The sequence below is a fragment of the Candidatus Vallotiella hemipterorum genome (genome assembly GCF_910593725.1).
Classification (GTDB): Bacteria; Pseudomonadota; Gammaproteobacteria; order Burkholderiales; family Burkholderiaceae; genus Mycetohabitans; species Mycetohabitans hemipterorum.
Genome location: NZ_OU343032.1, coordinates 1 through 57,671, shown reverse-complemented (window position 1 = coordinate 57,671; position 57,671 = coordinate 1). Strand labels below are relative to the sequence as shown.

Genomic DNA, 57,671 nt, shown 5'->3' with positions numbered 1-57,671 from the left:
GCTAGATGACTTGCTTGCGGTCAAGCGTATTGCTATGCCTGGTGCAATCGTCCAGATTGTAGTAGCAACAGCACTTGGTATGAGTACAGCAATATGGTGGGGGTGGCCAATAGGTGTATCGCTTGTTTTTGGGTTAGCGCTTTCCGTAGCTAGTACGGTCGTATTACTGCGCGCACTAGAGGATAGAAGCCAGATTGATTCAGCTAATGGTCGTATTGCAGTTGGTTGGCTAGTTGTTGAAGACCTTGTTATGGTGCTTGTTTTGGTGTTACTTCCACCATTATCCGGGCTGCTTGGCGGCTCTCCAAATAGCAATATTTTAACTAAAGTATACGCTGCTACGCCACAGTCTAATCTATGGATAATGGTTGGCGTAACGTTTGCAAAGGTTTCTGCTTTTATTATACTAATGCTTGTAGTTGGCCGTCGTGTATTCCCGCGCTTATTGTTTTTAGTCGCCCGAACTGGTTCACGTGAGCTATTCACGCTATGTGTAGTGGCCGCTGCAGTCGGTATAGCGTACGGCTCAACGCGTCTTTTTGACGTGTCATTTGCGCTAGGCGCATTCTTCGCCGGTATGATGATGCATGAGTCCGAGTTTAGCCATCGCGCCGCAGCTGAAACTTTGCCTTTGCGCGATGCGTTTTCGGTACTGTTTTTTGTGTCAGTTGGTATGCTGTTTGATCCCCATGTATTGATTAGCGCACCGTTGCATGTGCTCGGTGTAGTAGCAATTATTATGGTTGGAAAAACATTAGCAGCTATAGCGCTAGTACTTGCCTTTCGATATCCATTAAATAGCGCTCTAACCGTTGGTGCAAGTCTTGCGCAAATCGGTGAGTTCTCGTTCATTCTAGCTGGACTCGGGGTATCTCTCGGCTTGCTGCCAAAAGAAGGGCTAGATTTAATCCTAGCTGGCTCGCTGATTTCTATCGCGTTCAATTCACTTGTATTTGCTGCAATAGAGCCAGCCCAAACATGGATCCGGAGTCGTTCTAGCTTAGCACGACAGATGGAGTGCCGAGAGGATCCTCTGGCGGCACTGCCAATGACGGTGCCGCAAGCTCATCTAACTGGCCAGGTTGTAATCGTCGGTTATAGCCGCGTCGGATTCCGTATCGGGGAAATACTATCCGCACATCAGATTGCGTATGTAGTAGCTGAGCAGCATCGCGATATCGTCGAGAAGTTACGCACTGAGCAAAAGCCTGCTGTATGTGGCGATGCATCCGATCCGATGGTACTGGTTCAAGCGCATATTGCTCGCGCTGGGATATTAGTAGTAACATTATCGGATACATTTAATATTCGTAAAATCGTTGATACTGCCCGCATAATAAACCCCTCTATTGAGGCTGTGTTATGCGCTGATAATAATGACGAAGCCGCGCTTCTCGAATCAGAGAAAGTTGGTACAGTATTTGTTGGGGATAGTGAGTTAGCGCGCGGCATAACCTCGTATATTTTATCTAGGATGACAGGCGCTGTAACCAGTAATACTCCCAAAACAAACGTATCTAAACATTTAGAATAACTTAGATTGTAATCATACACTTAAGCGGCCATAAGCCTTTTCGAGATATGCTATCTTTACTAAATATAAAGACAGTGATTCCCAGAAACTGCTGATAAACCTATGCTGAAATTAGCACTAAGTTTATCTAATTCTATAGAGAGCAGATAATATGTCCGATTAGCATTATCATAGTTTATCGAGTTAAGGTACACTGCTATAGTTTAATAATCCCTGCTAAGAGTCGCATTTTATAATGTATGCGTATTGCATCACAGGCGGCGAGTGTGTTGTACATCAGAAAATACGCCCCGTATATTAAAAGTGGAATTCTAATTCCTATGGTCTACAAGATCCTACTTTAGAGGTAACTAATTTAAAGACATATTGTTCACTAATCTGTTGATTAACACAGTATAAAAATAACAGCTATTAGTATAGCTGTTACTAATAAATTAAAAAATCATTTTAAATAAAGCAGTAAATATCTAAATTAATAAAATAAATTGCAATTCTTAATCAGGCTTCTTAGGTAAGATTAAATAAGTAAAAATAACTAATTAGTCAATAGCTTTCCTACCTAAAGCCATTAATAGAGGACTTTAATACTGACTTTCTAATTATATTATTAATAATTTTAATTACGCTAAAAGCGTAGTAAAGCTCTATAAAAATATCGCCGCTTAGAACGATACATAGCTTATATAGTTATATGCTCTCTCTTCAATAGAGAGTCCACAGTATCGCTATTGATATGATTGATCTGGCTTTTTAAGTAGTTTATGAGATAGAGTAGTATAACTATATCGATATATTTATTTGTATTTAATAAGCTTATTAGTAAACCATATAATTTTTCGTGTCTAGGTAAAATTTTGCACAATAATATTGTGGAAATAAGGTATGCTATTTTTTAGGGATTTTAGGATATTAATATTCTATGTTTATTCATGCCGACGAATCAGTAGATATCGGCGATATCTATCTATAAAGCATTGATTGACCAAGCATATAAACTGCTAATTACCGATGTGCGCGTGAGCGCTTTGAGCAAGCTGCCGTAATCATAGCGCGGCATCCGAAGCGTGTAGTCATTGCACCGAGAATTATGGTTACGCTGTATAGGAGATTAGATTGGTGGACTGTGCCGATAATGCTCGTAGAAATTGCGCTACTGATACGCTGGTTTCTATTTCACCTGTCGACAGTTGCATACTAGGCTCACCCTGTGATCGTACCGATGCTTGTACTACAGGCTAAGCGACCATGCGCTCGTAATCTTAGGGGAATTAGTATCGATAAGATTTTGATCAGCTTGCCATGTAATGTCAGCAGGCCAATATCAAGGGATGAGTATAAAATTCGGGGATGGTTTTTGTTTTTCTCGGCCATTAATGTAATAATACAGAAGCTTAATCCGTATTTCCTTAAAAAATTTAGACAGAACGCTATTAACACTGCGATATAATTTGTAGAAGATCAACTAAATGGAGAAGGGGGTCTAGGCGGGATCTTCTTGGTTATGATTAGCTCAGTCTTAATGTACAATGTACTTGGCTATTCGCTGAAGCAGCTGAATCGCGCTATTGCGCGTAAGTCAATTAATAAGTTTCTAGCGGTAATCCACGATGATAAAGCCTACTGTCAGCCTTATCTTTAACCCGTTCCGTGATATCCGCGTTAACGACGCTTACGCTTTCTAGCGACTGGTAAGCCGCACCACGGCGCTATCGCGCATGCCGAAAAAGGCTTGTGACTAGTTATTACCCCTATAGATTTTATATACACAAGGTGATTAGCTTTCTCGTCACGCAAACGTGCGACATAGTGGTTAGCAGTTCCAATTTAAGAGCCTCTATATCTAGACGTTGATGATACGGCGGTGGTCGCAATAGCAATAGACCGCATTGAGAAGTTGCAGGTTCAAAATTGCTACCATATTGAGGTTAATCCGAGCCTATGAGTGTGGATTATTAGCATGCAAAGCCATAATGGTAGCTGTGGAGAAATGGAGATAGCAATAAGCTTAGCTATCTTAATCATAAATAATCGACAGGTAGTCTGTTACAGACCACATAAGCGCTTCTAAGACTAATAGTAGCCAGCTGCGAACGCGAGGAAGAAGTCGCAAGAAGTATTTAATACTTACTTAATACCTAAAATAATAAAGGATTATAGGACGATGCACTATTTACCGAAATCGGATTTCCTTGCGCTTTTTACTTACGTTATAACAGATACTGTAAATTTTTTCCGCTGTTAGCGCTTGCACGTTATCGCAATCTTATTGCGTACGACGAATAGGCCATAGATTCTGGATTTAAGTGTTACACGGTAGTTTTTATCACTAGGTCTTCCTTAGGCTATGCCACCTCAAAATGTCGTACTACTAGTTCTAGGCTAAGTATGATTAGCAGTTCAGACCAGCATTATCCTATGCTATTATTTTTTTGCAGGGTCAGATTGCTTAATTCTATTTTTGTTCTGCGAGTAAAACTACGCTAAGACAATATTAATAAGTCGATTACTAGCTCGTGTTTTGTCGTACTCATACGTGCCACATACCCAAGTTCTACATAGAGACACAAGCATAAGAGCCTTTATTATATAAATATGGAGTTAATAATCCTCGTTAGACAAGTTGCTCACAAGAGATAACTACCTAATCTTTTTAGGGAAGCTAGTTAAAAGACTAATAGCGCTAAGTGCTACTTGCAGCTAAATAATACTGTATCAATAAATATTGATACAGTATATAAGTACGAATGTATTATTCGAGTTCGGTTAAAATCTAGATATACGCAAACCTTACAGGTGTATATCCAGAAATATACTGGCAGTAATAATTAGGTGGATATAAATAGTAAGCAGCTCTGCTTAATCAGTTTCTTGGCTCTCAGCATATTACATGGCAATACATTTAATTTACTAAATAAATACACAGAGTGTATTTCCTAACCATGGGTCGTATAATATATTGATAGATTTGTAGCGACTTTAAAGAGAATTAATTAATTCGGGTTCATGATTTTGTTATATATAACCATAAAGTTATAGGATTTTCTTAAAGAAGCTGGGATACTAAATAAACATGCTCTATTTTTTAAACTTAGCCCATCAAAAAATCTTGATTAAAATTAGTAAGATATAGTATATATACTAAATGCTAGTTTTAACAATGATTCGTTATTAGCAAATAATATTATCTATTGATAATAGGGCGCAGTAAGTTGTATTAATAGCTATTATGCCACTTAAAACTTAGATTTCACTAATGTAGGTAGATATTTTCTAGAAAAATTCAGGAATTTATGTATAAAAATCTACAGTGATCTTAGTTTCAGATGTATTGTGCGGATGCACTCTTTTTAAGTCTTAATACTGATGGTTAAATATTTATCAAGTATTGTATTGGACATGTAGCGCAGCACTTTACGTAATAAATATACTAAGATCTATACATAAATCATATAGAAATCTAGCTGGAGATAGAAAAAACCAGACGCGCACTGTAAAAAAATTAATTAACGCATTCTATATTAATAAATATTAGCTAAAAAATAGGACTGTAGCTACAGTACATTGTACTTATTTTAAATATAAATAGACTATTTATCTGAATTTTAGCTTCTGATATTAAATATATTTTAAAAATCTGGTAAACAGTTTTTATATTATTAAATTAATGAATTCCACGTATGTATGTGTGATAAACGTGATATTAAGGTAAATATTAATAGCCGAACTACCTTGCTTTGTTGTGCGCTGTATTTTTATACAGTTCAGCATTTACAAGATAAAAACTAACGGAGATAGTTATGGAGGCTCAATATATTCTGGCCCTAGATCAGGGTACCTCTAGCTCGCGTGCAATCGTTTTTAATCGCAGAGGCGGGATTGTATCTACTGCTCAAAAAGAATTTCTCCAGATCTATCCCCAACCTGGCTGGGTTGAGCAGGATCCACAGGAAATCTGGTCAACCCAGGCTGGGGTTGCTGTCGAGGCCATAGTCCGTGCTGGACTCAATGGTGGATCGATTTATGCATTAGGCATCGCAAATCAGCGTGAGACGACAATTGTATGGGATCGTAATACTGGATTGCCGATTTATAATGCTATTGTCTGGCAAGACCGACGAACAGCTAATTTTTGCGATGAGCTTAAAGCGCGCGGTATTGAAAGTAATGTACGCGCAAAGACTGGATTGCCGATCGATGCTTATTTCTCTGCTACGAAAATCCGATGGATTTTGGATAATGTCGACGGTGCTCGGATACGTGCAAAACAGGGTAGGTTCGCTTTCGGTACGGTTGATAGTTGGCTGATCTGGAATTTTACCCGTCACAGCATGCATGCAACTGATGTAACTAATGCATCCCGTACGATGCTGTTTAATATTCATACGTTAGATTGGGATGACGAACTTCTGGAAGAACTAGAAATTCCGCGCAGTATGATGCCTCAGGTTATGCCGTCCTCGGTGCTATTCGATGTTACTAAAACCACCGTATTTGCATCGCAGATCCCAATTTCTGGTGTGGCGGGCGACCAGCATGCCGCGCTGTTTGGGCAAATGTGTACTACGCCTGGTATGGTTAAAAATACGTATGGTACAGGTTGTTTCCTGGTAATGAACACCGGTGATAAGCCGATTGAGTCTCATAACAATCTCATAACAACCATTGCATGGCAAATCGATAGAAAAATAACTTATGCGCTAGAAGGCAGCATTTTTATCGGTGGTGCTGTAGTGCAATGGCTACGAGATGGGCTTAGAATTATCAACAAAGCAGCTGATATAGAAGGGCTGGCTAATTCTGTGCCACACAGCGATGGTGTGTTTCTAGTACCAGCTTTTGCTGGTCTAGGTGCGCCATATTGGAATCCACATGCGCGCGGCACATTGTTTGGTGCTACGCAAAGTACTAGTTCTGCGCATATTGCTCGCGCTGCATTAGATAGCATTGCTTATCAATCGTTTGATGTGATTAAGGCAATGGAGGCTGATGCAGGCCAGCTCATTACTGAGCTACGTGTTGATGGAGGCGCAGTCGCGAATAATTTATTAATGCAATTCCAGTCGGATCTCCTTGGAGTAGACGTAATCCGACCTTGTATATCTGAAACTACAGCACTTGGCGCCGCCTATCTTGCGGGGTTAGCAGCTGGATACTGGGATAGTATCGACGAAGTTCAAAATCAATGGAGATTAGACCGGCGCTTCACCCCAGAGCTAAAGTCGGAAGAGGTCGCCCGGTATAGAGCCGGATGGCATCGCGCAGTATCAGCTGCGATAATGTGGGCTCAGCCTAATTAGAAATAATGGAAAATTATGCACACAGATGCTTTAATTGCCGAATTAATTGGCACTACTTTGTTAGTATCGCTTTGCGACGGGGTCGTTGCTAATCTGCTTCTAGGCCGCACGAAAGGATATAACGGCGGTTTAATTGTTATTACAGCGGGGTAGTCAATGGCTGTATTCGTAGGTGTCCTTTGCTCATCTACTTATAGCGGCGCACACCTAAATCCAGTTATATCTGTAGCGCTTGCTATTGCTGGTAAGTTCGCCTGGACTAAAGTACATCGTATGTAGCCGCACAAATGCTCGGGCTTGGTGCGTTTTTAGTTTGGCTTATATATCGTAAGCATTTTAAGTTAACGGATTGCCCAAACACGAAACTTTCAGTATTTTGTACGCGCTCGACAATTCACAATACGCTAGACAATCTGACATCAGAAATTATTGCTACTTTTGTGCTTGTATATGCAGCTCTACATATAGTAATGCCATCTGTAGAACTAGGTGCCATTAATGCACGACCTATTGCATTAGTGGTTTTAGGTATTGGTTTATCGCTCGGCGGTACGACTGGTTATGCTATAAACCCAGCTCGGGATCTCAGCCTCCGGATTATGCATGCACTTTTGCCTATACCTGGTAAACGAGATAGCGAATGGAGCTACGCGTGGGTGCCGGTTTTAGGATCATTTATTGGTGGCATGCTGGCAGCAAAGCTTTTTATATATCATGGGTATATTAGGTAACTAAATATAAAATATATTAAATAATATATTTTACGTACTTTACGTAATATGATAGATGACTAATTCTAATATACCCACGTTTACTGATCCGAAGTACTTCTAGAAAGTATTGCGGATCAGTAACTCCACTAGTCCTACACTACACCATCTAGTGTAAGTCATCTACTCTTAAGAATAAAAACAAAGTTCACTTTCTTTATAAGCACAGAATATATAATAAACCTCCATTCAGAATATCACTTTTTAAGTGCTGAACTACATATCTTAAAATACTAAATTTAGTATTTAGTACAGTACTATTAATGTAATAAATACCATATTAATAGTAGAAATAATATAAATATTTTGTATTTTTAAGTGTGTCGCATTTATTTTTAACAAAATAAATAACAAAGTAACCATGGTTAATGCGTAGTATTACTACTTGACTGATAGTTTTAATTATATTAGTCACATTTTATTACTAGTAAATAGATATTAATCTATAATTGTTGTTTTACCTAGAAGGTATAAGCCTCCTCAAAAACGTGAAAAATTATATATCTATATAATTAGAAATACTATCAAGGTGTTTGGGTTAATAAAGAACCAACTGCTTTTATATAGATAAATTTTAATTTTTTTAAAATTGGGCTATAATAGCTAGCTTCATACTTAAATAAAGTTTTTATAAAAATTTTTTATGTTTTGTTGGGGCGTGGCATTATTTTATAGAGTAGGCTTATTCTTATTAAGTATTTTAATAAATATCAGTGGTATTTCACTGGTATTTTACTAACTACTTGAGTATATTACAAAGTAATTTGTAGCAGAATATGCTATCTAAATAATATTTATCGACGTAAATTTTGATATATAATATGCGTTGTTAGTCGTTGTTACAGCAGTCTCTGCTTAATCGTATTTATAAGAATTATTAAACTATAATTTACTATATCTGCTGAGTCTACTATAATTAGAGTACTTAATAATATTTAAAACAAATTTTTTATTAAAAAAGCTCTTAGCAGTTTATTTATTAAAATTAAATATTATTAATGCTTAGCACCTTCTTAATCATAAAGATGATAATCGTAATCATTACAAGTCTATAAAAATTATAGATTATTTTATAAATATTAGTAGCGGCATTTCTACAACTAAGGATCAGGACTTACATATACAAATAGTAATTAAGAATTTAATTAAATATTTTAAGACAAATATATAATTTATTATGCTAATCGAACATACTATGTTTTCCTAGTAAAAGTTATAGTATTTAATTAAATATGTCTATATAAGTAGAATACTAGCGTATTCACTTGAATTTATAGACTTGTATATAGTTATATACAGTATATTAAATATTAAGACTAAGCTAATAAACTATAGAATATTTTTCTAAAAAATACGAATTTTACTATATAAGTTATATGTTAGATAGTATTTATATTAAAAAGTTAGAAAGTGTTTTAATAATTAAGCATGCTTGTTTCCATTTTGATAAAAAATAAGCCTATTATAGGCTTAGCATAGTTCAGTATTAAACATAAATAAATTAATATTAGTTATTATTAATTCTATTTTTATAGAATTTTTTAAAAAATTTTTACTAAAAAATTAATGGTACTTAGTATCGTTACTTAATATTCTATTATTTAATAGAATATTAAGTAATATATTAGGGTAATAATATATATATTTTTCTTTTTTTGTAAAAAAAGTAACGCTAGTATTTATTTATAATATATTAATCTTTTTAGGGTATATTAAGTAGGGTTTTATTATTAAATTTAAAGAATAACACTAGTGATTATACAAATTAGTTTGTGGTTTTTTATATTTTACCTAAACTTATATTTAGCCATTAAGTCTTAAGAAGAAAAGCAAGTATTTTAGTGTGTTTTATTAAATTTTATAAATCTAGACTAGATTATCATACTATTTGATGGTGTCTTAATCTGCTTTATATATTTTTTTAAAACTAAAAAATTTTTTATATAAATAAATATATGTTTGTAGTAATATATAAATATGAATTTATAAAAATTAGTAAGTAATGAAATGTATATATTACTAGATATAGAGATAGTATCAGATTTATCTACCAATAAAGTAAGTGGTTATAGCAAAAACTGAGGCGGGGGGTATTCGTTTAATTTAAATTAACTATACTACTAATATAGTATACATATTTATTAATAATCAATATTAAGCTAATTTAAAACAAAAATTTTCTAGATCTTGTATGATTTTTCTATTTTTTATAGAAAATAAAATAAATATTTTTAAAAATGTTTTAATAATTTTATTAAATACGTATTGTATTTTTTCAGAGATTTTTTAGTAAACTAATAACTTTAGTGACTCAAATAGAATTTCTCTATTTTATATTTGGCTTTTATGATTAATATAACTAAAATTATAGATTTATATTAAAATACTAAATCTAACTAGTTGCAGTGCCTCTAATTTAGAGTAAAATAACTACTTGTAGTAAGTTGCATAAAGTCTTAATAATAAAATTAATATCATAATTTTTATTTTTTAGTATTTATATAAAATATATAAATAGTGCTTTGCTTATCAGCAAATATTGAGCAGCTATCATAAATCTATTTGAATTATACAATTTTATGTATACGGACTTAAGTACTAGCTTAAATTTGCTTATGTACTTTAGAGATTATATAATAATCTAGCATACTTATGCTGTAAGTGCATACCATAGATATTTTCTCAATGTAAAATGATGGTATGCATAATTTCTTTTTATAGAGGTCGCTATTGGTAGATAAGTTTTCCATTGATACCGAGAAGTATCGCCGCGCGCTTAGCACATTTTTTACTGGTGTTACGGTCCTTTCAACATTACAGCCAAATGGTACGCCACGCGGACTTACTGTAAATTCGTTTGCATCGGTATCTCTTGATCCGCCGCTAGTTCTAGTTTGCGTCTCGAAACGAGCATCAAGTTATACGGTTTTCGCTAATACAACACATTTTGCAGTTAGTGTTTTAGCCGAGAAGCAAAAAAATATTGCAAAACTATTTGCATCAAAAGCTATAGATAAATTTTCGCAGATAAAGTGGTATGCATGTTGCAGCGGTAGCCCAGTCATCCAGGGCGCGGTAGCAAACTTTGATTGTCAGATGTATAAATTTATAGATGTAGGAGACCATGGGGTTTTGATTGGTCAAGTATTAGACTTTTCCCATACCGGAAAAGCGCCTCTTGGATATTGCCAAGGCATGTATGTAGGCTTCGGTCTTACAAATAGAGTAAACAGTATATCTAAACCGCCTGCTAATACTCATACGATTTCAGAACACCCCTATGGATTAGTGCTAATTAATACCTAAAATAAATTATATAGTTTTTAGCTAAATAATTAAGCTGATACAGCTATCAAGCTGTAAATCGCTTATGTAAACTATATTTACAATATAAATTAATATATCTTTGCTTACGAGCGGCTAATAGAGTAAGTTTTATTGTCTATATTAATCAGCATATTTATATAATTTAAAAATATATAAATTTATATGCAGTAGCAAGAATTTTGCCGATTCTAAAATACTTTAAAAATACTTGATGTAAGGCTAATTTAGCTACGCTATAGTAATTTTTACGCTTTTTTAAAACTTACAAAGCTTCCTCCTTTAAAAAAATTTTATTAATTAAAAACTTTTATTAAAAAATAAGCTATGTACCACACTACTTTAGTAACATCCTGAATAAAATAAGCAAAGTACAAAATAAGTTTTTATTATTAATAAATAAAAGTTAATTTATAATTAACAGATTATTTTTATAATAAAATTTAGTATGAACTAGGTATAGCAATTAGGCAAAAAGTATCATATAGAAATAAACTAGATAATTTAATTATAAAATTACGCCATTATTTTTGGGGGAGTTTTAAAAATTTTTTAAAAATGAACTATAGTCCATTCTTAAATATAAGACTATCTTTTTAATTAATTAATATATTAATTAATTAAAAATTAAGTATTATAATATATATATAAGTTTTTATTTCTTAAGTTATATTTTAAATATATTTTTATATAAATAATGCGCGTAATTTTTTAAAAAATATATTAATAATATAGGTAATTAATTAGAAGCTAGATAGTAGCTATGCCCGCATAAAGTTATTTCAAATAAAATCTACTAAGATAAGATATGTATCAAAAAAATTTTAATAGTAAGCATACTATGCTAGATGTGTTTAACATTTTTTTATAAAAACTTAAGTTAGAATAAATATTAGTATATTTTATATACGCAATAAATTCGCCGACTTCATTAGTATGAAAAATTTATTTATATAAATATGTTATTTAGTAAGTAAAAAATTTTTTTATTTATTTTATCTTATTACCGGGAACTTTTTAATATTTGTAAATAAACTAATTTAAGTAAAAGATATTTTTAATATTATTTAAATATTTTATTATTTACTCTTTTAGAGTATATAAACATTAGTATGTTATATATAAAATATATTTCCCGTGGAATATGCCCACCTAAAATTTAGGTATATACACTATATATATTATTCTAGAATTTTTACATAAGGTGTAAACTATATCTAACAAGTAAAAGGTGGCCAGAACGCTTTCCACATTACGAATTTATAATTCGGTTTTCTTAGATGCTTTATGATCTATATAACGTTCTTATTCAAAATTTCTGAAAATTAGCTATGGCAAATATTCTACAACAACTTCCGCGCGACCAAAAAGTTGGTATTGCATTCTCGGGCGGTTTAGACACTAGCGCCGCGCTGTACTGGATGCGTATTAATGGCGCGATTCCGTATGCCTATACAGCTATTCTAGGTCAGCCGGACGAGACTAACTACGATGATATTCCACGTCGTGCAAAGCAGTATGGAGCAGAAAACGCAAAGTTGATTGATTGTCGCGAGCAGCTTGTTACAGAAGGTTTAGCCGCACTGCAATGCGGCGCTTTCCATATTAGTACTGCTGGCGTCACCTATTTTAATACAACCCCGTTGGGCCGGGCAGTGACGGGCACGATGCTAGTGTCGGCGATGAAAGATGATGGTGTTAACATCTGGGGCGATGGTAGTACATTCAAGGGTAATGATATCGAGCGTTTTTATCGTTATGGGTTACTTGTTAATCCAATCTTACATATTTATAAGCCATGGCTAGACCAAGTATTTATAGATGAACTTGGTGGCCGGGCTGAGATGTCTGAGTTTATGCGTCAAGCGGGTTTTGATTATCGGATGTCTTCTGATAAAGCATATTCTACAGATTCGAATATTCTTGGTGCCACGCATGAAGCTAAAGATCTTGAACAGCTTAACAGCAGCATACAGATTATTACTCCGATTATGGGGGTTGCATCGTGGCATGATGATGTAAAAATTACCCGAGAGAATGTAACCGTGCGGTTTGAGCAGGGTTTTCCAGTAGCAATAAACGGTGTTGAATTTAATAATAGTGTTGAACTACTTCTTGAAGCAAATCGCATTGGTGGACGGCATGGATTAGGTGTTAGTGACCAGATTGAAAACAGAATTATCGAGGCGAAAAGTCGTGGTATCTATGAAGCACCTGGATTGGCATTATTATATAGCTCTTATGAGCGCTTAGTTACGGGTATTCATAATGAAGATACAATTGACCAATACCGTGAAAATGGCCGCCGTCTTGGCCGTCTGCTATATCAAGGTCGATGGTTTGATCCGCAAGCAATTATGCTCCGAGAAGCATCGCAGCGTTGGGTTGCGCGCGCTATTACTGGTGAGGTCACAATCGAATTACGTCGCGGTAACGATTATTCAATCATTAATACAGAATCGCCTAATTTAACTTATAAGCCTGAGCGGCTAACAATGGAAAAAAGTAATTTAACATTCTCTCCTCTAGATCGTATTGGCCAGTTAACAATGCGAAATCTTGATATTGCTGATACTCGAGATAAGCTACAGATTTACCTAAAGAGCGGTATACTTAGACCGGAAGACGGGATCTCGCTATCACAGTTCGATTAAGATGAATGATAATGCGGATAATTTCAAAGAAAAACCGCATATTACCCCCTTTTTTAGGGGGGTAATATCAATCTATATAAGAAACCCATATTTTAAAAAATCTAGTAGTCGTAACTTACCTCACCTCTTTCGGCTTAAAGTAAATATAGCATTCCTAAGATATATTTTAATATACGTATAGCTATCTATTTATAATCCTTATTATGACTAATATAGTATATATCGAAGCCGTATATTGCAGATTATAAAATATATATATGTATATAAAAGTTGCTAATACAAAACTACTATATATAAAATTTTTTGGATGAGGGGGGGTAAAGTTACCTATATCTACTAGCCTACAAATATAGCTACAAGCTAAATTGCATAGTAAGTTATTTTAATATAAGACTATTAACATAGTAAATATACTAAAATAGCAGTAAATCGTTGCATAAGAGCAGCTGACCCGTAGACTCCTGATCTACGTTGTTTTACAGACCTTACATTAGATTACTCAATCATTAAAAAGACATTCTAATTTGTTTAAGGACTATTAACATCTAATGTTAGATACTGGGCCTATACGTTTTATGGGAAATATGCAGATTGCTTCTAATTTAATCCAAAATAAGTGGGTAAAATACACCAAAATTTTTTATTTTTTGTACAAAAACTTTATTAAAGTATAATGTTAAAATTACACTAAGTGTAACGTTTAGTACTATGCTTAGTAAGCATATATTTTTATATAAAATTTTGTTAGTAAATTAACCTTTTTAAGGTTTTTTAAAAAATTCCATTTTTAGATTATTTTTACATTTTTGTTATAAACTTAAAGTTTTTAACTTCAGCAAGCATTTAAAATAGAATATTTCTATCCAAAATTAGAGTGGTACACTAAATTTAATATTTTTTCTAGAATACAAATTCTGTGCTTATTGCTGGTTATAGCAATGCTATATTGCGGTAGCATGTAACCATTTTAATGCGCGGGGCATGGCTGGGGCCCCGCGCATTAAAATGGTTAGTCGTCGTAGCGTGATGTACGACGATCGTCAGAACGATAACGTGTTGCTGACCCGCGAGAATCTAAAAAGCCCCCCCCCCGGCTACGGTCATTAACTGTGCGAGTATCATTAGATATACCTCGATAACCGACTTCGCGGCTTGTTCCGCTAGAACTGTACCGAGGGTTTCCATGGCCCTTATTTACTCCTCTTCCTTGGTATACAGGAGCACCGCGTCCGTGGTTACGTGGTGGGTTACCGCGACGTGCTGGTACATGCGTGGACGGTGTCCGCTTTGGCTCGAATCCAGAAATGACGCTAACAGGAAGAGGTGCTCGTACAAATCTTTCGATCCGTTTAAGGATGCCAATTTCAGCGTGATGTACGAGGCTGATAGCGATACCGCTACGCCCTGCGCGCCCGGTCCGACCGATACGGTGCACATAATCTTCTACAAATTTCGGTAAATCATAATTAAATACATGTGTAACACCGGGTATGTCGATTCCACGAGCAGCAACATCTGTTGCTACTAATACACGGACACGTCGTTCACGCAATGCTCGGATTGTGCGGTTGCGCGCGCCTTGTGGTAAATCGCCATGTAAAGCGGCAGAGGCGAAGCCGTCTTCAGATAGTTTAGCAGAGATTAGGTCTGCATTATTCTTTGTTGCAGTAAATACAATAGCTTGGTCAAGTGCCCTATCAGCTAACAGATGTGTTAGCAGTCGATCTTTATGAGCACGGTCGTCAACATAGTGAATGGACTGCGCAATATTTGCGCGTGACTCTGGCTCACAGCCGATCTCAATCCGCTTAGCATTACTAAGAAAGCGCTGCGCTAGCGAACCTACTTTGCCGTCTAGGGTTGCTGAAAATAGTAAGGTTTGCCGTGTGACTGGAGTGTGGTTAATTATAGCCTCAATATCTTCGATAAACCCCATATCTAGCATACGGTCGGCCTCATCAAGAACTAGCATTTTTAATTGAGAGAGATCAATTCGGCTATGTTCAAGATGATCAATAAGTCGGCCAGGAGTAGCAACTAGGATTTCTGGGTTTTTCGCTAGCAGCATTAATTGCTGTCCATAGGGGACTCCACCTAAAATACTAACCGTATGTAATCGCCGCAGGTGTTTCCCATAGGTAGTTGCTGCTGTGGTAACTTGCATTGCAAGTTCACGTGTCGGTGTAAGTACTAGTAATGCTGGTTTGGCGATAGATTGCTCTCGGCTATGACGACGCACTCCTCGATCACGATCACTGCGTTGCACTTGATTCGAAGAATGGCTCGTACGCTGACCTAACACGCCAGCTTTCTGCATCTGCGCAAAACGTTCAATTGCTGGCAGCATAAATGCTGCGGTTTTACCAGAGCCAGTTGGGCTCGATACTATCAGATCATGTCCAGCGAGTGCGGCTGGTATCGCATGCTGTTGGACAGGCATCGGCGCCTGATAGCCAGTCGCAATCAGCGTAGAGACAATTTCTGGAGATAGACCAAGTTTGGCAAAACCATTGCTGCATAGCATATTATTATTCGCTATATCGGGGATCTGTGAGATTTTGATAACGGTAGTCACGGAAGAGTGCGGCTGTGAGACCACTGTATTAAGTTTCGACATGGTAGCAGCTGAGCTGTTCGTCGTCGTTGGAATAGTTTCAGAAGCCGTATTCTGTACTGCTGATGGGTTACTAAGTGCGCTTTGGATATCATTGTCGCAAAGTATACGCGTTTGCAGACTAAGTGAGAAAGGAGAATTTGAGGTCATGACGATCCTATGAGTTTCGGGCTTGTGGCACGAACCGGTCCGGAAAAATGCGAGAGGCGCCAATCGGCAGCCACAATCGTCGAATGCAATAAACAATATTGTTTATCAGATCGAAAAACGGGCATAGCTCGCGAAATGCGAACTGATGTTAGAACCTGTAGACGCGCGAACCGCCTGGCGCGGAACCGCGAACCTTGCTTGGTCTACAAGCGCGACCCCAAATTTGGCAAAGGTGGGATGGGACAGTTTCTAAACGGGGATTGGAGCAGAGCGCCGCAAAACCGCGCGATTTAGCTTAACAATAGGTTAGCTTACGAACGCGCGAAGCTTTAATTGTATTCGAATTTTCTGTACGGTGCTAGCTGATGTAAAAAGATTGCACTGCGTCCGGTAATACAGAGGTATAACGGCAGAATGCTATTTCTGCATAGAATTTACTATTCTGGCAAAAGCGTCTAGAGACGTATTCTTAAGGGCGGCACGAGTATCGATGTTATATACATCTTATATTTCATAGCTTGATTAAGCTTCGAGTGAAAACCCAAAAACCAATTGACCGTATTGCGAGAATAATGTACGGAGTGGCACAAGCCGAACTTTTATTTATTTTGATCTTAACAACTGTTCAATCACGCCTATAACCCTAATTAAGGGGTATAGTCTAAGCATTTCAAGAATTAGTTTCTTATATAATTTAATATAGGGTTCTATAACAATAAAGATCTTAATGCCGCAGGCCTTACTAGCTATCGAGACTTCTACTGACTTTTGTTCGGTAGCGGTTTATATCCCTAATTCTGTTAGTTCGCCGTACGTAATTAGCAGGCATGAACATATTGGCCCAGTTTCTGGTGCACGTGCATTACCTGCTATATGTGAAGTATTACAGGAAGCGAAACTCACGCTAACTGACTGTGCTGCAGTCGCTTTCGGTACTGGTCCGGGCTCATTCACCGGCCTACGCACAGCGGCAGGTGTGGCTCAAGGTTTAGCATTTGGTCTTGGTGTTCCAGTAGTACCAGTTAGTACGTTACTTGCCTGCGCAGAACGCGCACGCTTTGCGAATACAGATACTCGGCGGGTTCTTGTAGCACTAGATGCCCGGATGGGGGAGGTTTATTGGGCTGACTTTATGTGGGATAGCAAACTCGCAGACTGGCAGATACGTCATCCGGCAGCACTCTCCCTACCCGCCTATGTACCAGCCCCAGATGAGCCGTTTACACTTGCCGGTAATGCATCATCTATATTTGGAGATATGCTACCCGCAGCGATGCTAGCTAGCTTCATTGATGTCTCCGCGATGCCACACTCTCATGCTCTAGCGCGAGCAGGCTGGTGTGCTTTTATAGCTGGCCGCACGCTGCCTGCGCATCTGGCCATTCCTGAGTATGTGCGTGATAAAGTGGCGCTCACTTCTAGAGAAAGAGCTTGCTTCCATCATCTGAGCCTTGAAAGATCTCGGGGAGAAACTCTGGTAAGTCATAAAATTATAGGTTAATAACGCATGATATTCTCTCTAAAGCTCATGACTGAAAGCGATCTTGATAAGGTTTGGGCTATTGAGCGAGATGTATATGATTTTCCTTGGCAAAAAGAAGATTTCGAGGACTTACTACGAAATAACTGTTTCGCGCTTTGTTTAAAGCAAATCACTGGGATGTTGCTAGGCTATTGCGTACTAATGCTTATCGTAGACGAAATGCATTTATTAAACTTATGCGTGACGCCCCGTGCCCAAGGCAAAGGATTTGGACTAACTTTGCTGAGAGAATCGGCACGAATTACCCGTTCGAAGCAGCTTAGCAGTATATTGCTAGAGGTACGTAGCTCTAATTGGCGTGCCATACGTCTATATAATCGATTTGGCTTTATCGTGATCGGGCGGCGAAAGAATTACTACGCTGGAGGCTATTGTGGGCGCGAAGATGCAATCGTAATGCGTTATAAGGTATATACTTAAGCTATTATGTTCTAGTTACCGCCACAAAATAAATGGTTTAGACAAGTAAATAGACAATATGCGTGATTATATCACGCAGGTGTGTCGCTGGAAGCGGAATATGAAAAAATTATAATGGTACAGTTTAATGTGATTTTAGGGGAGCTAGGCATTGCACCTTTATGGATATGCCGTAATGATTCGAGGTATAAAGCACCTATTCAGGTAAGCCGTAGATTAATCGACGTCCCACGATTAGAAGGTAAGGCGCTATTTCTCAACGGTAGATTAACCGGGCAATCAAGTAATCTCTGCAAGATAACTAAAGTTAAAAAAGTAATTAAAAATATTAATACAACAAATAAAGTTGAAGTTATATTAACAGTACCAGATGCGCCTAAAAGATTGTCTTCGCCGATTAATAAATCTAAACTATCTTTAGTTGATCTAAGATCTACCCACTTATTAGATCAAACCACAATAAGCAAGCAGGATCGCATATCTGCCCAATTAGTGCCGGGAGCTGCAGCAGAGATTGAACCCGTATCCCAGTTAGATTGGAAAGCATTAAAGATACGGGTAGAAAATTGTACGCTATGCCATCTATACAAACAGCGCACTAATACAGTGTTCGGTGCTGGCGATAAAATCGCCGACTGGATGCTAGTCGGCGAAGCGCCTGGCGAATTTGAAGACAAACAAGGAAAACCATTTGTTGGGCAGTCTGGTAAGTTATTAGACAACATGTTGCGGGCATTACAACTATCGCGAAGCGATAATCTTTATATAGCAAATGTACTAAAATGCCGCCCTCCGGGCAATCGTAATCCGGAGTCTCATGAGGTAATGAAATGTGAGTCCTATCTAAAAAGACAGGTGTCGCTACTTAATCCAAAAGTGATTGTGGCGCTTGGCCGCTTTGCTGCCCATAGTCTTTTAAAGACTAATGCTAGTATGGTTTCGTTGAGAGGCCGTCTACATGAGTATGAGGGTGTTCCAGTAATTGTTACATATCATCCAGCGTATCTACTTCGTAGTCTAGAAGACAAGCACAAAGCTTGGAGCGACTTATGTTTAGCTCGCTCAGCTTATCTCAAGCAGACTAACAGATAAAGTAGCCATAATCACGCCGTTAGCGGTTAGTTACTTAGTTTAATAGCCTACTAAGTAAAAAACAGAAAAGTAGACATTAGTATCCCTTAAGTTTCTTTGCTGCTATACTTATAGTGCATTTTAGTGCATCAGTATAACTAAACTGATGTTGTCACTTTTTCAATTAAACAAACTAGATTATTGGGCTGGCCAACTAGCAAAGCCTGCTTGGCTTTGTATGCAGTAGTTCGACATTATAGTCGTCTCTGAGTATCATCTCGTCTGGTGTTTTGATAATCTTTTGTATGAAGGGTATAGCCCGAATGGTTTTCTATATTTTTCAAAATATTTACCACCATGCATGGAAGTGGTGCAGCGGACCGGTACCCAGTCCGACTGAAAGTCGAGTGCTTTGAAGTAATGCTTGGTTTATATAAATCTTAGCGTTGTTAACGGCGTTAGTCCAGTCTCGATTCTGTGGGCGTAACGCCGCAATCGCAGCAGATAATGTGCAGCCGGTGCCATGTGTGCCTATAACCTTAAGACGGACACTAGATATCCGAGTATGACCACTCTTCTCAATCAGCCAGTCTGGACTGCAGTTGCCTAGTAAATGCCCTCCCTTAATGAGCACCGCTTGCGCTCCTAGTGCGCGCAGAGCATCGCCTTGGTATATCATCTGCACTTCATCAGCAGCAACGGGTTCGCCAAGTAGCACTGACGCTTCATGCAAGTTAGGCGTAATAATGCTTGCTAATGGTAATAATCGGTCCCTTAGCGCAGCTAGTGCACAAGGCTCAAGCAACAAGTATCCGTTAGACGAGCATATTACAGTATCGAGTACTACATGTGCAGGCTTATACCGCTCTATTACAGAAGAAACTGCCAGTACATTTTCTACATTCGCCAGCATGCCTATTTTAACTGCATCGATACGCAGATCTCTAAATACCGCGTCTAGTTGAGCGGCAACAATATAATCAGCTACTGGATATAATGCTGTGACACCCTGCGTGTTTTGAGCGGTCAAGGCCGTAATCGCTGTAGCGCCATATACGCCTAACGCGGAAAAGGTTTTAAGATCAGCCTGTATGCCAGCTCCGCCACTTGGATCGGATCCGGCAATTGTTAGTACATTAAGAATGATATACACTCCATACCAGAGATATGCCTTGGCAATCAACTCCGCCTATGTATCATAGGTTTAGTGTATCGAAAGGACTGATATCAGTTATTAAACGCTAGCTTACTAGTAGTATATGCTTGTACTAGTGCAGAACGATAAAAATCGAAGTAGCAAAAAGACGACGTACTTCTTACTCTAAAAACAGAATGGGTGTTAATGCGTTTTATCTAGTAGGATAGACATGGATTTACTATATATAATAATATTATTGTAGTTAGCATAGTTGCTAACGCTATCTATAAAACATTATCATTTATATCCCCATGAGCACTATGGTTATAATGTATCTTCTGCAGCATAGAAGAATATAGTAATCGCCGGAGAGTTTATATAGTATTACAGAGAACCGAAGCACCCGGCAGAGTTATAAAGAAGCCTGATTTAATCAGTTAGGCTATTTACGTAGAAAGCGCTTATGCAGATTAGAAGCGTAACTAGTAAATGCATTCGCATAATCTAAAAATTGCCGATTATAGTCAGATAACAAGTAGACAAATCAGTCGTAGGTATATTTAATAATCAACGTTACTTATTATTCTTATCTCAAATAATTAGTATGACAATCCTCCCATATAATGGGTTAAAATTATAGGTCTGCACCAGTACATGCAACTAGGTAGAATTATATTATACCTAGTTGCATGTGAAAAAAAGCATAAACTTGCGCGCTAAAAACCTGTAAATTTATCAATAAAAACGGCAGGTGTTACGTAAGATACCGCGGTGCTGAACCATTTTAGGGGTGGCGTTATAAAATATAACGCGTGAAGCTCTCTTCAATAGATCTATAAAAACATCATCGGCGCGCACTTTCAGGGAAAAAATTATATACTTCATAATAGCGTAAAAATTTTTTCATTTGGAGTTGAATTAAATCCCAGGATTAGCAGCGGTTGTCAAATTAATCTGTAGAGCGATCTTGCTGAATATTACTTGTGCGTACGCACTTTACAACTTATAACCACAAGAGCCTAGACTAGCGATCATGCTCTTATATAGTTGATTTGCAGAGATATTAGAGCACATAAATTTATGCCCCGCCCACTCCTTGCTACGATTCATACTGCAGCTCTTTTCAACAACCTCTCTATTGCCCGCCGCTATGCCCCAAAATCTAAGGTTTGGGCCGTTGTTAAAGCTAATGCCTATGGGCATGGTTTAAATCGAGCGTTTTCTGGCCTGAATTCTACAGACGGCTTCGGTCTGCTTAATCTAGAAGAGGCAGTTAAATTGCGTGAATTAGGCTGGGCTGGCCCAATTTTATTATTGGAAGGGAGCGAGTGTATAATTGATATTAATATAATTGACCACTACAGTTTAACAACAACCGTGCATTGCGATGAACAGTTGCGGATGCTAGAAATGGCACAGCTCTCTAAGCCGGTTAATATCCAATTAAAGATGAATAGTGGCATGAACCGGCTTGGCTATGTAGCTGAAAAGTATTATGCAGCATGGAGACGTGCGAGGGCGTGTAGTAGCATCGGGCAGATCACACTGATGACTCATTTTTCAAGTGCTGAGAGTGCGAGCGGAGTTCAGCACCAATTAGAGATATTTGAGCATGGTGCTAATGGTATTCTAGGTGCACGCAGCCTCTCAAACTCAGCTGCGACCCTATGGCATCCACATACTCATTTTGACTGGATACGGCCTGGAATCATGTTATATGGCGCCTCGCCGTCAGGTATGTTAGCTGCGATACAGGGCTTAGGGCTACAGCCAGCAATGACGTTAAGCTCCGAATTGATTGCTGTGCAGACGGTCGAGCCTGGGGATGGAGTGGGCTATGGTTCAATCTTTAAAGCGCAGGAGCGTATGCGTATTGGTATTGTGGCGTGCGGATACGCGGATGGCTACCCACGTTGCGCACCCGAAGGTACACCAATCCTAGTCGATGGGGTTCGAACACGGGTTGTCGGTCGAGTATCAATGGATATGTTAACCGTAGATCTATCTTTGTGTCCAAGTGCGATCATCGGCAGCTCAGTAGAGCTATGGGGGAGAGACGTACTGATTGATGATGTCGCGGTAGCATGTGGAACAGTTGGTTATGAGTTGATGTGCGCGATCGCCCAACGTGTGCCGGTATGTTCGGAATAATGCAGAGCAGGGACATGGCAAAAGTAAAAACTGTCTTTATCTGTAATAACTGCGGCGCGCAGCTGCAAAAGTGGCAGGGCCAATGCTCATTTTGTCATAACTGGAATACCCTGGCTAAATTCGATGCTGCTGCGGTTAACTATCGCTACCAAGCTCTTACTAAAAATAATCTATCGTGTAAGCTTGCTGATATTAATGTGCCAGATATGCCACGCTACTTGACCGGTATTAGCGAGTTCGATCGTGTGCTTGGTGGTGGTCTGGTCACTGGTAGTGTGGTTCTGATCGGCGGCGATCCCGGTATCGGTAAGTCGACATTACTACTTCAGGCACTTTCTAAGATCTCTAGCGAACGACGAGCACTATATATTAGTGGTGAAGAATCTAGCGCTCAGATCGCTTTACGTGCGCAGAGGCTTGGTCTGCTCGATAAACATGTTAACCAGGCGGGTGAGTTGCAGCTTCTCGAAGAGGTTCAACTGCAGAGGTTACAAGTATCAATTGATGCTATCAAGCCAGACATTATCGTTCTAGATTCGATCCAGACAATCTATTCAGATGTACTGAGTTCATCGCCCGGATCTGTGGCGCAAGTTCGAGAGTGTGCTTCGCAACTAACGCGGATCGCTAAGCAATCTGGGGCAACTATTATTATGGTCGGCCACGTAACTAAAGAAGGTGCGCTTGCTGGTCCTAGAGTGCTTGAGCATATCGTAGATACAGTTCTGTATTTCGAGGGCGATACTCATTTATCATTCCGGCTAGTTCGGGCATTTAAAAACCGCTTCGGTGCAGCTAATGAACTTGGTATATTTGCAATGACAGAGCGTGGTTTGCATAGCGTGTCTAATCCATCGGCTTTGTTCTTGTCGCAGCACAAGCATACAGTTCCTGGCTCGTGCGTGCTAGTTACTCAAGAGGGGTCAAGACCATTTCTGGTAGAGGTACAAGCACTAGTCGATACAGCTCAAGCTCTAAACCCTCGCCGATTAGCCGTGGGTTTAGAGCAAAATCGGCTTGCAATGCTGCTCGCGGTTCTCCACCGGCACGCAGGCATTGTATGCTTTGATCAGGATATTTTCTTGAATGTTGTTGGTGGCGTAAAAATTGTCGAGCCGGCGGCGGATTTAGCTGTATTACTTGCAATTCAGTCATCGATGTACAACAAGCCTTTGCCGCATGGGTTAATCGTGTTCGGTGAAGTTGGGCTAGCCGGTGAAATTCGCCCTTGTATACGGGGTCAAGAGCGCCTAAAAGAAGCAATGAAGCTGGGTTTCGCAATAGCGTTAATTCCTAAAGCTAATATACCAAAGCAGCCGATAGATGGTCTTCATGTAATAGCTGTTGAGCGTATTGAGCAAGCGATTGAGGAAGTTAAAGCGTTAGGTGCATAGCATATTGGATGTGTGTCGCTTACGATTTTTAAACTCAATACATAAAGCACGGAAGTTCTGTATGAAGCATATAAAGCTGAGTATGTTATATTTTATCTTTAACGAATACGGTATACATACATAAAAGTCCCATATCCTATAGATTGGCTGTTAGGGGTTGCACGTAGCCAGATACGGCATCCGAGCCTTCCCCAAATAAGAATTTTTCAGTTTGTTTTAATAGATATTGACGTGCGTGAGGATCAACCATATTCAATCGGTTTTCGTTGATTAACATCGTCTGCTGTTTCAGCCAAGCCTGCCATATTTCCTTCGAGATGCATTTAAAAATACGCTCACCAAGCTTGCCTGGCAATGGAGGAAATTCCAATCCTACCGCTTCTTTGCCGAGTTTTATGCAGTAAACCATTCGGGCCATTATACTTCTCCTACAATATTAAGGCTCAATACTAATCTTCGGGCTCTCTATGAATGTTTCGAGTTTCTTAATTAACACAAGTAACTTGCGCTGTTAGTTATACAGATGACTCTGGTCTTGCGGAAGATCGTAACTATTGCTTGTACGAAACCTCGCGTTAGGAACTGGTATTCGGTTCGGGCTGTTAGTAAAGCGCATTAGCAGCTCGCTGAGGCGCGTTTACTCAATGTTTTTTAAACAGATAAGTTAATCACCGACGCTACAAATTTAACGCGCTATTTCTCCAGGCTGTTTTTCGGGTATGGGGTATAGCGCCGAGAATCCGCATATTACGCCGTCACGTTTGAGTGCTAAGAAATAGTCAATATCGCACGCAGTTGATCTGATTCTCGTCGATCTGATGCCCGCACATCGTACTAGTATACTGTTTATCTTAAGTGTTTAATTAGCCCTCTTCTAAGAATAACTAAGTACTAGATGCTGATGACATCATCTAGTACTATTTTACGTAAGCTTTTGGCTTCTTGTGTGAAATTATTATATGGATTTTGTCATGCAGAAATAATTTTAGCAAGATGCTGTCATCTAGTTATAAGGGAATAATAATATATAAATATCATACTACATGGCATGAGCAGATTGCGTGCTCAGATAGAAGTTCGCATGAGCGCGATTTTAGTGATCTATCTGAGCATTATAGATTTTCTATGCGCTCTTAAGCAATAGCTTATAGGGCACATCCGCTATCAACGTCAATCGCGTTAGGTAGCTCAGTAATGAGGATTAGCTTATTAGCACGTATCGCAATGACTAAGGACAACGCGACATCTTCCATTGATAAATTAAATGATTTACCTCTTAGTGAGAATCCGAGTGGTGACAGAAGAATAATTCTTTTGTCTCAGAGAGGGCTAAATTTATTAGCTATCGATTATGCGTACTACGCTAGTCTGAAACTGATATCTTTAAATATTCAACTAGCTTTGCTGTGACAAAGTATACATAATACGACGTTTATATGCGTATGTGACATAGGTGTATTGGCAAACCCTAGCTGTGAAAGCTGTATCCTATCTACCACACGTCGCCAGATTCCTTTTTAATCGCTTCCAACATAGGTCTATCCGTAATACTAATACCGTCGTTGAACAATAACGCAGCTTGATATTAGTTCCACTGTTCTTCGATTTTCGTGCGCAAGTCGTGCGTCACTATAACTTGTATGCACACGCTTTTACTAACTTTCTACCTGGGCGTTATAATAAACATCTAGTGCCGGAAGGCTGGATTCCTCTGCCATCATAAATAATTATCTCGGCACGTGAGTAAAATATATTGCAAACAACGTACCGAGACAACTCAATCGTACATTTTTGCCACAGTTAATATATTAACGGCCGGGTGTAAGTACGATGAGTGTTTTTTGGTTGCTTAAGTCTTACGACGCTTTTGATCGAACTTCCTTGAGGCATATGATGTTCGCCCAAGTAATTTTGAGTCGAGTTTTTTATCTCTTTTTTATGCTTGAAATATTTCACTCGAACCGTTATGAAGTACTTACTACAGTGCTATTTAACGACCTAGAGCGTATCGGTAGCGACTTGTGGCGGCCGCAGCCAATCATTATACCGAATATGGCAGTGCGTCGCCGATTGGAATTAGACTATGCTGATCGGTTTGGCTTGTGCACAAATATAGAATTTTGCTATCTCCAACAGTGGTTATGGACACAGATCGCATGTCTTGAAATCATCAACGCGCCACGAGAATCTCCATTTGAACCAGAGCGACTTGCATGGAGCCTTTATAGGATGCTTTCCAAGCGCAGCATAATGCGTAGCAGCTGTAAGCAAAATCCTTTGGCAAGACTAGATACATATTTAGCTGTAGCAGATCCAGTAATGCTCCTCGATCTAGCGCGTCGTATATCCGCTATTTTTAATAATTACATTATTTACCGCCCGCATTGGCTAGCCAAGTGGCTCGCCAGCGAGTCGATTTTCTCACTGGCCCAGCAGCCAGAATGCCCGCCCTGGATGGTCAGTGGGACACCGATGCAGCGCGACGATGAATTCTGGCAGGCGCAATTATGGCGCGACGTTCTGAAAGAACTAGCCGGGAAAAATGATGCTGATCCCAATATGCTTAAGAATGTATCGCCGCCCGCGTACCGCTTTCTAGAGATTGTATCGCAATTAGATCCAGCTGGTATCGCACCAGCGAATTGGCCGACGCAGGTTAGCGTATTCGCTTTACCGATAATACCATTACTACATGTGAGATTGCTGCGCGAGTTGTCACGATGGATCGATGTGCGAATTTATGTTCTTAATCCATGCCGAGATGACTGGTTTGGTGTTATGGCTCAACGGCGTACTGATAATTTAGATGCTGAAGGGCAACTCGATTACCAGGTAGTTGGGCATCCTCTCTTAGCCGAGTGGGGCCGACAAACGCAAGCTCAGCTCGCGTTGTTTCATAAGCACACAGCTAATGCTGTGGCGAGAGATTATAGTAAATTTGTCGAAGCTCCAGATTATAGCTGGCTGGCCGTCCTGCAGAATTCCATCCTGTCGCTTAAGCATCCGGCGTTATCGCGTCCACCACCTACAAGAGATGGTATTGAAGTGCACGTCTGTCATAGCCTAATGCGGCAGTTTGAGGTGCTCCATAATCGGCTGCTGGCTGCATTCGATTCAGATCCTAGTTTGACGCCAGCCGATATACTGATTGTGGTGCCTAATCTTATTGCCGCTACACCTATCGTGAACGCCGTATTCGGTGCCGCTCTACCAAGAGATCCATGTCGCATCCCCTATCGTATCACTGGTTTAGCTCCGTCTCAAACTAACGTGCTCGCCCATATTTTAGTTGACTGGTTGACCCTGGGTGACCGCGCTTTTAATGCGTCTACATTAATTGAATGGCTACGTGTAGATGAGATTGCGGCACGGTACGATATTAATCCAGAAGAATTAGAGACTGTTCAGGGATGGTTAAAAGATGCTGGCGGTCGCCGATCGTTTTCACCTAATGAGCGGCGACATGTTAACGAATCTCAAGCACGCCATACATTTTCTAATGCCTTAATGCGGTTATTTCTCGGCTATGCGATGCCGGATAACTCACTACCTGTTGCCGATTGGCTTCCAGTAGCAGCGCCTATCGGCACCAATTCTATATTACTTGGGAGGCTAGCTCAATTTATTGATGAGCTAGATGCATTTGCGCTTGCATGCGCAACACCAAAGACAGTTTTTCAGTGGCGCAATCTACTGAACAGCGCCCTAGAGCAATTCTTCTGTCCTCGTAGTTCAAGTGCTGACTCATTAAGTGGGCTATTCGCTGCACTCAATACCCTATTTCTTCAAATAGAAGCAGGCGCGCCAGATATACTCCTACCCGCTACTGTTTTGCGTGCGGCGTTATTGTCCGTTATTCATGATCCCACCCATAGCGGAGTTCCATCTGGCGCTGTGACCATATCGTCGCTATCTAGCTTACGCGGCATATCGTTCCGTACTATCTGCATAGTAGGCATTGATGATGGTGTATTACCTACACGTACATGCTCAGACGAGTTCGACTTGATGGCTGCATTTTCGCAACCTGGTGACTGGAGGCGTCGTGATGATGAGCGAAACTTGTTCCTGGACCTTATATTAGCTGCGCGCGATACTGTAATTTTTAGCTATACAGGGCGTAATATCCGCGACAACAGTGAGCTACTCCCATCAGCGCTATTGACTGAGTTGCTTGACTACCTCGCATTATTAAGGGCTGGAGAGGTAGCAAGCACTGATGAAATTGCATTAGCGCGTTGCAGTTTTATTACCGAACACCCGCTGAAGTCGTTCGAGCTATATTATTTTTCGATTCAGGATCTTTTATTAACTTACGATTCGGATTATGTAAAAACAGCCGAGGCGGTTGCCGACCCTACTCAGGATGCTCGGGACAGCATGGCACTATTTTTTAGCGACGCGCTGCCTCCTGATACGCATGAGATGATAGGGTTAGAGGAATTGATAAGATTTTGGCGCCACCCGCAAAGTACGCTATTGCGTGAAAGACTAGGCATCGTGCTTCATCGAGCACAGAAGAAACTACCTGATATCGAACCGTACGAGTTCAGCTACGAAGCGAGCGATGCTCTGGCCGAGCGCATTTTGCCATTACTAGTAGATTCACCGGTATATATTGAACAAGCATATCATATCGCACGCGCCATTCCAGAATTACCTGGAGGTGCAACTGGACTCGCGATACAAGAGCGCGAGGTAATAGCGCTAAGCAAGCTGGCCGAGAAAATACGGGAGCGGTCTGGCGGCATTGGATTTAAAACTGTTGAATTCTCAATCCATATTGCCCCGTACTGGCCTGGACAGCTTGAATCTGTATCGGAGCTGTTAGATCAGGTGCCAGCATGGAGAAAAACCCTGTTATTACCGACAGTATTAACTGGCGTGCTAGATAATACAGCACGTGATGAATTAGTACTTTATCGCTACGCCAGGCCGACGGCACGTGATTACCTCGATGCATGGCTGCGCCATTTATGCTGGTGTGCCGCAAGTCCACAGGCATCTCGCCATACGCTATGGATCGGCCATGATACACATTTCATGTTTACAACGCCACGGAATCCAAACATATACTTAGGTGAGCTATGTGCTCTATATCGTGCTGGGTTGCGCGCACCATTGCGTTTCTTTCCAAAAAGTGGATGGTTATTCGTATCGAAAAATGCATCTGCTGCCCGTTATACTTGGTCAAATGACCGTACGGGCGGCGAGCTTGCTGATCCAGCAATCCAGCTCTCGCTGCGTGGTACATCGATGACACTAGATAATACTTCTGTAGCTATTGCTAGGACGGTATTCGAACCGCTACTAGCACACCTACAGCTAGCAAAAGAATCCTCATGAGCCTCGACGTGTTTGAACTCGATGTTTTTACCTGCAGACTCGATGGGGTGACCCAGATCGAGGCCTCTGCTGGTACTGGGAAAACTTGGAATATCTGTGCGCTTTATATCCGTTTATTACTTGAAAAGAACCTGCAAGCAAACCAGATTTTGGTTGTAACCTTTACGAAAGCCGCTACCGCGGAGCTGCGCGAGAAAATACGGTTGCGTTTAATACAACTCGAAAAATCTCTCGCACTGGGTGACCCAGTTTTCACTGAGCTCATCCGACGTATCGTAGATGCTAAGACGCCAGAAATAGCTACGCAATATGCACTAAGACAGATCCGGCAGGCGTTGAATAGTTTCGATCAGGCTGCAATCTATACAATTCATTCATTCTGCCAGCGTGCGCTGCAAGAATCGCCATTTGCGGCTGCAATGCCGTTCTCGTTTGAGATTGAAGCTGACGATACTGCACTAAGATTCGATGTCTCCGCGCAGTTTTGGCGTGAGCATGTAGAAAGGGAAGCGGCACGTTCGACTGGATTTGCACACTGGCTTATCTCTCATGGCGCTGCACCTACAGCTTTACAAGCACTACTCGATCAACGCCTAAAAAAACCACTAGCCAAAATTGTATGGACCGACCCAGTGTGTGATGTGACGGTTGATATGACGCTTGATCATTTTAAGCGTATTGTTAATCTATGGCTTGCAGAGCGAAAGCAGATCTCGAAGTGGCTTCTCAATTCTTCTGCTCAATTAAACCAGCGCACACATAATCCAGCTCATATACAAGAGGCGCTAGAGGCATGGGAACGCTTTTTTGTTCGTGGCAATCGCTATGCGCCGCTTCCGAAGGAAGCACTAAAGCTAACTTCGTCTTCACTCATTGCTGCAACGAAGGTTAAATGCCAGCCACCTATACATGCTTTCTCAGACTGTGCAAATGCGTTAGTTTCTGCACTGTGCGTAGAGCACACGACGCATCTTCGTCTTTGGTTTTCCCTCGTTCGTAAATGGTTGCGTATCGGGCCATCGATTATCGCTCAACGCAAGCGCGAGGCGCGAGTTATGTCTTTTAATGACTTGCCATCTAGCTTATATGATGCGCTGCATTCACATAGTTGGCTTGTTGATGCCCTACGTGAGCGCTATTTAGCAGCGTTAATCGATGAATTCCAGGATACAGACCCATTGCAATTTGGCATCTTTCACCAGATTTTTGCCCCGAAAGGTCCATTGTTTCTCGTTGGTGATCCAAAGCAAGCGATCTATAGTTTTCGCGGGGCCGATTTACATACATACCTAAATGCTCGTACTCATGTTCATGCTCGCTATACGCTAGCTATCAATCAGCGCTCCGATGCAACAATAGTTTCTGCATGCAACCGATTATTTAGTAATAATTCTTATGCCTTTGTGCTTGATGGACTTGACTATCATCCTGTGCGTTCTGGGATAAGATCACGTCTAAAATTTTTGGACCGGCGCGATCCGCTCTCTATAACTCATGGTACTAGAGCGGCCCTAAGGGTATGGTGGCTACCAGATCATCCTATACTTAATAAGTGTGATGCTCAATATGCAGCCGCTGAAGCGTGCGCAGCAGAGGTTGCGCGGCTTATATGTGATGCGCGTGGTGGCAATGTACTAATTGGCAGTAAGCCGTTAGCACCGGCAGATATCGCCGTACTTGTACAGACGCATCGGCAGGGTATGTTGATAAAACAAGTATTTCATAAATATAGTATCGGTAGTGTAGAGCTTGCTCAAGCCTCAGTATTTAAGTCGTTCGATGCCGAACAGTTCGAACGTCTTTTTCTGGCAATCGATACACCAGGTGACTTGCAGCGGTTGCGTGCGGCTCTATCTACAGACTGGATCGGTTTAGACGCTACAACATTATGGGCTATGGACCAAGCCGAGTCAGCGCAGCCAGAATCCAACCAATCTTATTCAATCTGCTTAGAAATGAACTCAGTAGCGTGGGTGGAACTCTTTTCAAGCTATCGGCGGCTTTGGCAGGAGCACGGCTTTGCACCGATGTGGCGCATTGTATTGCGTGATTTGCGTATTACAATGCGCTTAGCAAACTTAGATGATAGTAAGCGCAGGATAACTAACATGAATCATCTAGCTGAACTAATTCAGGCGCGCGATAACGAATATCCAGGTATCGCGCCAACCCTGTGTTGGCTGAGTGCTCAACGAGCGGACCCAGGCATCAGCGATGATACACAATTGCGTCTAGAATCAGATTCTGATCTTGTCCAGATTGTTACAATTCATAAGTCTAAGGGGATAGAATATCCTGTGATATTTTGTCCGTTCCTGAGCAATGGCGCATTAGGTGCAACACACCTATACGAGACATTATCGGCAGCGCGCGAGTATTATTGTGATGATGGACTTGCTATTTTACACTTTGGGTGCGACGATGAGGAAGCACAGAGAATTGATCGAAGTGTAATGCGTGAACAGGCTGCTGAGCGTGTACGGCTAATCTATGTCGCGATCACGCGCGCAGTATATCGATGCTATCTTGTAGCGGGAATTTATACGAGCGGTGCTCATAAATCAACAAAAGAGTCGCGCCAGAGCGTTCTGAATTGGCTTGTTTCTGGTGGGGGAGTGCATTTCAATAAATGGTTAAATACGCCGCCCGAGGCGGCCGCATTGGAAAAATGCTGGCAAGCATTGCAAAATGATAAAGATTCTGGTATCGCTATTGTACCTCTACCAACCGTAGCCCCCTGTGATGTGCTGTTACCTCTAGTTAATACGTCGCACGCGTTAGTTCGTACACCCATTCTGGCTCGTCGTCTCTTTAAGACTTGGAAAATTTCGAGTTTCAGCTCACTCGCTATGACGCGGCAGAGATTATTACCAGATAATGACGATATATTACATGTAAGACCAGATTACGATAATGATATTACTCGAGTTGATATACAGGCAATTACATTGGAAGCGGAGACTATTCCTGATAGTAAAATAATTAAGCTGGATTCTGACGATATTCTAAACTTCCCCCGGGGACCAACCGCAGGCGATTGTTTACATCGGTTAATGGAGATTGCTAATCTTCATGATCCTTTGAGCTGGCCCGCTGCTATCGTAGGCGCACTCGCTGATCGGCCAGTGAATTCGCCTACTTTAAGTAGATTACAGCTTACTACTATGATGATGCGTCTATTACGGGATATTGCGCATACTCAACTTGAAACAGAGTTCACGCTTGGAGAGCTAGATCCATCACATCGATTAACTGAGCTTGAATTTGTTTTTCCAGTTACATCTCTTGACATAAGCCGGTTTTCAATAATGCTTGAGGAGCATGGTATTGTCGGGGTAGCTCTTAGCCATGGTATTTTACATGGTTACCTGAAAGGATTTATCGATGCTGTGGTTAAATTCCGAGACCAGTTTTGGATTATTGACTGGAAATCAAATTATCTCGGTAACTTACCCAGTGCGTATCATACGCATGTGCTATCATCCGTAATGGATGCACATTCATACCGGCTTCAGGCGTTAATCTACACGATTGCGATACACCGATATATGCAGTCACGAGTAAAAGATTACGACTACGAAACACATTTCGGCGCAACTCTTTATCTATTCTTAAGAGGTGTTCGGCCGGATTGGCCTGGTGCAGGTATATCTCGATTCAGACCGACCTTAGACGCCATCAAAGCCTTTGATGCACTATTTTCAGCAAAGGATAGGCATGTCTAAGTTTAGTAGTCGAAAGCTATATTCGTTTTTCAAACAGGCTGGTAATGTATAATACTGCATTATCTCGTGGATTTTCTAGCCGAACCGCTGAGCTTTCTAAGCGTGTAGGAGCGTCCCCCGGCGATGTAAAAATTGCCGAAGCTGCTTCTAAGATGCTCAGCCAAGCGCTTTTAAACGGACATGTCTGTATTGAATTAACGGTACTGGCTCAGGAATTTGGGCAACTACCTGACACGATTCGTACGTCATTAGTCTCGAGCGGTATTGCTATATGTATCAATAACAATGATCCGGTACCTTGTTTACCTCTCGTTATTGACAGCGATAATCGGTTATATCTCGCGCGTTATTACGAATTTGAACGCGGGCTCGCCAATGCACTAAGTATTCGCGCACAGGCAGAGCCTAATAAGATAGCGTCTAATAACGCTCAGCGGTGGCATGGGATACTATCCCGCTATTTCGGGGAATCAAGAGATAATAGTCTTGACTGGCAGCGCGTCGCAGCAGCTGTAGCCTGTTTTGGACAACTAACAATTGTTAGCGGTGGACCGGGCACAGGTAAGACAACTACAGTTCTTGGCATGTTAGCATGTTTGCTTGATGATCAACCTGATTTACGTATCGCGTTGGCAGCGCCTACTGGCAAAGCAGCGCGGCATATGTTAGAAGCATTAGAGGTTCACAAAGACCGATTAGCTAAAAATATTGCTACTCGGCTACCAACGACATCGTATACACTGCATCGGTTGCTGGGTAGCACCCTGAACAAGGGCTTCCGATACCATCGGCGCAACCCTTTGCCATACGATATTATCGTTATTGATGAGGCGTCGATGATCGATATCGCTCTAGCAAGTCGATTAGTGGATGCTGTTTCACCGCACGCTCGATTAATCTTATTGGGTGATAAGGATCAATTAGCTGCAGTTGATGCGGGATCAGTGTTTGCTGAATTGAATACTTATTCATGTTATGTTGGGGAGCGCTCTAAGCGTATCGCACAGGCAGTTGGTTGCACGGCTGAAATATTGAAAAATGCAGTTTCTAAATATGCTCGCTATGGCCCGCCTCAATTATATAATGCCGGAAATTATCGAGCTTTATTAGTTAATACACAACAAAATCAATGGGATCAACTAACTACAGCACCAGACCCTCAGAGCACAGATATACTGCCTCTTAATAACTTGTGTTGTTGTCAATATAGTCGGGCTATTAGCGTCACGAGGTCTTCTGCGTCGACTCAGGTAAAACAGCTTACTAAAGCTATGCAAGTTACTGCACTAGCTCCACTTTCAGTATCTGAACAGAGTAATCTATTTTTTTCTGACAATTCCGCAGAGGCGGCAGACATCTATAAACCAGCGCAAAATAATACAGCGAGATCGGTAGTCTGCACACTGTCGCCCGCGCTTTCTAATTGTGTTGTCTGGTTACAGACTAATTATCGATTTAATCGAGACTCTCCAATTGGACAATTGTCCACTGCAATTCGAGAAGGTTCATCTCAGAATGCACTAAACGTACTTAATAAAATAGATCATCGCTCGGGTGTATATTTTATCGAAGATAACGGGCCAATACTCGGTTACATAGCGCGAGAATATATTATCCGGAGTTTCGCACACTACGCAGAGTTACTAATAGAAGTGATGAAGCAACGAGCGCCAGAAGTCGGGGCGCTATTTGATGCGCTTAATGCATTTCGTGTTCTATGCGCTGTCCGAGCTGGCCCGTATGGTGTTGATACCTTAAACAATTGGATTACTATAAAATTACTTCGGCTTGCACGCTTGCCTTTTTCATCAAGTACCCAGTGGTTTGCAGGCCGTCCGATTATTATTACGCATAATAACTATGCACTTGGTTTATTTAATGGAGATATTGGTCTAGCTCTGCCATCCAGCGATGGGACACTTCGAGTAGTCTTCGAAAGGGGTGCTGGGAAGTGCCAAAGCGTATCGCCTAGAATGCTATCGTCGCACGATACAGCATTTGCCCTCACAGTTCATAAATCACAAGGCTCGGAATTCGAGCGAGCAGCGCTTGTGTTGCCACCTACATTTAGCAAGACCTTATCTCGGGAACTAATTTATACAGCTGTAACACGAGCACGGGCTCAAATCACGATTATTGGCACACACTCTATTATAGAGCAAGCTATTAATACGCCAACACGTCGCCATACTGGGCTAGCAGCACGTTTACAGTATGCAACATGTACAAAACAAGAAACAACTACCCTGTTATAATAAAGTTATTAACTATCTAGTTAAGCCCTCGTAATTAAAAGATATTATCTTAAATAAAAGTTGAGCATAGTTCTATTAAATTTTAATTTAAACGCTCAATTTATTATCACAGTATAATATACGCTAAAAGCTTCTAATATATAAAATTTTTAGCTTTTTGTACCAATCAAAAAACTATTTAAAAATAGAAAATACTCTTAATATTATCATAATATGATGTAGTACCTACCTAAAATAGATTTATATAATTTATATATTAGATATTGAATATCTTATTATAAATCCCAAAAAACTACAGCTTGTAGAATAAAAAACAATAAGTATTTTTACTATATCACTCAGATTTATAACAAAGGGGGAGAAGTATATACATTCTTAGGTTAAATATACAGAAAATATGAATAACATTAGCGACCTGTAGCTAATAATAGCAGAGCTTATCGAAAAAACGCTTGCTATTGAATTATTTTTCCAGTTATTAAACTAAAGCTCCAATGATTAAACTACTGGTTAGATAATTCTATAAAAATCCGCGAAGCCCAGTATAGATACTTCCTAGTTTCTGTACCCGCGGAATCACCTATATAAAGTGAATATATTTATGCATATTAGATATCTCTCCGCATCTTGATGCGCCCTCCCATAGATTTAGCAGCATAAAAACAATTATTATATTTATAATCTGGGCTCTTTAGTGTCTTAATTACTAACCTAGTGTGGATTAATGCGTCTTAAGACTATTTACAAATATAATTTATTGTTTATGATAAATTTTAGTACCCGAATGTTTAAACTCCATTGCCTTAGCTTTCATTCCCTTATGCAGCGCCTCCACTTCATTAATACCTTGCTTCTCTGCAAAATCTCTTACATCTTGTGTGATTTTCATTGAGCAAAAATGCGGACCACACATAGAGCAAAAATGAGCGACTTTAGAAGAATTCTTAGGAAGTGTCTCGTCGTGAAAGTTTCGCGCTTTCTCTGGATCAAGCCCGAGATTAAACTGATCCTCCCAGCGGAATTCAAAGCGAGCTCTCGATAATGCATTGTCACGTACCTGAGCGCCTGGGTGTCCTTTAGCCAAATCAGCAGCGTGTGCTGCTATTTTATAAGTTATAATACCTTCTTTAACATCGTTTTTATTTGGTAACCCTAAGTGTTCTTTTGGCGTTACATAGCACAGCATCGCCGTTCCAAGCCAGCCGATCATCGCCGCTCCAATACCAGACGTAATATGATCGTATCCTGGTGCAATATCGGTTGTTAACGGTCCTAGTGTATAGAAGGGTGCCTCGTTACACCACTCTAGCTGCAAGTCCATATTTTCCTTGATTAACTGCATCGGAACATGTCCAGGACCTTCAATCATCGTTTGTATATCGTGCTGCCACGCGATTTGCGTTAGCTTACCGAGTGTTTTAAGTTCAGCAAGCTGTGCCTCGTCGTTTGCGTCATAGATTGAGCCTGGCCTCAATCCGTCACCCAGCGAGAAGCTGACGTCATATGCTTTCATAATCTCACAGATATCTTCGAAATGCTCGTATAGAAAACTTTCTCGGTGATGAGAGAGACACCACTTGGCCATAATTGAACCACCACGAGAAACAATCCCCGTCATCCGCTGTGCTGTCATAGGCACGTAGCGCAGTAAGACACCTGCGTGTATCGTGAAGTAGTCGACACCCTGTTCTGCTTGTTCAATCAACGTGTCTCGAAAAATTTCCCACGTTAGATCTTCTGCTTTGCCATGCACTTTCTCTAGTGCTTGGTATATTGGTACAGTACCAATTGGTACTGTGCTATTTCGGATGATCCATTCGCGTGTTTCATGGATATTTTTACCAGTAGATAAGTCCATAACGGTATCACCGCCCCAGCGAATTGCCCATATCATCTTATCAACTTCTTCGCCAATTGATGATGTGACGGCCGAGTTACCGATATTAGCATTAATCTTTACTAGAAAATTTCGGCCGATAATCATCGGCTCAGATTCTGGATGATTAATATTAGCTGGAATAATCGCACGACCACGCGCGATCTCTTGGCGTACAAATTCTGGTGTAATTTCGTGGACCTGCTTTATACCAGATACTGGCGATCCAAATGACTTACCACGATGCTGTCGGCCGATTAGATCAGCTAGTTTAGAGCCTTGAGGTCCGCTAGCATATAAACTCTCAAGATACTCATAACGACGTTGATTTTCGCGGATCGAAACAAATTCCATTTCTGGCGTGATCATGCCACAACGCGCATAATGCATTTGTGTTATATTAACGCCAGCCTTAGCCCGTCTTGGCGAGCGATACAAGCCCGGAAAGCGTAAGTGTGTAGTCTCTTGATCTGCCGCATAATTTTGACCATACTGGCTTGAGAAATCTTTTTTTAAACGCTCAGTATCTTTACGCTCCTCAATCCATGTCTCACGTAGCGCCGGTAAGCCAATTCGGATATCGATTGTAGCCTCTGGATCTGAATAGGGTCCAGAAGTATCATAGACTGTAATCGGAGGATTTTTCTCACCACCGAATATAGTCGGCGTATCAGCTTGGCTAATTTCGCGCATTGGAACCCGAAGATCGGGCCGAGAGCCCACTACGTAGATCTTGCGGGAATTAGGAAGGGGAGTAATAGCAGTATCGTCTACACGTGCGGATTCAGCCAAAAACTTTAGATTAGTAACCATCGAATGTCTCCTATAATCAATGGTAATATAATACGAGAATGGTAAAAGGTAGTAATATGAGAGGCGAACTAAAAAACTACAGCTTGTTGGCATCGAACATTTTTTAGGCTGTCATTGCTTAACTTAGGTTTAAAAAATATTTTATCGAAAGCAAACAAGTAACAACACCATATACAATGTTAACCCACTTCTCCTTAATGTTTCTACATTATAGAAGTATAAAATACCAAGTTAAGCTCACTTTTTAAGTGACATTAGTAAGATACATTACTTCCCACAATAACCAAATAAGATATAGCTTATAAGATTAAAAGCTTTCTTTAAGAGAGATAAATTGTTATAAATAATTTTTTAACCCAGTATTGATAATACTAAACAGTAGTATATCTATCTAAAAACATAGTAGAAACTAAACAAACTTATAAATATTTTCACTATAACTCTGAAACGGATATTATACGTATTTTATAAAAGAAATATACTTAGTGCGGCACTATATAACGAATTAGTTATTTAATTTTTAAACAATTAAAAATTAATATTATTTTTTTATAAAAAATTATACGTTTTTTTATATACATACACGTATCATACTATTTTAGATAGAACAATTATTATTATTTTATACTATATAAATAGTATTCTAATTATGTTGATCTTAGTCTAGCCGCACTTATAGATCTACTAATTAGTGCGGCTAGTTAATTTATTTTATTATTTACCGGCATCGAGCTACTACTATAGTAGATACTTTTATTATAGCTAATATTTCATATATCACTTTCCCTATGAGGCTAACTTATTTTTTATAAAAAACTATATTTTATTCTAATACAGAAGTGTATATACTATATGCAGCTGAATTTACTATTTAAATATATTCATTTTTCTTACTAGAAAAGAGAATTATTTAGAGCTTTATTGCTGTACTTAATATTACATGAGGTATTCTAGATTGATACATTTATTATGATTAGTAAAGTTTACGGGGCGGTAAAGAGCGTCGAATTTGTTTACGCAACCTTGCTACAGCTGCTGCTTTTTTCCTTTTGCGCTCAGCAGTAGGTTTTTCATATGCTGTGCGAGCGCGCAACTCTTTAATTAAGCCGGTGCTTTCAATAGAACGCCGAAAGCGACGCAGTGCAACTTCGACGGGCTCATTAGGCTTAGGGATAACAGTAGTCAAATTATTCCTTTAAATTTAATAAAAATATGATGTTTACTTATATAAAACATTATCCAGGAGGCAGGCAATATCCGGAATATTAACATATACCAATAGTTATGTAATCTATTGCACTGCTAATAACATCTTATCTTTTTTAATAAAAAAGATCCTTCTGCACTAAATCAAAGATATATGTATGTACTCAATATAAAATTTGTTGAAAAACTCACATAACTAATTTTTCTATAAGCACTTAGGTGTTTCAACGTTTTTTCAATAATAAAAATATATCATATTTTTATTATACTATAGTTATAGTAAAAATAACAACATCAATAGAATTGCCGTTTTACTTGTATATAAAAGTACATATAGTTTATAATATATGTAAATAATAAGCCTATCTTATTATTTTAACTTACTTAATAAGTAATTACTAGTTAACTAATACATAAAAATTATCTGAGCAAATAAAAGAGTAGTTTATATAAAGAAATTAATATAATTTTCCTCTAGAATATTAATTCTGTACTTGATATTACAAATATTTCTAATTAACATCAATTAGGTGATTGCTGCATAGCAATAACGCAATAAATTTTAGGGGGCTTAAGCATATAAAAGCAGGATATAGATTTATAAAATCTAAATTTTAGAAATCAAAATTCCTATCTAATGTATTATAAATAACAATATTTTTAGAAAAATTCCAAAATCAGATATCTATGTAAACATTTTAATGCTAAGAATCTACCCCACAGGCCAAGCTTTTTCTTAAAATATTGAGTACGAGTAAAAATATTTAAAATATATCATTAATATAAACTTTATATAATTCCTTTAATAGGATGTATATTATTAAATAATAATTATAATAAAACTTAGCATAGAATTTTAACTTTCTATGTAATACGATTTGTTAATACAATATCTTTGTATAGGTCGGTATAGAGAGCGTTATTTTTGTATTAGACACAATAATTCATAACTGCAAATAAAAGTGCGGTCTAAAAAATACAATTATTATTCAAATGTCAATACCGTATTTATTCTGTTATTTCTCCTTGTATATCTAAAATAGTACTTTTACTACCCGTATAGTATTTTTTATACACTATGGTCCCGGAGACCGGACTCGAACCGGTAAGCCGTGAAGCGGCGGATTTTCTTCACACTACGCCTTTCGGCGCCACCAATTTTGCAAAGGCTGATGTTTGTGCGCTGGACTATGCCTTCACCATTGTATGATACTACTTAGTTTATTTGTAATATTGTACATTAGGTGCCCTCCGTCTAGTCTCTACACCTTTTTATCAAGTTTATAAACCTGACTATTTTGGCTCGGCGTTACCTCGGCTTACACACCAGGGGATTCGCCGGATTTGAAGGGTTCTACATCAGCTGTTTCCGGCTGTGCACTCAAATTATTAAGTCCGCTATGTTTACCAATTTCATCACTCCGGGAAAATATTTTTATATTGTATCATATGTATGATAAATAAAAAAGTTATACTAGACGATATATGTTATAGATGTACAGCTAAATTTTTCTTTACTTTTTAATAAAAACGCTCGTACAGAACTGAATATTTACTAAAAAATAAAAACTTTTATATACTTACTCAAATGTGTTTACACACTAAGTAATAATTTTATTTACATAAATAAAATTATTTAATTCTAATATTAATACTTATTTTTATAGTTTTATAAAACTAACTTTAGAATAATAAAATATCCCTGATATAAGTATATACATTTTTATTAAAAATACTTAGTATCTTTAGGCCTGAAAAATATTTTTAATACTCTACTTCTGGACTTTTTTATAGATAAATCAATTAGATTATATTTTTTCTATTAAAATATTTAACTAAGTTAAGTAACATAATATATAAATATGGAGTGTGTATAATATTTTGATGAAAAATTATTATATATTAGTAGATAAAAAGTACAATAAGATTCAATAAAACTAAATATACTAGGGTAGTCTATGTATTTTACTGGAATATTTTTTAGGGTACTAGTTAATATAGTTATCTCGTTACTAATATTTATTAATTTAATAGCTATTAAATTAATAAAATCTATATAGATATAAGAACTTATAGCATAGGCTTCCGCACTAGAACGACAATATTTAATTGTAGGATCTATAAGTAATTATAACCCTATTCATTAATCTGTTATTTAAATATCCAGTCTAGACTATATTATATAAAACTTTACTTTTAATAATTTAAAAAAAGTATAGTAAAATGCGGAAATTAGCATGATTGAGTATCATATCTATAAGGCATGATTAAGAAATGAACTTCCTAAAATACTTAGAATATCTATATGCACTACCTACAAAATAATTAGGTGGCGCGTATTTTACATGATACTTTAATATTAATCGCGCTCAAAGCTACTATGTCCTACTACTCTTAAGCTCTAGTGGCAACATGCTTGCATGTTTTATCCCGCTTAAGCATGCATTCGAACACACTTTACTTATGTCTAGGATTTATAGCATCCTAAATAAAAACTTTGATAATAATTTTAAGTCTTGTGAGACAATTTTTTACAGTTTATAATATTCCCTATTATAAAATATATTTTTATACCTGTGAGAGCTGGAAAACTAGTACATAAAACTATTAAAAATTATGAATATAATTATAGTCTATTATTGCGGAATAAACGTTACGACGTGAATTACTAGTTGTACCGTATTAGGCTAAGTTTATATTTCTTGATGTTCCTATTTTTCTAATCTCTGACCAGAGGATAACGTCCGCATAGAAGTTCATATTTTGATCATCTTAGCTAGTGCTAAATTTAAAGTACGCGCCTGTTCTTATAAGACACTTACTCTCGACTGTTCGTATATCTAGAGAGACTAGAGTAAGTGTATGCACTATTATTTCCTTTTTTTGAGGTAATAAAACTTTATAAATTAGCTGGCGAACCTGCGCTAATAAACTAAGAATACCTTTTTAGAAGGATCCTATAAATGTATCTGATAATTAAGAGTCTACGGATACTCCTATCAATAGGGCATTATATTCTATACGATACTGGTATAGAAATACGCAGTGGTATGAAAATACCATAGATACTATTCTAATTTAGAAAATAGAAAACCAGCTTTTAGCTGATTAAAACAATTATATTGTATATTTAGATTTAATAAATATCAAGATGATACTGATCATCGCAGCACTATTTTACTTACTAAAACTTCACACTATTTTGGTATATCTTTTTTAATTATATGGTAGCTTATTACAATATCAGTCAATAAGTCGATTCACCACTTATTTAGTTTGTACTATCAAGCACTGCCGGTATTTTGGTAGTTTCTTGTCTGGTTTAAATAATTAGTTACTGTATATCTTTTCTAGGAGAACTCAGTTTTCGGCGATGTACATTCTATATTTAATAGAGATACAGTAGTCTTCCCATAAGGGTTGCAACCCTATCATTGCATGTGCAAATTAATACAATTAGTCTGAATAGTATAAAATACTGTGGCGAGATAGGATGCTTATCCTTTCTAATATAGGTAGCTACAATCGTCGGTAGATAGTAATCTATCAATGCTTGCCTATCCGTTATTTTTAGATTGTTAAGCCCGCAAAGGTATACCAGCATTTAGCTAGATAGTGATCTTTAATATAGAATCAATAGTTCATAGGTTAGGCTTGCAGTAAGAATTTTCCTAATAGGAATGAAGTATAAAATCAGCATTACGGTTATTCGGACTAATGATCCGATCATAGTATTCTGTGTGGCTCTAGGTAGCTATTTACTAGACATAATTTCTATGCTGGAACGAAATTCTTGCTGCTATTATCCTATCTTGAAAAGATTTCACCTGAAACCAAGGCTTATTTTTAATAAATGCTTATATGATAAAAACTGTATTTTAACTACTGCACTAAACGTTGTAGTATTTACTAACTTTAATGTTGGCTTATAGCAATAAATTTACAAAAATAGTTACATATTGTATACGTTCGGCGTTAATGGCACTAGCACCTCTAATCAACTAAACTATAGTAAATATCCTGCACTTGGGGGGGCAGAAAAAAATAAGTTCAAATCTTGTAGATTTTCCCCTTACTAATTACAGATTTATATAAATCTAACCTTCACCACTATGGTCTTAACACTTATATGCATCGCTACTGAGCTTTTCAATTTATCTAATTTATCTTAGATTAGCGGTCTTCACGGTAATCTAAGATAAATTAGTTTGATGCCCTGATATTTATATATAGAAAAGCCTTCGAGCGATAACGCCTCACTTTTTTAGGATACTTTATGTTTGAGCACGTTAAAGCATTTCCTGGTGATCCCATTTTGTCGCTTAATGAGGATTTTCAGGATGACCCCCGGGTTAATAAGGTAAACCTAAGTATTGGTATTTACTTTGACGCTTACGGTAAGCTTCCAGTAATGGCTGCTGTACGCGACGCGGAACATGCTCTCGCTAGAGAAACAAGACCCCGACCCTACCTGCCAATGGCAGGACTACCTGATTATCGAGATGCAGTATATCAACTAGTATTTGGCAATGTATGCGGTGTACATACTGAGCGGCGTATTGCAACACTGCAGACACTAGGCGGCTCAGGTGCGTTGAAAGTCGGCGCAGATTTTCTACGGCGCACTTTACCTAATGCGCAAGTATGGATTAGTGATCCCAGTTGGGAAAACCACCGCGTGGTATTCGAACGTGCTGGATTCACGGTAAACACCTATCCGTATTACGATAGCGCTACCGGAGGCGTGCGCTTTACAGCAATGCTTGATGCGTTGCGTGCAATTTCGAATCGTCACATTGTGCTGCTGCATGCGTGCTGTCATAATCCGACAGGTGTCGACTTAGACCATCATCAATGGCGAGAAGTTATCTCGCTAATCGAGAAAAAAGAGTTGTTACCGTTCATCGATATGGCATATCAAGGCTTTGGAACAGACCTAGATGATGATGCCTTCGCTGTTCGAGAGCTAACCGCACGGGGTATATCATGCCTAGTTGCGAACTCGTTTTCGAAAAACTTTGCACTATATGGTGAACGCTGCGGGGGTTTAAGTGTTGTATGCCAATCTAATGAGGAGGCAACTCGAGTACTAGGGCAGTTGACCGGCGCAGTACGATCTAACTATAGTAACCCACCCACTTATGGCGCTAAGGTAGTCCATAGGGTACTATGTACACCAATTCTACGTACATTATGGCAGTCAGAGCTCGCCTCAATGTGTAAGCGTATTGCTGCAATGCGCCATGCAATTTATGAACGATTAAAAGACCGCCGTATTGAGGATTCTTTATTATCATGCTATGTTCGACAACGAGGTATGTTTACTTATACTGGCTTTAGTTCTACACAAGTAGACCGTCTACGTACCGAGCACGGCGTGTATCTAGTCCGCTCTGGACGGATGTGTATTGCGGGTCTAAATGAACAGAATATTGATGTTGTCGCCGACGCTATAGCAAGAGTTTTACTTGTATAACAAAGTTTAGGTATTACTAGATTTAATAACTCGCCCTCTTATTATAAAATTGTTACTTGTCTTAAGTTCGGCCTGAGCCGAATATAGATAAATATCTTGTTTTCGTAAAAACGGAGCACAACTAGAAACGCCAAAATATACAATAAAGACTCATCGTGATTTTTAACTAAAATAATCTTCTTATTTACCTAAGACTAGTGCGCTCTTATCTATATAAACATAGTCATAGTAACACTATGCTGGGCTAGCAAGTAACCCATTAGTAGAACATATCTTTTATCTAGTTACGTATAAATAGGCTTAGCTGAAAGCTTCGGTTTCTTCTGCCGTCTCGCTTTGCTCACCTCGACGCATATTCTCTTAATATCTCAATTGACCGCCTGTTAATAGAAAGTTATTTCTAACTGAAAAAATCGCTCATCAATAGATCGCTTAATTAGCTTTTTTGCTAAAAATTAGCATTAAGCTCTGCTAAAAATTAGCTAAACAAGCGACCCAAATAGGGTTTTGTATTAAAAACTCTATTGGGGTCGCTTAATTTCCTCTATATACCTACCTAAACATCTCATGATTTCTATCGATACCACTATATAGTATCTATTCTATAACTATATAGCATATGTGTTCTACTAGCACAGTACAGTTTAATAATTTATAAATTCATTAAAAACTATCTGTATTAGATATATCTAAACCATATTAGCAATTATCTTCTAAACTAGAATTTTATATCTTAAATAGTCACAAAAAATAGTGCCATATTATTTATAATATACTTAATTAGTATTAATAATAGACCACGTCTTCGGTCTCTAGAGATTGCTTTATTATTTATTAATGATAGCCTAATTTTTATTAGAACTTTTAATTTTAAAAAATTTTTTATAAAAAATTGATATAAAAATCAGATAAACTTATAGAGTTTAGTTTTTATTAAAAAACTACAGTTGTTTTTAATTTATTTTAGTAAGTTTTCTAATTAGATAGCATCTATATTTTATTATCTTAATTTACGTATATTCAGTACTGTTAAGTATATGTACTACGAACTTTTTTAGAAAACTGAGTTCGGCTATTTACTTTAATAAAGTCCAGTACCACTTGATTAAATGCACGCGGATGCGTTAAGTTCATCCCGTGCGAGACACCAGCGATTGTTGTTTTGAAAGAATTATTAATATATTTATGTAACCATTTAATATTCTGATGAAAAATAAAGGGACTTTTTTCTCCGAGAACTAGCATAACTGGCAGCAGAATTTTTCTGGCGTCATGCTCGGAAAAAACCGGTACCTGATCTAAAATTTGTGGCCATAGTGTATGTGCATTGTCTCGCGCCATTATCTTAAACCTATCTGCACTCCGCGCCCATGTCCCTTTTTGGCTAACTGAATCAACAAATAACTCTAAACCTGCATCTATCTTACTTTGCTGAATTAGCTCTATAACACGTGTATGTAGCGTGTTACGCTGATACGATGATGCATCGCTGTGTTTAATAAATCCACTCGGGTCAGCTAGCGTTATACTGCGCAACCGTTCTGGAAAACAGTGAGCAAGTTGAAAAACAAGGTAAGCGCCATACGAATGTGCAACTATATGCACCGGCTCGCATACAATATCATCTATAAACTGAATAATCTGCTGTATATGTACGCGCCAACTAAATGGCAGAGAGCGATTTAACTCACGTGTTGGAAAATAATGTCCAAGGCTAAGAGCTAATACTCGATTTATCGATGAAATTGGTACAAACTGCGGTTCCCAATACCGGTAGTCGCATAGCGAACCATGAACTAGTACTACTGGCTCTCCTCTGCCCGCCTGGGCGAACGCAATACTTGAATAATCATCTAGCTTAATTAGTTGAGCGTTTAGCATCGGCGTAATATAGGCCTAGGATTGTATTTTATTTTGTTTTTACCTTAAAGTGCTCAGTTGACTGCCCTGCATATACTGCTCGTTTAAGCCAATTAGGCATTTCTCCTTTGCCATCCCATACGTTTCCATACGCATCACGAAACAAGACTGGTTTTATATCTTTCTCTTTTTCAGCTAGTGCTTCAGCTAAACGCTCAACAGAGATATCGTATTCTGCCATCTGCTTATGAATATACGCAATAATTTTTTGTCTTTTCTGTTCGTCCATAGGGTAAAGTTATTATGTCACAAGCTGTACGGTGCTCCCTTCATTTAGCTTGTTATACAGCGTAGAGAAAGTTTATCTACTATTCTACGCCATTAGCTAAATACAGGTCAGATAGCTAGATATTTAGAATTGCAATTTTTAGCTATATGAGTATTAATTATGCTAAGCACAATTAATACAATCGCTTTTATTTATATACTGAAATATATCGGCGATAAATAGTTATAAATATCAATGGAATAAAATCCAAACTAGATTAGTTTCGTCATTATGAGGTGTAATAAAATTCCTAGTGTTATATCACTATTAGATAACAAACGCGCGTAACAGTTAGGGATGCTTGAATCTAGGCAAGAAATTAGTTATCTTATCAGCTTATTAATATATAAGCGCAGATTTACCCTCATCTCTTTACTTGTTTATATGCAAGTGTAATGCACATTACTTATCTTGTAGCACAATCGGTAACTTAAGCAAAACTTTCGCCGTCATAGATAGTGAAGTGTAGGATACATCCCTAAAAATTGTTAATAAGACTTATCGATAGTGTTTAGGCATAGATACATACAAAAAATGTATAGCTATAGCTCAAGTACTTACAGGGTAATATTTTTTTTCTCTGAGAGAAGCTGGCATCACGTATGCCGTTGCGAATAACAGCAAAGCGCGCAGCGCTTAACTACTATTTATTATCCTACTGGCATTACAACATTTTATTAAGATGCTTATCTTGAGTTAATCCAGGTACATAAAAAGTCAAAATATATATTTCAACGCATCCAGCGCTTTTCAAGTGAAATGAAACCTATATAGTAACAGCGTCTTAATGATACTAGGTTTAGCGTGCAACCAGTTTAGTGATTAACATAGATTTTTCCGGGATAAATCCTATTATATAATATAAAGATACAATCCATCTGTATTTAAATAAAGTAGGGCAATCTCTAGAAGAAAAAATAAACCGGCTCAGTATCATAACTGAGCTTGATATAAAAATAACTTAATTATAACGCTTTGATAACTTATAAAGTTATACACTTATAGATGAGCTATAGTATACATACTATGTATATTTTACTCATTATAACATAGAGAATCTCTAGACTTCCTCACCTAGCAAAATTTTTATTCTTACCTAATATTTTAATAATTAGAAAGCCGATAAAACCATGACGGCGTAGTACCTCGTTAGTTATAAATATAACATATGTAGCATATTATGCTATATTTTAGGAAAGTTAGTAAATGCACGGGGCGTATCAGTCATAATGTGATAAATATCTATTCAAATATTTTGAATAGATATTTATTTGTTATATTAACGTTTAATAACGCACCAAGGTGATCTTAAAGTAATCAAGAAGCTTATAACCCGAAATAGGCGACTCAGATCCTACTGGAAATCTAATCACCCCCCCCTACTAACTCTAGGCATAGTAGCAGCGAACATTCTCTACTGCGTGGAAAATAATAAAATAGCAATAAGCTTTAGATAACTAGCTTAAAAAATTTTACCAAAGAAAGAAGGTATAATCTAAGAAGTTTTATAAATACTTATTATTTGTACATTTCTAGGTACTATCTAGTGTAACGGAAAATTAGTCAATTTTTCTAAAAATGCGTTAACTATATTTAATTGCATGCTAGATGTATCTACTATAATATTTTTATTACTCCCTTAAAACTAACGTATGTTCTTACCAGGTATGGCGCATGCAGTACTATACCTCTTAAATCATAAGATTTATATCTAAGACATAAACCTATATAGGCACAACACTAATCTAAGCCACTACTAGGAGTGGATATTAAATAATTAATTTTAAAAATCACTATTTAAAATAGCCCCTATTCTAGAATCTACTAGATAGTAGAGATACATATCACAGTTTATAGTAGGAAGTCTAACGTATTAGAAAAATAAATCTATATTTTTTATATAATTAACTACTTAAAATTTATCTAGGAATAAGCTCTGCTGGTTACTGATTGGGTAGATGATAAATACTATTTAAATGTACACTATAGCTTGGACTAGTTATATATAGATAATACTAGATCAACATATAGTACTTTACTATCTCTATTCTAGATAAAATATTATAAACAAACGGTAGCACTACCATAGATTTAAAATCTACCTAATAGTATTAATACTTTTCGCCTAATGTTTTTATTATTACTGTGCCTAATAAGGATCGATATCTATAAGATACTATATACTTTTTGATATTAGTTTCTTAACACGCAATATTTTTACACTATAACTCTATCTCTTATAGTATCTATAAGTATGGGGGGCGATAATTCTAGTGGGCAATTAGTCAATACTTTTCCAAAGATATATTAATCGCACGGAACACAAGCTCAGTGTTTATAGTTACCTAGTTAAGCTAATTATTAGTAAAAACGTTATCAATCTATAGATATTTTCAGCCGGATAATGAAAATAGCACTTTAGCTTATTATTTTTATATAATAAAATTATACTTAGTATCCATGTGTATTAAAACTAGTTCTATCGGCACAGATTATGTGCAACTTACACTTCCAAAGTTAATTTGGATATTACAGTAGTATAGTATTACCGTGCTCAATCTTTGAGACTAAGTTCTAAGCAATCCCTGCTTAGAAAAATACAACTTTTGGAATTTTCTCTAAAATAATCCAATATTATATATGCCTGTAGCTTATCTAGCTAATATCAGCAGAGCTGTATTATAGTCTTTTGTAATGTATGCCTTAATTTCTATCTGATCTACTAGATTGTTACGACATACCTTGGTCTAAATAGATCTAGAAATTTAAAAACCATTAAAAGTCCCATTAATTTTAAGTAGTAAGTCGTATGAAATAGGCTTATGTTAATACTGCAGTTGTATTCAAATAAAAGTTATTAAAATACTTTTTTAAGAGTAGAGGATATAAATATTAGAAAGCACTACTTATTAAAATTACGAATGCTTTTATACAAAATTAAATATTTTTCTTATAGACCACGTAATGTAGAAATTAGTTAAAAGTATAACTTAAGCATAGTTAGCCTACTCAACTTAGGCAATTACTTAGGTTATCAAATACGCACTTTATAATATAGATGCGAAGATGGTAATACATTTTCTGTACTACCTCTACCTGGTAGGTATTGTTAAGCAACAGCACTAAGAAATTGAGAGTTAACCTAGTTAACGCAACCAAAAATTGTATTAAAGTGCTTGAATATAATTCTTGTCGAGATAGTAAATATATACTATCGTATACTTATAAAGTTAGATTTTAAGAAAATAATTTAATAAAAATTCCGAAAATTATTTTTCCATTTTAGCGGAAAGCTAATATTGTGTTTCTATAAAACAAGATAGTATCTAAATACTAATAAAAAATATATAGCGAATTTTATAATGGTAATTTTTATATATAAATATAAAACATATACTAGACTATATATGAATTATATAATTAGTAGTAAAAAATAATTTAAGTAGTTTAATTTATTAAAATTAATCTTTGGTGTAAGAGCTTACTACAGATTAGTAGTAATTTTAGTCTATCTATATTTTTTTACCTAGTATATACTGAATATAGAATTACGAGGAAAACGACAATTATGTTCAGTCTAGCATTACGTTATCGGCGGTATCGAAGACTATACTATAGAAAATAAAGCACAAATAAACTCACTAACTGCCATGCCTAGCATAGCTGGCACTTTTATCCAAGAGCTACCTTAAATTATATGTGCAAGTATATTAAAGTAACATTAACTTAATGCTAAGCACAGTCACACTGTAACTATTTTTAATGAATACAAAATTCATGAACATTTATATAAGTTCACTGCTTTGCTCAAGCTGAATACGAATTAATTGAGCAATCGACTCGAGCTTTCCTAGTTTGGCAATTGTACGTTTATATGGTTTAAGTTTTTCATCAGCACGGCGCGGAATCACATGGAAATGCACATGCGGCACAGTCTGACCGGCTGCAACTCCATTAAGCTGAGTTACTAGAATACCCTCCGGTTTTAACGCAGCTCGCACAGCAATAGCAACCCGGCGAATCGTATGGAAGCAGATAGCTCCTGCTATATCCGATAAATCAAAGATCTCTGCTACAGCCTCTTTTGGTACTACTAATACGTGGCCATCAGCTTCTGGCATAAAATCCATAAAAGCTAAAACTTTTTTTGATTCTAATACTTTAACACACGTTAATTCACCGCGCAAAATTTTTGCAAATATATTATGATTATCGTAGTGCATTACAGCTCCAACATCGGGTTAGATATATATCTAATATAACGAAACTTTATTTTATTAATTATTTATTAGATATTGAATATTAGTCTATTTATAGAGTATTTAGCACCGATATTTATAATAAGCTATTATACTTTAATCATTAGTATGATCTAACGATTAAAAAAATTTTGTAATGTGTAATTATACTTATTTTTAAGTATTTTTTATATTAAAAAATTTAGAAAATTTAAACTAAACAATTCTACACCAGAATAATAGGCGATGTCCAGTATTGCAAGTCATTTATCAGATTCCCTCATCCCATAGAACACTCTTATTTTAAATAATCTTTTCGCTGGTTTATATAACCAATTCTATTCCCGTTAGTTTTTATATACAAAAACCCTATTTCTTCAAAATTATAGTGCCTGTACGTTATATAAAACTCTTTATTATTAATAATTAACCTTTTCCATAAAATAATATAGTCCTTATCTGTTTAGTAGGATTTATATCTTACTTATATATTTTAAAGATATTTATTTTAAAGAAATATGAAGTACTTTATAAAGTTAAATAAGTAATTTTATGTTTTATATAAACGACTTAATTATATTAAGCTTACGCAAGCATTAAATTATTATATTGATATTGTGTTAAAATAAATTAAAAGCAAAATATATTTTTTTATATACTTTTACTTAGATAAAAATAATTTTTAATTTTTTAAAAAATTTTCAAACTAAATTAATATCTTTTTATTTAAAATTCGTTTTTGTTAAAATAATTCTTATTAAAATATGTAAAGAATATACACTTATTAGTATATTACTTGTCTTATAAATGAGTACCAGTCTTTAATTAAGCAGTATAGATAGTACATCTACGCGCATATATTAAACTAATATAGTTCTACTCTATATTGTTCTTTTTTAGAAGAAGGGCTTAAGACTATAAAATATATATACCAGTATTTAGTAAAAATCTATTACTTAAAATTTAATTATTAACTAAAGGTGCCTACTACAATTATTTTTTTATTTATAATAAGTTGATATTTATTTACACTAATACTAGTTAATTACTATGTATGTATTAGGTTACATAACCTATAGCGAAGTAGATATTTTCTGTATTTCCATATGCATACAAAATTTATTAAAATTTTATGATATTGATGTAGAATACTATTCCTTCTAAATCGAAATTACATTTTAATATAAACTAATAATTTTAGTTATTTAATAAATTCTTATTTGTAGGTTTGTAGCAATACACATACTGTTTTATATAAATTCAATTAAACTTACTATACTATAGTACTTTATAGGTATATAATCTAATTAATTAAATAAATAAAGCTATGCAACATAAAATATCATTTATATAAAAAATATTTCAATTTTTTATATAAACCTATAAAAATAACATCGAGAATAAATATTTATTTTTTAAATAAGCTAAAGATAGTTAAATGTTAGTTAACATAGCTATTACCTTTTTAGGGCCAGTCTTTAAATACTTAAAAAGTATTTACTTTCTAGTAGATACTTTTTACTTATAACATTACTATTTCTAATATTTTATATATAAACCAGTAAAATTAATAATTTTTTTCACTGATTATTATTCTAAGAATTTATAGAATTAATTATTTTTAATAAAATTAATAAGTATTTTTAGCCATAGCTTAAATAGCTCTTATATAACTATTAACCGGATTATAGATATATATAGAAAGTAGCATAACTACGATGAAAGTGTTCTCTACCTAAATAATCTAATTAATATATCTCTGTTATGAGAGAGATATATTATAAGCTATCTGCTTATTTTTTATTAAAATTAGTATCTTTATTTAAATAGAATATAGCATAAAATATGCCGCTATATCTAGTTAAGCATAGACTATTTTATAGCTCTACTAGAGCCTAGAAATTATCTCCTGCTATTATACGAGCATAAAAATTTTTGTTATTTAGCATGTAGATAAATTTTTTATATTTATGCATATATAATATGTGTATAAATAATATTTTTTTAATTAATTCTTGAATGTTGGTTAAATAGAATTAACTATATTCCAGTTACCTAAATCTGTTGAATTATTTTTTTATAATTTATATTATATTCTGATAATTCTTACTTGCGTTTATAGTTAAAAATATATTTTTGCGCGTATCTTGTATTGTGATGCACCATTTTATAAAGACTATCTAGTCGTAATATTATGAAGTCATATACTTAGCTTACTACTGTTATCTATAATATATAGACTATTTTGCACGCTAGATTCTACTTATAGCTCAAATAGATAGCTTAATCTATTACGACCTAGAAAGTAAGCTAGGGGCCAATAATCTACTATTTATTGAATAAAACCTTATTTAAGATGGCTTACCTAAATTTTCATTAAAATAAATACTAGAAATGTAAATTATATAATTATGTTAGGCGCATACTAATACTTATTAATTAGAGCTCGCTATGCTATCGCAGCTAGATAGCTAGATAGCGAGCTTGAATCTATCTAAGGGGATTAATTGCAGGATAGTTAGCGCTATCCTGCAATTAGCCCTCAAGGTCTCTATAGTTCACTGACTTGTTACTACAATACTTGTTGTATTGCTCTCTACATACCTGTTGATTTAATCTTTTAAATAAGCTTATTTAGGTATATTTTAATAGTATTAAGTACCTTATGCTTCTAATAAATAAAACAAAAAATATTATAGAGATATAGAAGATTAGATCTTGCCGATTATGTCTAATGACGGCTTTATCGTCTTATTACCTGGTATCCACTTGGCTGGGCATACTTCACCCGGATGCGACTCGACGTACTGAGCAGCCTGTATTTTGCGTAGCAACTCTCTAGCATCACGCCCAATACCGTTGTCATGAATCTCATACATCTTAATCTGGCCTTCCGGATTAATCACGAATGTACCGCGCTGTGCAAGGCCTTCTTCTTCGATAAGAACCCCGAAATTTCGGGCTAACGTAGCTGTTGGATCGCCTATTAGGGGGTACTTTACCTTAGAGATTGTTTCTGATGTGTCATGCCAAGATTTATGCGTGAAATGCGTATCCGTTGATATGCCATAGATCTCTACGCCGAGCTTTTGAAATTCAGCATAGTGGTCTGCTAAATCACCTAACTCGGTTGGGCATACGAACGTAAAGTCAGCCGGATAAAATACAATAGCCGACCATTTTCCTTTCAAACTTTCTTCCGTGATTGTCACGAAAGCATTATTGCAATAGGCAGTTACTTTGAAGGGTTTGACCCGCGTGTTGATAAGAGACATTTCGCTTTTCTTTCTTAGGTTAAAAACGACTACCCCGGATCTTACGACAAAGAGTATAACATGGTAAAGCTATTTAATTATTTATCTAAAAGATATAATGCTACCCTTACAGATCCAGGATATCACTATCAGCATTAAAATCGTTATATATCTTTACCTAACTTGAATAAATGCGTACAATATAACATTGTTGTGCTTTATCATAGATTTATCGTGATGTAATATATTACAAAATATAGTTACACCAAAATATCTCATAATAAATCATACGAGATACCTCAATCTAGTATTTTGATCATGGTTAATCCATTGCCGCTTCATTGTCGATACAAAAGTAATATACGAGTTTACCAGCCCATATATTGGGCATGACTAACATTATATTCCGCCCCTCTGCTCTCGCATCGCAGTCTAGTTTATCTATGGATGATGTGATGCAGGCGATTCAGCTCGCACTCGTCTACTGTCAGGAACGTGGGGAATTACTAACACCCCTACGTCAGAAAGTCTTATCGTTGTTACTGCAATCTGGCCGAGCAACTAAAGCCTATACACTGCTTGACGAAATGCGTAAAATTCACGCTGGCTCCGCGCCACCGACTGTCTATCGTGCACTTGATTTTTTGCAGTCTGTTGGATTAGTACACCGAATTGAGTCGATTAACGCATTCACAGTATGTCATAATTTGACGCACTGCCGACAAGGAATTTTAATTGTTTGTCAATTTTGCGCCGCAGTTGCAGAAATCGATGCGCGAGGCATTCATCACGCGCTAGTAACTAAAATTGAATCGACTGGCTTTACACTTATCCGCGATGAACTTGAGCTCAAGGGATTATGTTCAGAATGTACAGCAAAATCCATGTAGTATATGGCGGCCTAAGACCAAAGAGTAGGCCAGAAACTCTTAGTTTTTAAAAAAATTAGTAAGAAAATACGAGTGTATAGTCTTTTTATTCTTTAAAAAATTGCGCATATCAATGCCAAATCCTAATTACTGGTACTACATAAAGACATGTTTAAGAAAACAGCTAGATATATATCCACTATTTGCACGCTTGATTTATATAAATATAAGCTACAGAGCTTTGGAATAATACTATATTGATAAGGAAATAGTGGTATCATCAACATGATAATTGTTTATACATATAATTCGAGAAATTTATAGGGTGTACTAATATCATTAGTAGAAGTATTTGCTAGAGCAAACTATCCTGGTTTAACTAAAAAATAGATATAACTTAACTAACAGCATAGTTTTATATCAGGTAAGTCTAGCAATAATAGCTTATTGCTTGCTAAGTGCTACTAGATGCACATATGACATGCACTATATAGTAAGCTACACATAGTAGAATTAAATGATTTATATCCCTTATATTCGCCCAACCATAATAGATAAATACTAGAAAAACTATCTGGTATTTAATATTATTAATCTAATATAGTGCAGTCATTATTATTACTATTTAGGTGATGCGCATCATTATGCGTATATTAATATTTAAACGCTTCGCAGAAAGAAGCTTATTTCATGAATCAACTAAACTGCACTTCTGTAAGAATAGATGAGTTAAATCAGCATATATCTAGTGTAATTTTGCCAGTATGGTCTACTCGTGGCTTTAATGATGCATTAGGCTTACCATATGATAGAATTTCGGCGCCTGGGCAGCCTATCTTGCCGACCACGCGCTATCGCGCTATGGCATGTGTGCGTCAGCTTTACGTATTTAGCGTAGCTGGCTGGCATAATCATGCAGATCGTTTATTCGAATCACTACGCACCCGGTTTTTGGATACAACATATGGTGGTTGGAACTATAGTATTGATGCACAAGGCGCACCGAAAGAGACTAAAAAAGATTTATACACGCATGCGTTTATCGTATTTGGTTGCGCTGAATATTTTAGACATCGAGGTACTCGAGATGCACTTGATCTGCTTGAATCAACTCTCCATGTAATCGAAACACGATTTACAACGCATACCGGCCTTTATAACGCAGTTCTGTCTAGAGACTTTCGAACAGTTATTGATGGTCCACGGCAGAACCCAATTATGCACTTGTCTGAAGCCTACTTATCTGCTTGCGACGCACGCCATGATACTTGGTTTTTTGATACGTTACGGTCTATCGCAGAACAAATAATTACGAAATTTGTACATCGCCCAACTGGATGCATTACAGAGCTGCCCATTGGCTATAGCCCCCTACGCATCGAACCTGGACATCAGTTTGAATGGTTTTATCTTACAGCTAACAAGCCAGATATTTTTAGACATAGTGACTTATCTACATGGCTTAACTCGGCTTATATGTTTTCGCTCCGTTATGGTGTTTCGCCTTATACTGGAGGTGTATGTACTGCGTTAAATGAATACGGCCATATAATTGATTCAAATGAACGGTTATGGGCGCAAACAGAATTTTGCCGTGCTCTTACTATATCGAAAACACCGAATTTTGTATGCAAGATATATAATTCGCATATATCCATTAAGATTCAACTTAGCCGTTTTAAAAAGCGTTTTTTGCGGGACTATGGTTGGGTAGAGTCTATTACGAAAGATAGCGCTATAGTACGTATCGATATGCCATCAACAACACCTTATCATATAGTAACTATGTATAGTGCGCTTATTACAGCGTATCAAAAAATATAGTATATTTATTTATTTAGGGTAGAGAGTTAATATTTTAAATATTAATTACTTATAAATAAGTACTAAATTAAAAATTTATACTTTTCTTAGGAAAAAACTATAATAATTAATACGTTTATTATTTTAATATAGTCGCCCTTCGTAGGCTTACACTATATTTGACTCTTTAATATAAGCATCACTAAATTCTAAAAGAATTACGGCTTAGCCGTATAACATATACAAACTAATAAAATATAGATAGCACTCAAAATTAATATTTATGTTAATTAACAGGAATAATTAGTCCATCATTAAGTAATTTATAACTAGTAAAAAATTTTAGTTGTACCATATAAATTTGTATTTATAGTAGCGTATATTTATCTATTCTCTTAAGAAATAGGATATTTTATAGAAAATTTATTAAACTACTGATAAGTATCAGTACTCCACAAAATCTTCTTCCTTAAAATACCGATCTAATTATATCTAGACCTGTGCTATAAAATAGCACAGGAATTGCTCGCCTACCCCCGAGGCTATAAGTTTATGCGCATAA

General features: G+C 37.2%; 26 protein-coding genes and 3 pseudogenes (1 of these 29 running past the window's edge). 20 read left to right on the top strand and 9 right to left on the bottom strand.

What is annotated here, in order from left to right:
• From KW136_RS04115 to argG, 7 genes and pseudogenes are all read left to right on the top strand, one after another.
• Positions 1-1,534, top strand: the 3' portion of a protein-coding gene (locus KW136_RS04115; RefSeq protein ID WP_216797554.1) for a cation:proton antiporter domain-containing protein. The gene continues 230 nt to the left of window position 1, outside the view; the window shows 1,534 of its 1,764 coding nt (coding positions 231-1,764); its start codon lies off the left edge, out of view; its stop codon occupies positions 1,532-1,534.
• A gap of 1,219 nt (positions 1,535-2,753) precedes the next feature.
• Positions 2,754-3,173 (top strand): annotated as a pseudogene (locus KW136_RS04180) (hypothetical protein).
• Between the two features lie 518 nt (positions 3,174-3,691).
• Positions 3,692-3,817 (top strand): annotated as a pseudogene (locus tag KW136_RS04255) (hypothetical protein); the annotation flags it as partial.
• Between the two features lie 1,514 nt (positions 3,818-5,331).
• Positions 5,332-6,831 carry a glycerol kinase GlpK gene (glpK, locus tag KW136_RS04095; protein ID WP_216797546.1) on the top strand — a complete coding sequence of 500 codons (1,500 nt, stop codon included), beginning with the start codon at positions 5,332-5,334 and terminating at the stop codon, positions 6,829-6,831.
• Between the two features lie 15 nt (positions 6,832-6,846).
• A pseudogene (locus tag KW136_RS04090) lies at positions 6,847-7,562 on the top strand (MIP/aquaporin family protein).
• 2,769 nt (positions 7,563-10,331) lie between these two features.
• Positions 10,332-10,907 (top strand): flavin reductase family protein, encoded by a 576-nt coding sequence (locus KW136_RS04085; RefSeq protein WP_216797544.1) that lies wholly within the window; start codon positions 10,332-10,334, stop codon positions 10,905-10,907.
• A gap of 1,349 nt (positions 10,908-12,256) precedes the next feature.
• Positions 12,257-13,579, top strand: a complete 1,323-nt coding sequence (argG, locus tag KW136_RS04080) for an argininosuccinate synthase (protein ID WP_216797542.1) — start codon at positions 12,257-12,259, stop codon at positions 13,577-13,579.
• A gap of 1,009 nt (positions 13,580-14,588) precedes the next feature.
• On the opposite strand, the gene KW136_RS04075 is transcribed toward argG, so the two are convergent.
• Positions 14,589-16,196, bottom strand: a complete 1,608-nt coding sequence (locus KW136_RS04075) for a DEAD/DEAH box helicase (RefSeq protein WP_216797575.1) — start codon at positions 16,194-16,196, stop codon at positions 14,589-14,591.
• Positions 16,197-16,352: 156 nt separating this feature from the next.
• On the opposite strand from KW136_RS04075, the gene KW136_RS04070 reads away from it, so the two are divergent.
• The 4 genes from KW136_RS04070 (at position 16,353) to KW136_RS04055 (ending at position 19,398) form a co-directional block, all read left to right on the top strand.
• Complete coding sequence (locus KW136_RS04070) at positions 16,353-16,637, top strand: hypothetical protein (RefSeq protein ID WP_216797541.1); 285 nt, start codon at positions 16,353-16,355, stop codon at positions 16,635-16,637.
• Between the two features lie 433 nt (positions 16,638-17,070).
• Positions 17,071-17,844, top strand: coding sequence for a tRNA (adenosine(37)-N6)-threonylcarbamoyltransferase complex dimerization subunit type 1 TsaB (gene tsaB, locus KW136_RS04065; protein ID WP_216797539.1), 774 nt, complete (start codon positions 17,071-17,073; stop codon positions 17,842-17,844).
• 27 nt (positions 17,845-17,871) lie between these two features.
• A complete protein-coding gene (gene rimI / locus KW136_RS04060) occupies positions 17,872-18,306 on the top strand; it encodes a ribosomal protein S18-alanine N-acetyltransferase (protein WP_246583211.1) in 435 nt (144 codons plus the stop codon).
• A gap of 81 nt (positions 18,307-18,387) precedes the next feature.
• Positions 18,388-19,398, top strand: coding sequence for a uracil-DNA glycosylase (locus KW136_RS04055; RefSeq protein WP_246583210.1), 1,011 nt, complete (start codon positions 18,388-18,390; stop codon positions 19,396-19,398).
• Between the two features lie 328 nt (positions 19,399-19,726).
• Here the strand turns inward: KW136_RS04055 and thiD are convergent, their stop codons facing one another.
• On the bottom strand, positions 19,727-20,524 hold the full coding sequence (gene thiD, locus KW136_RS04050) for a bifunctional hydroxymethylpyrimidine kinase/phosphomethylpyrimidine kinase (protein WP_216797571.1): 798 nt from the start codon (positions 20,522-20,524) through the stop codon (positions 19,727-19,729).
• Positions 20,525-21,595: 1,071 nt separating this feature from the next.
• On the opposite strand from thiD, the gene alr reads away from it, so the two are divergent.
• Together alr and radA are read left to right on the top strand one after the other, a co-directional pair.
• Complete coding sequence (gene alr / locus KW136_RS04045; RefSeq protein ID WP_216797534.1) at positions 21,596-22,666, top strand: alanine racemase; 1,071 nt, start codon at positions 21,596-21,598, stop codon at positions 22,664-22,666.
• A 14-nt stretch (positions 22,667-22,680) separates the two neighbouring features.
• Entirely contained in the window at positions 22,681-24,060 is a 1,380-nt protein-coding gene (radA, locus tag KW136_RS04040; RefSeq protein WP_216797532.1) for a DNA repair protein RadA, read from the top strand.
• 136 nt (positions 24,061-24,196) lie between these two features.
• Here the strand turns inward: radA and KW136_RS04035 are convergent, their stop codons facing one another.
• A complete protein-coding gene (locus tag KW136_RS04035; protein WP_216797524.1) occupies positions 24,197-24,478 on the bottom strand; it encodes an oxidative damage protection protein in 282 nt (93 codons plus the stop codon).
• Positions 24,479-25,639: 1,161 nt separating this feature from the next.
• Here KW136_RS04035 and KW136_RS04030 point away from each other — a divergent pair.
• From KW136_RS04030 to KW136_RS04175, 4 genes are all read left to right on the top strand, one after another.
• A complete protein-coding gene (locus KW136_RS04030) occupies positions 25,640-25,783 on the top strand; it encodes a hypothetical protein (protein WP_216797523.1) in 144 nt (47 codons plus the stop codon).
• A 107-nt stretch (positions 25,784-25,890) separates the two neighbouring features.
• On the top strand, positions 25,891-29,406 hold the full coding sequence (gene recC / locus KW136_RS04025) for an exodeoxyribonuclease V subunit gamma (protein ID WP_246583213.1): 3,516 nt from the start codon (positions 25,891-25,893) through the stop codon (positions 29,404-29,406).
• The gene (gene recB / locus KW136_RS04020; protein ID WP_216797522.1) at positions 29,403-33,131 is read left to right on the top strand and encodes an exodeoxyribonuclease V subunit beta; all 3,729 of its coding nucleotides are present in this window, start codon (positions 29,403-29,405) and stop codon (positions 33,129-33,131) included. The genes recC and recB overlap by 4 nt, the downstream gene beginning before the upstream one ends.
• Positions 33,132-33,175: 44 nt before the next feature.
• Positions 33,176-35,386, top strand: coding sequence for an AAA family ATPase (locus KW136_RS04175; protein WP_246583212.1), 2,211 nt, complete (start codon positions 33,176-33,178; stop codon positions 35,384-35,386).
• 754 nt (positions 35,387-36,140) lie between these two features.
• Here the strand turns inward: KW136_RS04175 and thiC are convergent.
• The gene (gene thiC, locus KW136_RS04005; protein WP_216797521.1) at positions 36,141-38,075 is read right to left on the bottom strand and encodes a phosphomethylpyrimidine synthase ThiC; all 1,935 of its coding nucleotides are present in this window, start codon (positions 38,073-38,075) and stop codon (positions 36,141-36,143) included.
• A 973-nt stretch (positions 38,076-39,048) separates the two neighbouring features.
• Positions 39,049-39,261, bottom strand: coding sequence for a 30S ribosomal protein S21 (gene rpsU / locus KW136_RS04000; RefSeq protein WP_076794254.1), 213 nt, complete (start codon positions 39,259-39,261; stop codon positions 39,049-39,051).
• A gap of 4,296 nt (positions 39,262-43,557) precedes the next feature.
• Here rpsU and KW136_RS03995 point away from each other — a divergent pair.
• A complete protein-coding gene (locus KW136_RS03995; RefSeq protein ID WP_216797520.1) occupies positions 43,558-44,757 on the top strand; it encodes an amino acid aminotransferase in 1,200 nt (399 codons plus the stop codon).
• Between the two features lie 1,029 nt (positions 44,758-45,786).
• Here the strand turns inward: KW136_RS03995 and KW136_RS03990 are convergent.
• The 4 genes from KW136_RS03990 to ahpC all read right to left on the bottom strand — a co-directional run bounded on the left by KW136_RS03990 (position 45,787) and on the right by ahpC (position 54,458).
• Complete coding sequence (locus tag KW136_RS03990; RefSeq protein WP_216797519.1) at positions 45,787-46,638, bottom strand: alpha/beta fold hydrolase; 852 nt, start codon at positions 46,636-46,638, stop codon at positions 45,787-45,789.
• Between the two features lie 28 nt (positions 46,639-46,666).
• Positions 46,667-46,906 carry an H-NS family nucleoid-associated regulatory protein gene (locus tag KW136_RS03985; protein WP_216797518.1) on the bottom strand — a complete coding sequence of 80 codons (240 nt, stop codon included), beginning with the start codon at positions 46,904-46,906 and terminating at the stop codon, positions 46,667-46,669.
• Positions 46,907-50,730: 3,824 nt separating this feature from the next.
• Positions 50,731-51,168 (bottom strand): HIT family protein, encoded by a 438-nt coding sequence (locus KW136_RS03980; protein WP_216797516.1) that lies wholly within the window; start codon positions 51,166-51,168, stop codon positions 50,731-50,733.
• Positions 51,169-53,894: 2,726 nt separating this feature from the next.
• Positions 53,895-54,458 (bottom strand): alkyl hydroperoxide reductase subunit C, encoded by a 564-nt coding sequence (gene ahpC / locus KW136_RS03975; protein ID WP_216797514.1) that lies wholly within the window; start codon positions 54,456-54,458, stop codon positions 53,895-53,897.
• 422 nt (positions 54,459-54,880) lie between these two features.
• Here ahpC and KW136_RS03970 point away from each other — a divergent pair, with 422 nt between their 5' ends.
• Together KW136_RS03970 and KW136_RS03965 are read left to right on the top strand one after the other, a co-directional pair.
• Positions 54,881-55,327 (top strand): transcriptional repressor, encoded by a 447-nt coding sequence (locus tag KW136_RS03970; protein ID WP_246583214.1) that lies wholly within the window; start codon positions 54,881-54,883, stop codon positions 55,325-55,327.
• Positions 55,328-55,996: 669 nt separating this feature from the next.
• The gene (locus KW136_RS03965; RefSeq protein WP_216797510.1) at positions 55,997-57,130 is read left to right on the top strand and encodes an AGE family epimerase/isomerase; all 1,134 of its coding nucleotides are present in this window, start codon (positions 55,997-55,999) and stop codon (positions 57,128-57,130) included.
• Positions 57,131-57,671: the final 541 nt, after the last annotated feature.

Excerpts from the sequence above, each read along its gene's own strand:
- glpK (WP_216797546.1), top strand. The coding sequence starts at position 5,332 with ATGGAGGCTCAATATATTCTGGCCCTAGATCAGGGTACCTCTAGCTCG.
- argG (WP_216797542.1), top strand. The coding sequence starts at position 12,257 with ATGGCAAATATTCTACAACAACTTCCGCGCGACCAAAAAGTTGGTATT.
- KW136_RS04075 (WP_216797575.1), bottom strand. The coding sequence starts at position 16,196 with ATGTCGAAACTTAATACAGTGGTCTCACAGCCGCACTCTTCCGTGACT.
- KW136_RS04070 (WP_216797541.1), top strand. The coding sequence starts at position 16,353 with ATGAGTTTCGGGCTTGTGGCACGAACCGGTCCGGAAAAATGCGAGAGG.
- tsaB (WP_216797539.1), top strand. The coding sequence starts at position 17,071 with ATGCCGCAGGCCTTACTAGCTATCGAGACTTCTACTGACTTTTGTTCG.
- rimI (WP_246583211.1), top strand. The coding sequence starts at position 17,872 with ATGACTGAAAGCGATCTTGATAAGGTTTGGGCTATTGAGCGAGATGTA.
- alr (WP_216797534.1), top strand. The coding sequence starts at position 21,596 with ATGCCCCGCCCACTCCTTGCTACGATTCATACTGCAGCTCTTTTCAAC.
- radA (WP_216797532.1), top strand. The coding sequence starts at position 22,681 with ATGGCAAAAGTAAAAACTGTCTTTATCTGTAATAACTGCGGCGCGCAG.
- KW136_RS04035 (WP_216797524.1), bottom strand. The coding sequence starts at position 24,478 with ATGGCCCGAATGGTTTACTGCATAAAACTCGGCAAAGAAGCGGTAGGA.
- recC (WP_246583213.1), top strand. The coding sequence starts at position 25,891 with ATGAGTGTTTTTTGGTTGCTTAAGTCTTACGACGCTTTTGATCGAACT.
- recB (WP_216797522.1), top strand. The coding sequence starts at position 29,403 with ATGAGCCTCGACGTGTTTGAACTCGATGTTTTTACCTGCAGACTCGAT.
- KW136_RS04175 (WP_246583212.1), top strand. The coding sequence starts at position 33,176 with ATGTATAATACTGCATTATCTCGTGGATTTTCTAGCCGAACCGCTGAG.
- thiC (WP_216797521.1), bottom strand. The coding sequence starts at position 38,075 with ATGGTTACTAATCTAAAGTTTTTGGCTGAATCCGCACGTGTAGACGAT.
- KW136_RS03995 (WP_216797520.1), top strand. The coding sequence starts at position 43,558 with ATGTTTGAGCACGTTAAAGCATTTCCTGGTGATCCCATTTTGTCGCTT.
- KW136_RS03990 (WP_216797519.1), bottom strand. The coding sequence starts at position 46,638 with ATGCTAAACGCTCAACTAATTAAGCTAGATGATTATTCAAGTATTGCG.
- KW136_RS03985 (WP_216797518.1), bottom strand. The coding sequence starts at position 46,906 with ATGGACGAACAGAAAAGACAAAAAATTATTGCGTATATTCATAAGCAG.
- KW136_RS03980 (WP_216797516.1), bottom strand. The coding sequence starts at position 51,168 with ATGCACTACGATAATCATAATATATTTGCAAAAATTTTGCGCGGTGAA.
- ahpC (WP_216797514.1), bottom strand. The coding sequence starts at position 54,458 with ATGTCTCTTATCAACACGCGGGTCAAACCCTTCAAAGTAACTGCCTAT.
- KW136_RS03970 (WP_246583214.1), top strand. The coding sequence starts at position 54,881 with ATGGATGATGTGATGCAGGCGATTCAGCTCGCACTCGTCTACTGTCAG.
- KW136_RS03965 (WP_216797510.1), top strand. The coding sequence starts at position 55,997 with ATGAATCAACTAAACTGCACTTCTGTAAGAATAGATGAGTTAAATCAG.